Origin of the sequence: Saccharopolyspora phatthalungensis (genome assembly GCF_014203395.1) — a bacterium.
Lineage (GTDB): Bacteria > Actinomycetota > Actinomycetes > Mycobacteriales > Pseudonocardiaceae > Saccharopolyspora > Saccharopolyspora phatthalungensis.
In genome coordinates this window covers 2,689,557-2,743,027 of sequence record NZ_JACHIW010000001.1, presented here as the reverse complement: position 1 = coordinate 2,743,027, position 53,471 = coordinate 2,689,557, and the positions used below count along the sequence as shown (strand labels likewise).

Annotated in this window: 71 protein-coding genes and 2 pseudogenes (2 of these 73 cut by a window edge); 47 read left to right on the top strand and 26 right to left on the bottom strand. The window is 67.1% G+C overall.

What is annotated here, in order from left to right:
• The 4 genes from BJ970_RS12650 to BJ970_RS12635 all read right to left on the bottom strand — a co-directional run.
• A protein-coding gene (locus tag BJ970_RS12650) for an ABC transporter permease (protein WP_184726440.1) crosses the window boundary here: on the bottom strand, positions 1-925 show its 5' portion. The gene continues 338 nt to the left of window position 1, outside the view; the window shows 925 of its 1,263 coding nt (coding positions 1-925); it begins with the start codon at positions 923-925; its stop codon lies off the left edge, out of view.
• Positions 922-2,016, bottom strand: a complete 1,095-nt coding sequence (locus tag BJ970_RS12645; RefSeq protein ID WP_184726439.1) for an ABC transporter permease — start codon at positions 2,014-2,016, stop codon at positions 922-924. Before BJ970_RS12645 ends, BJ970_RS12650 begins: the two co-directional genes overlap by 4 nt.
• Complete coding sequence (locus BJ970_RS12640; protein WP_184726438.1) at positions 2,013-3,563, bottom strand: ABC transporter ATP-binding protein; 1,551 nt, start codon at positions 3,561-3,563, stop codon at positions 2,013-2,015. The genes BJ970_RS12645 and BJ970_RS12640 overlap by 4 nt, the downstream gene beginning before the upstream one ends.
• Before the next feature lie 154 nt (positions 3,564-3,717).
• Complete coding sequence (locus BJ970_RS12635; RefSeq protein ID WP_184726437.1) at positions 3,718-4,890, bottom strand: BMP family lipoprotein; 1,173 nt, start codon at positions 4,888-4,890, stop codon at positions 3,718-3,720.
• Between the two features lie 436 nt (positions 4,891-5,326).
• Here BJ970_RS12635 and sdhC point away from each other — a divergent pair, with 436 nt between their 5' ends.
• From sdhC to BJ970_RS12595, 8 genes are all read left to right on the top strand, one after another.
• Positions 5,327-5,761, top strand: coding sequence for a succinate dehydrogenase, cytochrome b556 subunit (gene sdhC / locus BJ970_RS12630; RefSeq protein ID WP_184726436.1), 435 nt, complete (start codon positions 5,327-5,329; stop codon positions 5,759-5,761).
• A 3-nt stretch (positions 5,762-5,764) separates the two neighbouring features.
• Positions 5,765-6,184: a succinate dehydrogenase hydrophobic membrane anchor subunit gene (locus BJ970_RS12625; RefSeq protein ID WP_184726435.1), complete on the top strand. Its 420-nt coding sequence runs from the start codon at positions 5,765-5,767 to the stop codon at positions 6,182-6,184.
• A 73-nt stretch (positions 6,185-6,257) separates the two neighbouring features.
• Positions 6,258-8,048 carry a succinate dehydrogenase flavoprotein subunit gene (sdhA, locus tag BJ970_RS12620; RefSeq protein WP_184726434.1) on the top strand — a complete coding sequence of 597 codons (1,791 nt, stop codon included), beginning with the start codon at positions 6,258-6,260 and terminating at the stop codon, positions 8,046-8,048.
• The gene (locus BJ970_RS12615) at positions 8,048-8,848 is read left to right on the top strand and encodes a succinate dehydrogenase iron-sulfur subunit (protein WP_184726433.1); all 801 of its coding nucleotides are present in this window, start codon (positions 8,048-8,050) and stop codon (positions 8,846-8,848) included. The genes sdhA and BJ970_RS12615 overlap by 1 nt, the downstream gene beginning before the upstream one ends.
• Before the next feature lie 109 nt (positions 8,849-8,957).
• On the top strand, positions 8,958-9,383 hold the full coding sequence (locus tag BJ970_RS12610) for a hypothetical protein (protein WP_184726432.1): 426 nt from the start codon (positions 8,958-8,960) through the stop codon (positions 9,381-9,383).
• Positions 9,380-9,541, top strand: a complete 162-nt coding sequence (locus BJ970_RS12605; protein WP_184726431.1) for a hypothetical protein — start codon at positions 9,380-9,382, stop codon at positions 9,539-9,541. Before BJ970_RS12610 ends, BJ970_RS12605 begins: the two co-directional genes overlap by 4 nt.
• Positions 9,542-9,606: 65 nt before the next feature.
• The gene (locus tag BJ970_RS12600) at positions 9,607-10,725 is read left to right on the top strand and encodes a KGGVGR-motif variant AAA ATPase (protein ID WP_281399552.1); all 1,119 of its coding nucleotides are present in this window, start codon (positions 9,607-9,609) and stop codon (positions 10,723-10,725) included.
• Complete coding sequence (locus BJ970_RS12595; protein WP_184726429.1) at positions 10,722-11,069, top strand: hypothetical protein; 348 nt, start codon at positions 10,722-10,724, stop codon at positions 11,067-11,069. Before BJ970_RS12600 ends, BJ970_RS12595 begins: the two co-directional genes overlap by 4 nt.
• 27 nt (positions 11,070-11,096) lie before the next feature.
• Here the strand turns inward: BJ970_RS12595 and BJ970_RS12590 are convergent, their stop codons facing one another.
• Complete coding sequence (locus BJ970_RS12590) at positions 11,097-11,324, bottom strand: SCO4848 family membrane protein (protein ID WP_184726428.1); 228 nt, start codon at positions 11,322-11,324, stop codon at positions 11,097-11,099.
• Between the two features lie 91 nt (positions 11,325-11,415).
• Between BJ970_RS12590 and BJ970_RS12585 the strand changes: the two genes are divergently transcribed.
• Entirely contained in the window at positions 11,416-12,690 is a 1,275-nt protein-coding gene (locus BJ970_RS12585) for a D-alanyl-D-alanine carboxypeptidase family protein (RefSeq protein ID WP_312864227.1), read from the top strand.
• Positions 12,691-13,035: 345 nt separating this feature from the next.
• Here BJ970_RS12585 and yhjD read toward each other — a convergent pair whose 3' ends face one another.
• The 4 genes from yhjD to BJ970_RS12565 form a co-directional block, all read right to left on the bottom strand.
• Positions 13,036-14,058: an inner membrane protein YhjD gene (gene yhjD, locus BJ970_RS12580; protein ID WP_184726427.1), complete on the bottom strand. Its 1,023-nt coding sequence runs from the start codon at positions 14,056-14,058 to the stop codon at positions 13,036-13,038.
• A 62-nt stretch (positions 14,059-14,120) separates the two neighbouring features.
• Positions 14,121-15,164, bottom strand: coding sequence for a tryptophan--tRNA ligase (gene trpS, locus BJ970_RS12575; protein WP_312864226.1), 1,044 nt, complete (start codon positions 15,162-15,164; stop codon positions 14,121-14,123).
• Positions 15,165-15,227: 63 nt separating this feature from the next.
• A complete protein-coding gene (locus BJ970_RS12570) occupies positions 15,228-15,449 on the bottom strand; it encodes a hypothetical protein (RefSeq protein ID WP_184729402.1) in 222 nt (73 codons plus the stop codon).
• A gap of 280 nt (positions 15,450-15,729) precedes the next feature.
• The gene (locus tag BJ970_RS12565) at positions 15,730-18,258 is read right to left on the bottom strand and encodes a bifunctional FO biosynthesis protein CofGH (protein WP_221467834.1); all 2,529 of its coding nucleotides are present in this window, start codon (positions 18,256-18,258) and stop codon (positions 15,730-15,732) included.
• Between the two features lie 230 nt (positions 18,259-18,488).
• On the opposite strand from BJ970_RS12565, the gene BJ970_RS12560 reads away from it, so the two are divergent.
• The 3 genes from BJ970_RS12560 (at position 18,489) to BJ970_RS12550 (ending at position 22,178) form a co-directional block, all read left to right on the top strand.
• Complete coding sequence (locus BJ970_RS12560) at positions 18,489-19,982, top strand: S8 family peptidase (RefSeq protein WP_312864225.1); 1,494 nt, start codon at positions 18,489-18,491, stop codon at positions 19,980-19,982.
• 164 nt (positions 19,983-20,146) lie between these two features.
• Positions 20,147-21,382 carry an NAD(P)/FAD-dependent oxidoreductase gene (locus tag BJ970_RS12555; protein WP_184726425.1) on the top strand — a complete coding sequence of 412 codons (1,236 nt, stop codon included), beginning with the start codon at positions 20,147-20,149 and terminating at the stop codon, positions 21,380-21,382.
• A 220-nt stretch (positions 21,383-21,602) separates the two neighbouring features.
• Positions 21,603-22,178: a dihydrofolate reductase family protein gene (locus tag BJ970_RS12550; protein ID WP_184726424.1), complete on the top strand. Its 576-nt coding sequence runs from the start codon at positions 21,603-21,605 to the stop codon at positions 22,176-22,178.
• Between the two features lie 372 nt (positions 22,179-22,550).
• On the opposite strand, the gene BJ970_RS12545 is transcribed toward BJ970_RS12550, so the two are convergent.
• The 6 genes and pseudogenes from BJ970_RS12545 to BJ970_RS12520 form a co-directional block, all read right to left on the bottom strand.
• Positions 22,551-22,826, bottom strand: coding sequence for a hypothetical protein (locus BJ970_RS12545; RefSeq protein WP_184726423.1), 276 nt, complete (start codon positions 22,824-22,826; stop codon positions 22,551-22,553).
• A 122-nt stretch (positions 22,827-22,948) separates the two neighbouring features.
• Entirely contained in the window at positions 22,949-23,803 is an 855-nt protein-coding gene (locus BJ970_RS12540; RefSeq protein ID WP_184726422.1) for a helix-turn-helix domain-containing protein, read from the bottom strand.
• Complete coding sequence (locus tag BJ970_RS12535; RefSeq protein WP_246470828.1) at positions 23,790-24,539, bottom strand: DUF6879 family protein; 750 nt, start codon at positions 24,537-24,539, stop codon at positions 23,790-23,792. Before BJ970_RS12535 ends, BJ970_RS12540 begins: the two co-directional genes overlap by 14 nt.
• 96 nt (positions 24,540-24,635) lie before the next feature.
• A pseudogene (locus tag BJ970_RS12530) lies at positions 24,636-25,349 on the bottom strand (exodeoxyribonuclease III); the annotation flags it as partial.
• A 174-nt stretch (positions 25,350-25,523) separates the two neighbouring features.
• Positions 25,524-25,736 (bottom strand): hypothetical protein, encoded by a 213-nt coding sequence (locus BJ970_RS12525; RefSeq protein ID WP_184726421.1) that lies wholly within the window; start codon positions 25,734-25,736, stop codon positions 25,524-25,526.
• Between the two features lie 156 nt (positions 25,737-25,892).
• The gene (locus tag BJ970_RS12520; RefSeq protein WP_221467124.1) at positions 25,893-26,318 is read right to left on the bottom strand and encodes a hypothetical protein; all 426 of its coding nucleotides are present in this window, start codon (positions 26,316-26,318) and stop codon (positions 25,893-25,895) included.
• Positions 26,319-26,559: 241 nt separating this feature from the next.
• Here BJ970_RS12520 and BJ970_RS12515 point away from each other — a divergent pair, with 241 nt between their 5' ends.
• The 15 genes and pseudogenes from BJ970_RS12515 (at position 26,560) to BJ970_RS12450 (ending at position 34,346) form a co-directional block, all read left to right on the top strand.
• Positions 26,560-26,856 carry a helix-turn-helix domain-containing protein gene (locus BJ970_RS12515; protein WP_184726419.1) on the top strand — a complete coding sequence of 99 codons (297 nt, stop codon included), beginning with the start codon at positions 26,560-26,562 and terminating at the stop codon, positions 26,854-26,856.
• Entirely contained in the window at positions 26,853-27,041 is a 189-nt protein-coding gene (locus tag BJ970_RS12510) for a hypothetical protein (RefSeq protein WP_184726418.1), read from the top strand. Before BJ970_RS12515 ends, BJ970_RS12510 begins: the two co-directional genes overlap by 4 nt.
• An 86-nt stretch (positions 27,042-27,127) precedes the next feature.
• Entirely contained in the window at positions 27,128-27,316 is a 189-nt protein-coding gene (locus BJ970_RS12505; RefSeq protein ID WP_184726417.1) for a hypothetical protein, read from the top strand.
• Positions 27,316-27,510: a hypothetical protein gene (locus BJ970_RS12500; RefSeq protein WP_184726416.1), complete on the top strand. Its 195-nt coding sequence runs from the start codon at positions 27,316-27,318 to the stop codon at positions 27,508-27,510. Before BJ970_RS12505 ends, BJ970_RS12500 begins: the two co-directional genes overlap by 1 nt.
• A complete protein-coding gene (locus BJ970_RS12495; RefSeq protein WP_184726415.1) occupies positions 27,507-27,740 on the top strand; it encodes a hypothetical protein in 234 nt (77 codons plus the stop codon). Before BJ970_RS12500 ends, BJ970_RS12495 begins: the two co-directional genes overlap by 4 nt.
• A 224-nt stretch (positions 27,741-27,964) precedes the next feature.
• Entirely contained in the window at positions 27,965-28,354 is a 390-nt protein-coding gene (locus BJ970_RS12490) for a hypothetical protein (protein WP_184726414.1), read from the top strand.
• The gene (locus BJ970_RS39435; RefSeq protein WP_184726413.1) at positions 28,347-29,348 is read left to right on the top strand and encodes a lambda-exonuclease family protein; all 1,002 of its coding nucleotides are present in this window, start codon (positions 28,347-28,349) and stop codon (positions 29,346-29,348) included. Before BJ970_RS12490 ends, BJ970_RS39435 begins: the two co-directional genes overlap by 8 nt.
• A 23-nt stretch (positions 29,349-29,371) precedes the next feature.
• A pseudogene (locus BJ970_RS39430) lies at positions 29,372-30,169 on the top strand (recombinase RecT); the annotation flags it as partial.
• Positions 30,166-30,300: a hypothetical protein gene (locus BJ970_RS38835; protein ID WP_281399440.1), complete on the top strand. Its 135-nt coding sequence runs from the start codon at positions 30,166-30,168 to the stop codon at positions 30,298-30,300. The pseudogene BJ970_RS39430 and the gene BJ970_RS38835, both read left to right, overlap by 4 nt.
• Positions 30,297-30,626: a YfdP family phage-associated protein gene (locus BJ970_RS12475; protein WP_184726412.1), complete on the top strand. Its 330-nt coding sequence runs from the start codon at positions 30,297-30,299 to the stop codon at positions 30,624-30,626. The genes BJ970_RS38835 and BJ970_RS12475 overlap by 4 nt, the downstream gene beginning before the upstream one ends.
• Positions 30,627-30,638: 12 nt before the next feature.
• Complete coding sequence (locus tag BJ970_RS12470; RefSeq protein ID WP_184726411.1) at positions 30,639-31,496, top strand: DUF2303 family protein; 858 nt, start codon at positions 30,639-30,641, stop codon at positions 31,494-31,496.
• Positions 31,497-32,518: 1,022 nt separating this feature from the next.
• Positions 32,519-32,773, top strand: coding sequence for a hypothetical protein (locus BJ970_RS12465; protein WP_184726410.1), 255 nt, complete (start codon positions 32,519-32,521; stop codon positions 32,771-32,773).
• The gene (locus BJ970_RS12460; protein ID WP_184726409.1) at positions 32,770-33,282 is read left to right on the top strand and encodes a hypothetical protein; all 513 of its coding nucleotides are present in this window, start codon (positions 32,770-32,772) and stop codon (positions 33,280-33,282) included. Before BJ970_RS12465 ends, BJ970_RS12460 begins: the two co-directional genes overlap by 4 nt.
• Positions 33,283-33,358: 76 nt before the next feature.
• Positions 33,359-33,532 carry a hypothetical protein gene (locus BJ970_RS12455; RefSeq protein WP_184726408.1) on the top strand — a complete coding sequence of 58 codons (174 nt, stop codon included), beginning with the start codon at positions 33,359-33,361 and terminating at the stop codon, positions 33,530-33,532.
• The gene (locus BJ970_RS12450) at positions 33,525-34,346 is read left to right on the top strand and encodes a hypothetical protein (protein ID WP_184726407.1); all 822 of its coding nucleotides are present in this window, start codon (positions 33,525-33,527) and stop codon (positions 34,344-34,346) included. Before BJ970_RS12455 ends, BJ970_RS12450 begins: the two co-directional genes overlap by 8 nt.
• An 88-nt stretch (positions 34,347-34,434) precedes the next feature.
• On the opposite strand, the gene BJ970_RS12445 is transcribed toward BJ970_RS12450, so the two are convergent.
• The 7 genes from BJ970_RS12445 to BJ970_RS12415 all read right to left on the bottom strand — a co-directional run bounded on the left by BJ970_RS12445 (position 34,435) and on the right by BJ970_RS12415 (position 36,767).
• Positions 34,435-34,794, bottom strand: coding sequence for a helix-turn-helix domain-containing protein (locus tag BJ970_RS12445; RefSeq protein WP_184726406.1), 360 nt, complete (start codon positions 34,792-34,794; stop codon positions 34,435-34,437).
• A 140-nt stretch (positions 34,795-34,934) separates the two neighbouring features.
• Positions 34,935-35,351, bottom strand: a complete 417-nt coding sequence (locus tag BJ970_RS12440) for a hypothetical protein (RefSeq protein ID WP_184726405.1) — start codon at positions 35,349-35,351, stop codon at positions 34,935-34,937.
• Positions 35,348-35,806, bottom strand: a complete 459-nt coding sequence (locus BJ970_RS12435; RefSeq protein WP_184726404.1) for a hypothetical protein — start codon at positions 35,804-35,806, stop codon at positions 35,348-35,350. Before BJ970_RS12435 ends, BJ970_RS12440 begins: the two co-directional genes overlap by 4 nt.
• Entirely contained in the window at positions 35,803-36,039 is a 237-nt protein-coding gene (locus tag BJ970_RS12430; protein ID WP_184726403.1) for a hypothetical protein, read from the bottom strand. Before BJ970_RS12430 ends, BJ970_RS12435 begins: the two co-directional genes overlap by 4 nt.
• Positions 36,032-36,223 (bottom strand): hypothetical protein, encoded by a 192-nt coding sequence (locus tag BJ970_RS12425; RefSeq protein ID WP_184726402.1) that lies wholly within the window; start codon positions 36,221-36,223, stop codon positions 36,032-36,034. Before BJ970_RS12425 ends, BJ970_RS12430 begins: the two co-directional genes overlap by 8 nt.
• Positions 36,220-36,513: a hypothetical protein gene (locus BJ970_RS12420; protein WP_184726401.1), complete on the bottom strand. Its 294-nt coding sequence runs from the start codon at positions 36,511-36,513 to the stop codon at positions 36,220-36,222. The genes BJ970_RS12425 and BJ970_RS12420 overlap by 4 nt, the downstream gene beginning before the upstream one ends.
• On the bottom strand, positions 36,513-36,767 hold the full coding sequence (locus BJ970_RS12415; RefSeq protein WP_184726400.1) for a hypothetical protein: 255 nt from the start codon (positions 36,765-36,767) through the stop codon (positions 36,513-36,515). Before BJ970_RS12415 ends, BJ970_RS12420 begins: the two co-directional genes overlap by 1 nt.
• A gap of 180 nt (positions 36,768-36,947) precedes the next feature.
• Here BJ970_RS12415 and BJ970_RS12410 point away from each other — a divergent pair, with 180 nt between their 5' ends.
• From BJ970_RS12410 to BJ970_RS12395, 4 genes are all read left to right on the top strand, one after another.
• On the top strand, positions 36,948-38,078 hold the full coding sequence (locus BJ970_RS12410) for a TIGR03299 family phage/plasmid-derived protein (protein WP_184726399.1): 1,131 nt from the start codon (positions 36,948-36,950) through the stop codon (positions 38,076-38,078).
• A 757-nt stretch (positions 38,079-38,835) separates the two neighbouring features.
• Entirely contained in the window at positions 38,836-39,570 is a 735-nt protein-coding gene (locus tag BJ970_RS12405) for an adenine nucleotide alpha hydrolase family protein (RefSeq protein ID WP_221467123.1), read from the top strand.
• Positions 39,557-39,940 carry a hypothetical protein gene (locus tag BJ970_RS12400; RefSeq protein ID WP_312864223.1) on the top strand — a complete coding sequence of 128 codons (384 nt, stop codon included), beginning with the start codon at positions 39,557-39,559 and terminating at the stop codon, positions 39,938-39,940. The genes BJ970_RS12405 and BJ970_RS12400 overlap by 14 nt, the downstream gene beginning before the upstream one ends.
• Positions 39,941-40,146: 206 nt before the next feature.
• Positions 40,147-40,605 (top strand): phage terminase small subunit P27 family, encoded by a 459-nt coding sequence (locus BJ970_RS12395; RefSeq protein WP_184726398.1) that lies wholly within the window; start codon positions 40,147-40,149, stop codon positions 40,603-40,605.
• Here BJ970_RS12395 and BJ970_RS12390 read toward each other — a convergent pair.
• On the bottom strand, positions 40,600-41,130 hold the full coding sequence (locus BJ970_RS12390) for a hypothetical protein (RefSeq protein ID WP_184726397.1): 531 nt from the start codon (positions 41,128-41,130) through the stop codon (positions 40,600-40,602). The genes BJ970_RS12395 and BJ970_RS12390 overlap by 6 nt on opposite strands.
• A 43-nt stretch (positions 41,131-41,173) precedes the next feature.
• Between BJ970_RS12390 and BJ970_RS38830 the strand changes: the two genes are divergently transcribed.
• Positions 41,174-42,262 carry a terminase large subunit domain-containing protein gene (locus tag BJ970_RS38830; protein ID WP_281399439.1) on the top strand — a complete coding sequence of 363 codons (1,089 nt, stop codon included), beginning with the start codon at positions 41,174-41,176 and terminating at the stop codon, positions 42,260-42,262.
• Complete coding sequence (locus BJ970_RS38825; RefSeq protein WP_281399438.1) at positions 42,259-42,849, top strand: terminase large subunit domain-containing protein; 591 nt, start codon at positions 42,259-42,261, stop codon at positions 42,847-42,849. The genes BJ970_RS38830 and BJ970_RS38825 overlap by 4 nt, the downstream gene beginning before the upstream one ends.
• 14 nt (positions 42,850-42,863) lie before the next feature.
• Here the strand turns inward: BJ970_RS38825 and BJ970_RS12380 are convergent, their stop codons facing one another.
• Positions 42,864-43,475, bottom strand: coding sequence for a PIN domain-containing protein (locus BJ970_RS12380; protein WP_184726396.1), 612 nt, complete (start codon positions 43,473-43,475; stop codon positions 42,864-42,866).
• Positions 43,476-43,688: 213 nt separating this feature from the next.
• Between BJ970_RS12380 and BJ970_RS12375 the strand changes: the two genes are divergently transcribed.
• Positions 43,689-45,134 (top strand): phage portal protein, encoded by a 1,446-nt coding sequence (locus BJ970_RS12375; protein ID WP_184726395.1) that lies wholly within the window; start codon positions 43,689-43,691, stop codon positions 45,132-45,134.
• Positions 45,131-46,171, top strand: a complete 1,041-nt coding sequence (locus BJ970_RS12370) for a VG15 protein (protein WP_184726394.1) — start codon at positions 45,131-45,133, stop codon at positions 46,169-46,171. The genes BJ970_RS12375 and BJ970_RS12370 overlap by 4 nt, the downstream gene beginning before the upstream one ends.
• 125 nt (positions 46,172-46,296) lie before the next feature.
• Here the strand turns inward: BJ970_RS12370 and BJ970_RS12365 are convergent, their stop codons facing one another.
• Positions 46,297-47,064, bottom strand: coding sequence for an aminoglycoside 3'-phosphotransferase (locus BJ970_RS12365; RefSeq protein WP_184726393.1), 768 nt, complete (start codon positions 47,062-47,064; stop codon positions 46,297-46,299).
• A 393-nt stretch (positions 47,065-47,457) separates the two neighbouring features.
• Here BJ970_RS12365 and BJ970_RS12360 point away from each other — a divergent pair, with 393 nt between their 5' ends.
• The 7 genes from BJ970_RS12360 to BJ970_RS12330 all read left to right on the top strand — a co-directional run bounded on the left by BJ970_RS12360 (position 47,458) and on the right by BJ970_RS12330 (position 50,879).
• The gene (locus tag BJ970_RS12360; RefSeq protein WP_184726392.1) at positions 47,458-48,105 is read left to right on the top strand and encodes a hypothetical protein; all 648 of its coding nucleotides are present in this window, start codon (positions 47,458-47,460) and stop codon (positions 48,103-48,105) included.
• A gap of 44 nt (positions 48,106-48,149) precedes the next feature.
• On the top strand, positions 48,150-49,136 hold the full coding sequence (locus tag BJ970_RS12355; RefSeq protein WP_184726391.1) for an SU10 major capsid protein: 987 nt from the start codon (positions 48,150-48,152) through the stop codon (positions 49,134-49,136).
• 115 nt (positions 49,137-49,251) lie between these two features.
• Positions 49,252-49,464, top strand: a complete 213-nt coding sequence (locus BJ970_RS12350; protein WP_184726390.1) for a hypothetical protein — start codon at positions 49,252-49,254, stop codon at positions 49,462-49,464.
• Positions 49,465-49,467: 3 nt separating this feature from the next.
• Entirely contained in the window at positions 49,468-49,830 is a 363-nt protein-coding gene (locus BJ970_RS12345; RefSeq protein ID WP_184726389.1) for a hypothetical protein, read from the top strand.
• Positions 49,827-50,159 (top strand): hypothetical protein, encoded by a 333-nt coding sequence (locus BJ970_RS12340; RefSeq protein WP_184726388.1) that lies wholly within the window; start codon positions 49,827-49,829, stop codon positions 50,157-50,159. The genes BJ970_RS12345 and BJ970_RS12340 overlap by 4 nt, the downstream gene beginning before the upstream one ends.
• Positions 50,160-50,477: a hypothetical protein gene (locus BJ970_RS12335; RefSeq protein ID WP_184726387.1), complete on the top strand. Its 318-nt coding sequence runs from the start codon at positions 50,160-50,162 to the stop codon at positions 50,475-50,477.
• A 3-nt stretch (positions 50,478-50,480) separates the two neighbouring features.
• On the top strand, positions 50,481-50,879 hold the full coding sequence (locus tag BJ970_RS12330; protein WP_184726386.1) for a phage tail termination protein: 399 nt from the start codon (positions 50,481-50,483) through the stop codon (positions 50,877-50,879).
• Here BJ970_RS12330 and BJ970_RS12325 read toward each other — a convergent pair.
• Positions 50,862-51,539, bottom strand: coding sequence for a hypothetical protein (locus BJ970_RS12325; RefSeq protein WP_184726385.1), 678 nt, complete (start codon positions 51,537-51,539; stop codon positions 50,862-50,864). The two genes, BJ970_RS12330 and BJ970_RS12325, sit on opposite strands and share 18 nt — an antisense overlap.
• Before the next feature lie 61 nt (positions 51,540-51,600).
• Between BJ970_RS12325 and BJ970_RS12320 the strand changes: the two genes are divergently transcribed.
• The 5 genes from BJ970_RS12320 to BJ970_RS12300 form a co-directional block, all read left to right on the top strand.
• The gene (locus BJ970_RS12320; protein WP_184726384.1) at positions 51,601-52,275 is read left to right on the top strand and encodes a phage tail tube protein; all 675 of its coding nucleotides are present in this window, start codon (positions 51,601-51,603) and stop codon (positions 52,273-52,275) included.
• 109 nt (positions 52,276-52,384) lie between these two features.
• Positions 52,385-52,570, top strand: coding sequence for a hypothetical protein (locus tag BJ970_RS12315; protein ID WP_184726383.1), 186 nt, complete (start codon positions 52,385-52,387; stop codon positions 52,568-52,570).
• 18 nt (positions 52,571-52,588) lie between these two features.
• The gene (locus BJ970_RS12310) at positions 52,589-52,894 is read left to right on the top strand and encodes a hypothetical protein (RefSeq protein ID WP_184726382.1); all 306 of its coding nucleotides are present in this window, start codon (positions 52,589-52,591) and stop codon (positions 52,892-52,894) included.
• A gap of 197 nt (positions 52,895-53,091) precedes the next feature.
• Positions 53,092-53,334: a hypothetical protein gene (locus tag BJ970_RS12305; RefSeq protein WP_184726381.1), complete on the top strand. Its 243-nt coding sequence runs from the start codon at positions 53,092-53,094 to the stop codon at positions 53,332-53,334.
• Between the two features lie 7 nt (positions 53,335-53,341).
• Positions 53,342-53,471 carry the start of a tape measure protein gene (locus tag BJ970_RS12300; protein WP_184726380.1) on the top strand. Its footprint extends 2,768 nt past the window's final position, so only the first 130 of its 2,898 coding nucleotides appear in the window; the start codon lies at positions 53,342-53,344; the stop codon falls past the right edge of the window.

Below are 53,471 nucleotides of genomic sequence, written 5' to 3'. Positions count from 1 at the left end.
GCCGCCAGTTGCCGAAGATCATCGCCGCCAGACCGATGTAACCCCGGTTGTTGGTCTGGCCCTCCAGGTAGCCCGCCTGCCCGGGGTTGAGGATCAGCGCCGCGCCACCGAGTCCGGCCAACGCCCCGGAGATGATCACCGCGAAGTACTTGTAGCGGTAGACGTTCACGCCTAGCGACTCCGCCGCGACCGGGTTCTCGCCGCAGGACCGCAGCCGCAGCCCGAAGGGCGAGCGCCACAGCACCAGGTAGCTCACCGGCACCAGCAGGTACGCCAGCATGGTCAGCGGCGACACCCCGGTGACCAGGCCGCCGACGATGCCCGCGACGTCGGAGATCCCGACCCGCTGCAGGTTCTCCAGCTGCTCCAGCCAGGTGCCCAGCGGTTGCGCCGAGTAGGTGTCGAACTTGGGTACCGGCGGCGACTCCCGCGGGTTCTGCGAGACCGGCGCGAATAGCAGCGTCGAGAGGTACTTCGCGGTGCCCGCGCCGAGCAGGTTGATCGCCACGCCGGACACGATGTGGTTGATCCCGAAGGTCACCGTCGCCACCGCGTGCACCAGCCCGCCAAGCGCGCCGAACACCACGGCGGCGACCAGCCCGGCCAGCGGACCCCACTGGTAGCCCGCCCAGGCGCCGCCCCAGGTGCCCAGGATCATCATGCCTTCCAGGCCGATGTTGATGACCCCGGCGCGCTCGGCCCACAGCCCGCCGAGCGCGGCCAGCAGGATCGGGATACCCAGCCGCACCGCGGCCTGCATGGTGCTCGACGACGTCAGCTGCGGCAGACCTGTCTGGTACGAGGTGATCGACACCGCCACGAAGGCGACCGCCACCCACAGCAGAGCACGCGCCCAGCCGGGCATCCGGCGGTCGGCACGGCCCGATTTCCGGTCCGACGCCGGTTCGGTCGCGACCGCGGTCATGCCCGCTCACCTCCGGATCCGGCGGCGACCGGGGCGGCCGCGGTGCCCAGTGCGCGCCCGACCCGCCGCTGCTCGGCGGCGAGTTCGCGGCGGCGCACCAACTCGTATGCGACGACGACCGAAAGCACGATGGCGCCCTGCAAGATCGTCACGATCTCCTTGGGCACCCCGATGTTGTCCAGCGTCAGGGAACTCTTGTCCAGGAAGGACCACAGCAGCGCGCCGAAAGCGACGCCGATCGGGTGGTTGCGGCCCAGCAGGGCGATGGCCAGCCCGGCGAAGCCGTAACCGGTCGGGAAGTTGAGCGTGAAGGTGTGGTCCCGGCCAAGGATCTCCGGCAGGCCCGCCAATCCCGCGATGGCCCCAGAGAGCAGCATCGCGGACATGATCATGCGCTTGGAGTTGACCCCGCCGGCCGTGGCCGCGGTCGGCGACAGGCCGGAGGCGCGCAGGTCGAAGCCGTACCGGGTCCGGTCGATCAGCACCGCGTAGCCAACGCCGACAACGACCGCGAGCAGCACCAGGCCGAACATGGTGCCCGCGCTGCCCAGTGAGATGCCCGGCACCTGCCCGCTCTCCGGGATGAGCACCGTGCCCTGGGTGTTGCCGCGCAGTTCGCCGAAGGTCGGCACGAGGTAGGCGATCACCCCGATGGCCAGCATGTTGAGCATGATCGTGGAGATCACCTCGGACACCCCGCGGTAGACCTTGAGCAGCGCCGCGATGCCGCACCACGCCGCGCCGACGGCCGCGCCCACGGCCACGATCACCACGACCTGCAGCCCGAACGGCAGGCTGATCGCACCACCGACGATCGCCGCCACGCACGCGGCCAGCTTGTATTGGCCTTCGATGCCGATGTTCAACAGGTTCATCTGAAAGCCGATCGCCGCCGCGACCGCCACCAGGTAGTACGCACCGGCGGTGTTGATGACATCCACAGCGGTCGTGCCGCGGCCGACCTGCGCGATCATCTCCGCCAGCGTCGCGATCGGATCCGCGCCCGAGATCAGCAACACCACGCTGCACAGCACCGCCGAGAAGACGATCGCCAGCGCCGGCGGTAGCAGCCGTGCCCGCCAGGTGTTCATCCCGCCTCCCGTGCACCGGTCATCGCCGCACCGAGTTCCTCGGGCGTCACCGAGCGCGGATCGGCCGTCGCGACCAACCGCCCCCCGAACATCACCCTGATGGTGTCCGACAGGCCGATCAGCTCGTCGAGATCGGCCGAGATCAACAGGACCGCTAGGCCCGCCGCGCGGGCGGCGCGCAGGTGGTCCCAGATGCCCGCCTGCGCCCCGATGTCCACGCCGCGCGTCGGGTGGGCGGCGATGAGCAACGCCGGATCGCCGGACAACTCCCGGCCGACGATGAGCTTCTGCTGGTTGCCGCCGGACAGCGCGGCGGCGTCCACGTCGATGCCCGGGGTGCGGACGTCGAACTGCTCGATGATCCGCTGCGTGTCGGCCTTCGCGCCCGCGCGGTCCAGCCACCGTCCGCGGGCCACCGGCGGGCGGGTCTGGTGACCGAGAATTCGGTTGATCCACAACGATTCGTGCAGCAGCAGGCCCTGCCGGTGGCGATCCTCCGGCACGTAGCCGATGCCCGCCTCCCGGCGCGCCAATGTGGACAGTACGGTCAGGTCTCGCTCTTCGAGCTCGACCCGGCCGGCGGCGACCGGTCGCATGCCCATGATCGCCTCGACCAGTTCGGTCTGGCCGTTGCCTTCCACCCCGGCGATGCCAACGACTTCGCCGGCGCGCACGGTCAGGTCGATGTCCGCGAGCACGGCCCGGTCTCCGTCCAATGCGGACAGTCCGGTGACCACCAGCACCTCGCGATCGGTCACAGTGGACGCGCCGTGTTCGGGCACCGGCAGCTCGCTGCCGACCATCATCTCGGCGAGCCGACGGCTGCTGATCTCCGCGGCCGGCACGGTGCCGACCGTGGTGCCGCGCCGCAGGACCGTGATGGTGTCGGCGATCGCCCGCATCTCGTCGAGCTTGTGCGAGATGAACAAGAACGTGAAGCCCCGTTCGCGCATGGTGCGCAGGGTGGCGAACAACTCGTCCACCTCCTGCGGGACCAGCACCGCGGTGGGCTCGTCGAGGATGATGATCCGCGCGCCCCGGTACAGGACCTTGAGGATCTCCACCCGCTGCCGGTCGGCCACGCCGAGCCGCTCGACCAGCACGTCCGGGCGCAGCTCGAAACCGGCCTGCTCGGCGAGTTCGAGGACCCGCCGCCGGGCCTTCGCGCCGATGCCGTACTCGGCTTCCGCGCCGAGCACGATGTTCTCCAGCACGGTGAGGTTGTCGGCGAGCATGAAGTGCTGGTGCACCATGCCGATGCCGACCCGGATCGCCTCGGCCGGGGTCCGGAACCGGACTTCCTCGCCGTACACCCGAATCGTGCCGGCGTCCGGGGCCTGCATTCCATAGAGAATCTTCATCAGGGTGGACTTGCCGGCACCGTTCTCACCGCAGAGCGCGTGCACCTCGCCGACGCGCACCGTGAGGTTCACATCGGAGTTGGCGACCACGCCGGGGAAGGTCTTGATGATGCCGGTCAGCTGGACGGCCGGGGGCCCGGTTGTGCCGGGTGGGCCGCCGGAATCCGGCTCGGTGGAGGTGTTCATGGGGCTCCGTGGGACGTCGACAGCGGCAGCGAACCAGATGGACCCTCGGCAATGAACGACTTCGGGCCAAACGTAAGGATCTTGGCGCGAACCTGCAACCAGATCGGGTGCAAAGGGGCACCCTCGACCGCTGGCCGAGGGAGCCCCTTCGAGGTCACGGTTTGTCAGAGACCTTGATCTCGCCGCGGGCGATGGCCGCCTTGTAGGCGTCCACCGTGGGCACCAGGTCGTTGATCACCCCGCCCGAGGTGGAGTACCCCACGCCGTCGATGCTCAGGTCGAACTTCTTCGGCACCGTGCTCAGGTCGTTGCGCGCGACCGCCGCGACGTAGTCGTACACCGCGAGGTCCACCCGCTTGAGCATGGAGGTGATGATCACGTCCTTGTACTGGGCGACGGTCGGCTGGTTGTACTGGTCGGAGTCCACCCCGATTGCCTGCCCGTGCGCCGACTGGACCGACGAGAAAACGCCCTTGCCGGACGCGCCCGCTGCGTGATAAATCACATCGGCCCCGGCCTCCAGCTGGCCGGTCGCGACCTCCGCGCCCTTGTTGGGGTCCTGGAAACCGCTGAAGTCACCGGCCGGCGTCAGGTACTTGTGCTCGATCTTGATGTCCGGCGCGGCCGCCTTGGCGCCCGCCACGTACCCGGCCTCGAACTTCTTGATCAACGGGGTCTCCACCCCGCCGACGAAGCCGATGTGGCAATTCTTCGACCGGTGCGCGGCGATCACACCGACCAGGAACGAGCCCTGCTCCTCGGCGAACACCAGCGAGGTGACGTTCGGGATCCCCGGCACATCCTCGTCGATGATCGCGAACTTGGTGCCCGGGAACTCCGGGGCGACCAGCTTGAGCGCGTCGGCGTAGGCGTAGCCGACCGCGATCACCGGGTTGTAGCCCTCGCGCGCCAGCTGCCGCAACCGGGTCTGCTTGGCGTCCTCCGGCTCACCGGCCCCGGCGTCGAGCGTCTTGACATCGGTGACGCCCATCTGTGATTTGGCCCGCTCCAACCCTGCGGCCGAGGCGTCGTTGAACGAGGCATCCCCGCGCCCACCGATGTCGAAGGCCAGCCCCACCCGCATCGTGGCGGCGTTCGGCGCGGGCTGTTGCTGTTGCGCGGCCGAAGTGGTCGGCGTGGCCCCGGCCGGCGGCGCGCTCAGTCGGCAGCCCTGGCCCTGGGCGTTCGTGGTCCCCCCGCCCCCGCTGTCCTTCGCGCACCCCGCCAGCGCCACGGCGCCGGTAAGCAACGCTGCGACCACTGCTGCGCCATTGCGGCGCGATCGTCCGGCACCCGAGCGCCTTCCCCATGTCGGCGTTCGCCGCATGCCGTTCCCCTTTCCTGTCAGTCCCGCCGCGACCCCGGCCGCGACCCCGGGTGGGGGTCGCGGTAGCCGGATGAACTTCCCACCCGAAGAGGTTGCCTCCGGTGAATTGTTCTTCTAGTGCACGGCGCACGCCATTCGGTGACGTGGCTCTCGAAATTAAGTCTTGACGCGCTGCTTGGGCATTGCTCGCGTGTCACGAAATGATTTCTACATCGATCAACCGGGTCAAAGCACTTGTCTGGTCGATCACAGAGAGCGCATGCGAGTAGGCCCGCGCGATTAGTCGGGTCTAGCATCCGATGCGTCAAGGCCCCAGTTCGTGGCCGGTGACGGGCGTGCACCCAATGCGAATTGGGACCAACTGCGACTCGGGGCCGGTCGCCCCAGTTCCCGGACGGGGCCGTCAGTCCACCAGCGAGGTTGGAGGCCTTCCACCATGGCCAGCACCACCGCCTCCGCGGCCGAGGCACCGCAGCGCGCCACCGCACCGCGCGCCAAGGGACGTCTCTACCGCGGCGATCTGGGCATGTGGTCGTGGGTCGCCCACCGAATCACGGGCGTACTCACCTTCTTCTTCTTGTTCGTACACGTCCTGGACACCGCTCTGGTCCGGGTCTCCCCGAATGCCTACGACACGGTCATCGAAACCTACAAGCACCCGGTGATGATCCTGTTCGAGCTGGGACTACTGGCGGCCGTGCTGTTCCACGCGTTCAACGGCATCCGGGTCATGCTGGTCGACTTCTGGTCCAAGGGCACGAAGTACCAGAAACCGATGTTGTGGACCGTAGTGGCGCTCTGGCTGGTGTTGATCATCCCGGCCGCGATCAGCCTGATCGGCCGCGCGATCACGGAAGTTTTCGGGGGTTGAGCCATGACCGTCACCAACGCACCGCATTCCGTGGAGAAGCCGCGCAGCCCCTCCCGGCCCGCTGCGCGCCGCAACAACTTCGAGCTCTACAGCTGGTTGTTCATGCGCCTGTCCGGGGTTGTCCTGCTGTTCTTGGTGCTGGGTCACCTGCTGATCATGCTGTTCCTGGACGGCGGCGTGCACAAGATCAACTTCGCGTTCGTCGCGGGCCGCTGGGCGTCCCCGTTCTGGCAGTTCTGGGACCTCACCATGCTCTGGCTGGCGGGCCTGCACGGCGGTAACGGACTCCGTACCGTCATCAACGACTACTCCCGAAAAGACGGCACACGCTTCTGGCTGAAGATGCTGCTGTACGTCTCGGTCGTGCTGACCGTGGGTCTGGGCACCTTCGTGATCTTCACCTTCGACCCGAACATCGGCTAGCGCCACAGACGACCACAGCGTGGCGAGATCGACGCCCCGACCGCGGGTCCCGCCACAGCCCGAGGAGGCGACCATGCAATTCCACAAGTACGACGTGGTCATCGTCGGCGCAGGGGGCGCCGGGATGCGCGCCGCGATCGAATCCGGGCAGCGTGCCCGCACCGCCGTGCTGACCAAGCTCTACCCCACCCGTTCGCACACCGGCGCCGCCCAGGGCGGCATGTGCGCGGCGTTGGCCAACGTCGAAGAGGACAACTGGGAATGGCACACCTTCGACACCATCAAGGGCGGTGACTACCTGGTCGATCAGGACGCCGCCGAGATCATGGCGAAGGAAGCCATCGACGCGGTCCTCGACCTGGAGAAAATGGGGCTGCCGTTCAACCGGACCCCGGAAGGCAAGATCGACCAGCGCCGGTTCGGGGGCCACACCCGCGACCACGGCAAGGCCCCGGTGCGGCGCGCCTGTTACGCCGCGGACCGCACCGGCCACATGATCCTGCAAACGCTCTACCAGAACTGCGTCAAGCACGGCGTGGAGTTCTACAACGAGTTCTACGTGCTGGACATCATGCTCAGCGACGGCCCGGACGGCCGCCAGGTCTGCTCCGGCGCGATCGCCTACGAGCTGGCCACCGGCGAAATTCACGTCTTCCAGGCCAAGTCGGTCATCTTCGCCACCGGCGGCTTCGGCAAGGTCTTCAAGACCACCTCGAACGCGCACACCCTGACCGGCGACGGGATGGGCATCATCTACCGCAAGGGCCTGCCGCTGGAGGACATGGAGTTCTACCAGTTCCACCCGACCGGCCTGGCCGGGCTGGGCATCCTGATCACCGAGGGCGTCCGCGGTGAGGGCGGGATCCTGCGCAACGCCGACGGCGAGCGCTTCATGGAGCGCTACGCCCCGACGATCAAGGACTTGGCGCCGCGCGACATCGTCGCCCGGTCGATGGCCCTGGAGGTGCTGGAAGGCCGCGGCGCGGGCCCGAACAAGGACTACGTGCTGCTCGACGTGACGCACCTCGGCGAGGACCTGCTGGAGGCGAAGCTCCCGGACATCATGGAGTTCTCCCGCACCTACCTGGGCGTGGAGCCCACCAAGGAGCCGGTGCCGGTCTACCCGACCGCGCACTACGCGATGGGCGGCATCCCCACCAACATCGTCGGCGAGGTGCTGCGGGACAACGAGACCACCATCCCCGGCCTCTACGCCGCCGGGGAGTGCGCCTGTGTCTCGGTGCACGGCTCGAACCGGCTGGGCACCAACTCGCTGCTGGACATCAACGTGTTCGGCCGCCGATCGGGCATCGCCGCGGCCGAGTACGCGCTGGGCCACGATCACACGGAGCTGCCGGAGAACCCGGCCAAGCTCGTGCAGGGCATGGTCGACCACCTGCGCACCGCGCACGGCGGCGAGCGGGTCGCCACGATCCGCACCGAGTTGCAGCAGACGATGGACGCCAACGCCTCGGTGTACCGCACCGAGGAGACCCTCAAGACGGCGCTGTCGGACGTGCAGGCGCTCAAGGAGCGCTACGGCCGGATTTCCGTGCACGACAAGGGCAAGCGGTACAACTCCGACCTGCTGGAGGCCATCGAGCTGGGCTTCCTGCTCGACCTGGCCGAGGCGCTGGTCAACGCCGCGCTGGCCCGCAAGGAGTCCCGCGGCGGACACGCCCGCGAGGATTACACCGCCCGGGACGATGTCAACTTCATGCGGCACAGCATGCAGTACAAGGTGTTGCCCGACCGCGAGGACCCGAACGCGCCGCTCGGGTTGACCGGTTTCCAGGCCGACATCCGCCTGGACTACAAGCCCGTCGTCGTCACCCGGTACCAGCCGATGGAGCGTAAGTACTGATGACCGCCGCCACCACGAACAACGACACGACCAACCTCCCGGCGTCCGATCTTCCCGCCGATGCCCCGCCGATCCCGGACGGCGCCACGATGGTCACCGTCAAGATCCTGCGGTACAACCCGGAGGTCGACGAGGACCTGCACTGGGAGTCCTACCGGATCCCCGCGCTGCCCTCGGACCGCGTGCTGAACCTGCTGCACTACATCAAGTGGTACGTCGACGGAACGCTGACGTTCCGCCGGTCCTGCGCGCACGGCGTGTGCGGTTCCGACGCGATGCGGATCAACGGGGTCAACCGACTGGCCTGCAAGGTGCTGATGAAGGACCTGCTGGCCAAGGGCGGCGACACCACGCTGACCATCGAGCCGATCAAGGGCCTGCCGGTCGAGAAGGACCTGGTGGTCGACATGGAGCCGTTCTTCGAGGCGTACCGGGCGGTCAAGCCGTACCTGATGACCACGGGCAACGACCCGACCCGGGAGCGCATCCAGTCGGTCGCCGAGCGGGCCCGGTTCGACGACACCACCAAGTGCATCCTGTGCGCGGCGTGCACCACGTCGTGCCCGGTGTACTGGTCGGACGGCAACTACTTCGGCCCGGCGGCGATCGTGAACGCGCACCGGTTCATCTTCGACAGCCGGGACGAGGGTGCCGAGGAGCGGCTGGACATCCTCAACGACGTCGACGGTGTGTGGCGCTGCCGCACGACCTTCAACTGCACGGACGCCTGCCCGCGTGGCATCCAGGTGACGAAGGCGATCCAAGAGGTCAAGCGAGCCCTCATGTTCCGCCGCCGCTGAACAACACCGCGAAACGGCGCCCGCCCCGTCCGAGGCGGGCGCCGTTTCGCGTTCGGCATTATCCACGGACGGTCGTCTCCTGTAACTCCGTGTCAGTATTCTGCTGATCATGCCCTCCCCAGCGACAGCGGAAAGCTTCGCCGAAGCCGCGCGGCGGCACTTCCACGACGCACAGGTCCTGCGTGATCGCGATCGGCTCGCGAATGCCGATCACCTCGCAGGCTTCGCCGCCGAGGGCGGGTTGAAGGCAATCCTCGAAAACTATCTGGGTGTTCGGATCGAGGGCAGCAGCTTCCGGAAACATTTACCCAGGCGGTGGGAGGAAATGGCGATGGCTCCTGTCTTCAGGAGCCTCACCGGCAGCACCTTCCACCACTTTCTCACTGGAACGAATCCCTTCCAACGCTGGGAAGTCGGCGAACGTTACTCAGATGGCTGCCACATCGATGCCGAACGCACCGATGCCCACCTGGCAGCAGCACAACGAATACTCTCGTTGCACGAAGACGCACAGATCACCGGAGCACTGCCATGAGCCCGATCCGCTTTGACAAGGCGTGGGAGAACGCCTACGAGGTCGCGGACCACGCCAGCCGCACCGGCATCGACGTGATCCTGGTGCGCGATCTGGTTGGCCGCCTCTCGCTGGTTGTCGACGACACGCGGGACGCAGCAATACCAGAAAAGGATTGACAACCGAGTTCGCCAAGGCGGTGGGACCGTTCAGCGCCGCGACACCGGTCCACCGGGCTAGTGAGATGTTCACGGCCAGCACCTTCCTGAACTCACCCGATCTGCTCGTTCGACACGAATCAAGAGCAGCGGAAAACCGTGGCCGATTCGCAGTGTTGGAGCGAACCGTTGTCGGGGCCGACTGGGTTCGCGCCCGCCTCAATCCGCCTGAACACCGGGTCACGCTGTACGGGTTCAAGGGCGGCGTCGGACGGTCGACGGCGACGCTCATGCTCGCCAAGCACCTGGCCGACCTCGGGCTGTGTGTGCTGGTAGCGGATCTCGACCTGGAGTCCCCGGGAATCGGGGAGTTGCTCCAGAACACGATCGCGCTCCCGAAACACGGCTTGGTCGACTACCTCGTCGAATCGGCGGTCGGCAACCAAGCCGGTCTGGAACTGGTCAGCCGAAGCGAGGTGATCAAATCTCCGGGCAACGGCGAGGTTTGGTTGCTGCCTGCTGACGGCGCACCAATTCGGCCGCACGCCACTGATGAATGGTCTCCGGCCAAACGGGACTACCTTGCCAAGCTGAACCGCGTCTACACCGAAATACCAGGTGGACCTGACGGTCCGAAAACGCTCGCAGACCGTCTTGAAGAAGCTCTTGCCGAAGCCGAGCGGCAGGTTGCGGAGCGCAGCAGAAAACCTGACGTGACGCTGCTCGACAGCCGGGCCGGTATCCATGACATCGCGGCGATAGCGATCACCAGGCTCAGCGGCTTCAGTTTTCTATTCGCCACCGACAACCCACACACCTGGACCGGGTACCGCGCACTCTTCGAACAATGGCGGCAACTCACTAATGACCGCCTGAACAATCTTCGCCAGCGGCTGCGCATGGTCGCCGCAATGGTGCCGGATAGTGCCGCTGAGCGATACCTGAGCGGCTTCCGCGACAATGCTCAGCAGTGCTTTGCGGATACGCTCTACGACGAGATGTCGCCGACCGACGTGGATGCGTTCAACTTCGGCCCGGAAGACGAACAGGCACCACACGCACCGTTGCCGATCCTGTTCCACGCCGGCTTGGTCGGTCTGAACCACCTGGCCGCACCGGACTGGTACTCGTCACACCTTATCCGCGAGGCTTACGATCAATTCGTGACCACCGCAACCGAGCTAATCGTCGAGGAGAGCACGTGACGTCGTTGAATGCACGGGCGTACCGGGCTCTATTCCAATCAGCGCTGCGCACGGCGGACGCCGACACGACCAAACCGCATCCGCATTCGCTGTTCACTCCGCGTGGCCACCGCTTGGCCCTGGACCCGGATGTCACGGTCGTGAAAGGCGGCCGCGGCGTCGGAAAGACGGTGTGGTTCCAGGCCCTACAGGACCCGGCGCTTCGTGCCGTTGCGGCTGATGAGTATCGACTTCCAGTTCTCACCAGGATCGAGTCGCACACCAAGCTCGACATGCCCGACATCTACCGGGTCGCATTCGGCCTGGGCCGCAAGGGCGGAGTCCCGCGCATGCGGTCGTCTTAGCCGGCTTCGACGATGCAATCCCCGGGGTCAGCGGCGGGTGGCGCGGTAGGCGCGCCAGCCGAGGACCCCGATGATGGTGCCCAGGGTCAGGGAGACGACCGCGATCACCAGGTGCACGATCAGGTAGTACGTCGGCGAGCCGCCCGCCCAGGAGCGGTCGCTGTTCCAGATGTTGCGCACGAAGTTCGGCCACAGCAAGTACGACCACACGCCGAAGGCCAGCAGGAACAACGCAACGCGGCGGGAAATTGTCACGACCCCCAGTATCCGCTGTAACCTGCTTCACTCACTCTTCCGGGGGCGGTCGACGTCCCGGTCTCGCACCGGGTTGGTTAGCCTGCTGCGTGTGCCTCTGAGTGCTCGCGGCCCGGCCGCCTTGCTCCGCACGAAATCCACGCTTAGCGGGGCCCTTTGCACCTTCGCCGCCTCGCTCATGCTGGCTGCCGCCGGCCCCGCCGCGGCCCAGTCACCCCCGGCGTGCCCCCACGTCGCTCCGCCGCCGCCGGTGGACACCTCCGAGGTGCCCGCCCCGGGGGTCCCGATGCCCGAGCCGGTGCCGGTTCCGGAGACCCCGGTCGGCGGCGACCGGATGGGCGAGTGCGGCGTGATCGTCGCGCCGGGGCTGCCGCAGCCGCCTCCCGAGGTCACCGCCGACAGCTGGGTGCTGGCCGACCTCGACAGCGGCACCGTGCTGGCGGCGAAGGACCCGCACGCCAGGCATCGCCCGGCGTCCACGATCAAGGTGCTCACCGCGCTCACCGCGATCCGCGAGCTGCGGCTGGACGACACCATCGTGGTTAGCCAGGAGGACGCCAACCAGGAGGGCAGCCGGGTCGGGCTCAGTCCCGGCGTCACCTACACCGTGCAGCAGGTGCTGACCGGCCTGATCCTGCAGTCCGGCAACGATGCCGCACACGCGCTCGCCATGAAGATGGGCGGGGTGGACGTCACGCTCGGCAAGCTGAACGCGCTGGCCCACAAGATCGGCGCGCTGGACACCCGGGTCACGACACCGTCCGGTTTGGATGCCGCGGGCATGAGCACCTCAGCCTACGACCTGGCGACCATCTTCCGGACGGCGATGCGCGAGCCCGCGTTCGCCGCTGTCATCGGGACGCACAACGCCGTGCTGCCGGGCGCACCGGGCGGCCCGCCGCTGGAGGTGTGGACCGACAACCAGGTGCTGCGCAGCTACCCGGGCGCGATCGGCGGCAAGACCGGGTTCACCGACGATGCTCGGCACACTTTCATCGGCGCGGCCGAACGCGACGGGCACCGGCTGGTGGCGGTGCTGATGCATGGCGAGAACCAGCCGATCCGGCTGTCCGAGCAGACAATGCGCCTGCTCGACTACGGATTCGTACTCGGCGGGCGTTCGCCGGTCGGCGAACTGGTGACCACGTCGCCACGGCCCCCCGCCGCGGACAACGCGGCCGATGCGCAGGGCACGCCGGAGAGCGGGCAGCGGCAAAGCTCGTCGATGTTCGGCACGGTCGGCGGACCGCTGACGCTGCTTGTGGTCGTCGCCGTTGTCCTGATGGGTGTCCTAGCGGTCCGGCAGCGCCGCGCGCGACGAGCCGCCGCGGCGCGCCGCAAGCAAAACGAAAACGATCACCCCTGACCGGACTCGCATCCGGCGGCCCGCCGGCCGTGGTCGGATTAGTCGACTGACATCTTTAGTCAACCAATGAGGACTGTGCGCCGGAACATTAATTGCGAAACGGCATGTCCCCCGGTGGACTGCGCTTTGAAATGCACACCCCGACCGTCCGAAATGACGTCACAGATCGGCTTGGGCCGTGGTGCGGGGTCGCAAGTTCGCGGACGGCGTCGCGCAATTCGTCGGGGGCGATGGATGACGAAGGGTCAGCGACTCGTCGGATCGGATGTGACACGCGTCTCCCGGCAGAGCAATCAGGGCGAGTTCTGACCGGTTTTGCGCCCATGAAGAGCGCCGCGCGGCGCTTTAGTGCTTGCGGCGCCAAACCCAGCTTGCGACCGCGCCGAGGCCCACCAGGCCCGCAGTGGCACGCACGCCCACCCGGTTGCGGACCTCGACTACCGGGCGGATGATCGCCGGGCCCGGCGGTTGCGGCGGTTCGATCTCCAGGTTCTCCCGGGCCGATGCCGTCCACGCCGTGACGAACAGGATGAACCGCGCGGCCAGGTTGGCGAACACGAGCAGACCGAGGATCGGACCGAACGCCACTCCCGCCGGCGAGTTGGTGACGATGTTCAGGTAGATCACCCCGGCCTGCTTGAGGATCTCGAACCCGACCGCCGCGAACAGCGCACCCCAGACCGCGCTGCGCAACGTGACGCGCTTGCGCGGCAGCAGTGCCAGCACCCACAGGAACACCAGCCAGCTCTCCGCCAGCGACAGCACGATCGACAGCACCCGCAACACGAATCCCGCGGCGGGGCCGTCCTTGATCCCGACCAGCTCGAACAACTGCACCCCGACGCCGCCGCCGAGCGCGCTGATACCGAACGAGACGGCCATCGCCGCACCGAGCCCGATCAGCGCCAGCAGGTCGGAGGACATCCGCCGCACGATCGACTGCTTGGCGGCCTCCTGCGTCCACTGCGCGGTCAGCGCCTCCCGCAGGTTCGTCATCCAACCGAGTCCCGAGTACAGCGCCGCGAGCAGACCGATCACCCCGACCGTCCCGGCCTGGCTGATTGCCTGTTCGACGACGCGGTTGAGCATGTCGCTCATCGCCGGGCTCGGCACCGCGGAGGTGATCGAGGTCCGCAACCGCTCCAGCAGGTCCGGGTTGCCGCGCAGCACGAAAGCGGCGGCGGCGAAGCCGATCATCAGCAGCGGCACCAGCGCGAGGACGCTGAAATACGTGATCGCGGCGGCGTAGTAGTCGCCGTACTGACTTTGATAGCGCTCGAAGGCGCGGATGAGCCGGTCCAGCCACTCGTGGCGGCGCCGCAGCAAAGTCAACCGGCTCGGTTTCGTGTCCTGCTCCGGACCGGTCACGGTGCACCTCCTGCCGCAACGGCACCACCCGGACGGTGGCAGGTTACCCGCAGTCGATCAGCTCAGCTCATCGGTCGAAGGAAGCCCACCCGATCGAAGACACTCCGCAGGGTTTCGGCAGAAACCTCGCGCGCCCGCTCGGCGCCCCGGTGCAGGACCTTGTCCAGCTCGGCCGGATCGTCGAGGTAGGCGCGGACCTGCCGCTGGAATGGGGTGACGAACTCGACCACGACCTCGCCGAGCTCCTTCTTGAGGTCGCCGTACCCCTTGCCCTCGTAGGCCGCCTCCAGGTCGGCGATGCTGCGGCCGGTCAGCGCGGAATAGATCACCAGCAGGTTGCTGATGCCCGGCTTGTTGTCGACGTCGTAGCGGATCTCCCGCTCCAGGTCGGTGACGGCGGAGCGGATCTTCTTGGCCGAGCGCTTCGGTTCCTCCAGCAGCTCGACGACCCCGGCGGGCACCGACTTGCTCATCTTCGAGGTTGGGTCCTGCAGGTCGTAGATCTTGGCGGTCTCCTTGGGAATGTGCGCCGCGGGCACCGTGAAGGTGTTGCCGTAGCGGGAGTTGAACCGTTGCGCCAGGTTGCGGGTGAGCTCCAGGTGCTGGCGCTGGTCCTCGCCGACCGGGACCGCGTCGGCCTGGTAGAGCAGGATGTCCGCGGCCTGCAGCACGGGGTAGGTGAACAACCCGACGCTGACGTGGTCGGCATCCTGGCGGGCGGACTTGTCCTTGAACTGGGTCATCCGGCCCGCCTCACCGAACCCGGTCAGGCACTCCAGGACCCAGCTGAGCTGGGCGTGCTCCGGGACGTGGCTCTGCACGAACAACGTCGAACGGTCGGGGTCGATGCCGATGGCGAGCAGCTGGGCCGCGGAGAGCCGGGTGCGCTGGCGCAGCACCTCCGGGTCCTGCGCGACGGTGATGGCGTGCAGGTCGACGACGCAGTAGAAGGCGTCGTGGTCGTCCTGCATCACGACCCATTCCCGCAAGGCGCCCAGGTAGTTGCCGAGGTGGAAGGAGTCGGCGGTGGGCTGGATGCCGGACAGCACGCGCGGCCGCGCCGCGGGCTTGTCGCTGATCTGGGGTGCGGGGCTGTCACTGCTCACGTGGTGATTCTCGCAAGTCCCGCAAAGGAGGCGGGAGCGACCTCTCCGGTTCTTGCCCGGGGGTCAGCCCTTGCGCTGGTTCTCCGGCTGGATCTTCTTCTTGCGGAACGCGCCCGCGACCATGCCGACGACTCCGAGCCCGATCGCGGTGAGGCCGACCGGCGTGCTCAGCGAATCCATGGGGCCGGCCGCGAAGGCGGTAGCCCCGGTGGCGGCGGCACCGTCGGCCATCGCCAGGAGAACCGCGGCGGCTGCGACGCCGAGCACGGAGACGCGCGTGACCACGCGAGATATTCGGCTACGCACGAGCGTGCCTCCCTACGACAGTTGACCCGTTTCGGGTCACCTACTCGCCTGAGCTCGGTGGCGGACAGTACCGACCACCCGTTGCGGACGTGGTCGCTCTGCGTAAACCGGCCACGACGGAATGATCATATTTTCCGAATCGCGACGGCGCTCGGCGGGTCTCCGGGGGGCAAAACCGCGCTGGCCAGCGATCGGAACCGGCCCGGGAGGCGGTTCCGGCACCGCAACGAGTTTGTGTTTTGCGCCACACTCGCCCGAGTTAGGCCGGGCTGATCCCGAGCTGTACCCGGCCGAGTCGCCCGTAAGTGGTGGTGCGCTGCCGCGGCGGACGGCCCGCCCGACCGGCCAGTTCGTGCAGCTCTTCGACGCTCCGCGCCGAGCCGTGCTCGGATCCGGCCATCCGGCTGATGGTCTCCTCCATCAGCGTTCCGCCGACGTCGTTGGCGCCGCCGTTGAGCACCTCGGAACTGCCGTCGTCGCCGAGCTTCACCCACGAGCACTGGATGTTGTCGATCCGGCCGTGCAACAGGATTCGCGCCATCGCGTGCACCGCGCGGTTGTCCCGCCGCGTCGGCCCCGGGCGGGCGAGCCCGGCGAGGTAGATGGGCGCATTGCGATGCACGAATGGCAACGGGACGAACTCGGTGAAGCCGGCGTTGCCGTGCTCGGCAGCAGCATCCTGAACGCCGGCCAAGGTCCGGAGGTGGCCGAGCCAGTGCGCCGGCGTGTCGACGTGGCCGTACATCATCGTCGAGGAGGACGGGATGCCGAGCCGGTGCGCGGTGCTGACCACCTCGATCCACTCGGCGGCGGGAAGCTTGCCCTTGGTCAGCACCCAGCGCACGTCGTCGTCGAGGATCTCCGCGGCGGTGCCGGGGATGCTGCCCAGACCGGCCTCCTTGAGCTCCGCGAGCCAGTCGGCGATGCTCACCCCGGCCTTGGCCGCGGCGCTGACGATCTCCATCGGGCTGAACGCGTGGACGTGCATCTCGGGCACCCGCCGCTTGATCGCGCGAACCAGGTCGGCATAGCCGGACACCGGCAGCCGCGGGTCGATGCCGCCCTGCATGCAAACCTCGGTGGCTCCGGCCCGCCACGCCTCGTCGGCGCGATCGGCCACTTCCTCCGGCGAGAGCCGGTAGGCGTCCGCATCGCGCTCGCGCTGCGCGAAGGCGCAGAAGCGGCAACCGACGTAGCAGATGTTCGAGAAGTTGATATTGCGGTTGACCACATAGGTGATGTCCTCGCCGACCACGTCCCGGCGCCGCGCGTCGGCGATCCCGGCGAGCGCATCCAGCGCGGCCCCGTCGCAGGTCATCAAGGCCATCGCCGCAGCGGCGCGGCCCTCGTCGAGCAACGCGGCCGGGTCGGACTCGGCCAGCCGCAACCCCTCGCGCACGTCGGTGTCCAACCGCTCCGGAGCGGCGTCGGCGGGCAGTTGCCGGCGCAGTTCGTCCCAGTCGCCGTAGACGGTGTCGAAGTCGCCGCGGCGATCTTCCGTGCGGCCGGTCGTGTCGATGCTGGTGTGCAGGTCCGTGCGGCCGATGGATTCGAAGCCGCCGTCCGGCTCCTGCCACTCCCGGCCGACCGGTTCGGCGTCCGGGCACGCGAAACCGTCCGAATCGGACAGCGCCGCGACGTGGCCGGCCACCCGCAGGTCCAGCCACTGGGTGCTGTCCCCGGTCAGCCCGGCGCGCACATAGCGCGGGTAGGCGGTCAGGCGTTCCCGCAATTCGAAGCCGCCTTCGCGGGTCTGCGCGGCGAGATCGTCGATCTGCGGCCAGGGGCGTTCCGGGTTGACGTGGTCCGGGGTCACCGGGGAGACCCCGCCCCAGTCGTCGATCCCGGCGCGCAGCATCAGCAACTGCTCGTCGCCGATGAGGTTCGGCGGCGCCTGCACGCTCACCCCGGAGGGCATCAGTAGGCGCGCGACCGCGATCGTGGCGGCCAGGTCGTGCAGGTCGGCGTCGGGCATGCCGCGCATCGCGGTGTCCGGTTTGGCCCGGAAGTTCTGCACGATGATTTCCTGGATGTGCCCGTACTGGCGGGCGGTGCTGCGCAGCGCGAGCAGCGACTCGGCGCGTTCGGCGCGGGTTTCACCGATGCCGATGAGGATGCCGCTAGTGAACGGCACCGCGACGCGACCGGCGTCGGCGAGCACCCGCAGCCGGACGGCGGGTTCCTTGTCCGGGCTGCCGAAATGCGGGCCGCCCCGCTCGCGCCACAGCCGCTCGGCGGTGGTCTCCAGCATCATGCCCATGCTCGCCGCGACCGGCTTGAGCCTGGTCAGCTCCGACCAGCTCAGCACGCCGGGGTTCAGGTGCGGCAGCAGGCCGGTTTCCTCCAGCACCGCGATCGCGCAGGACCGCACATAGTCCACTGTGGAGGAATAGCCGCGCGCTTCGAGCCACTCCCGGGCGGCGGGCCAGCGCTCTTCCGGCCGGTCGCCCAGGGTGAACAGGGCCTCCTTGCAGCCCGCGGCCGCGCCCTGCCGGGCGATTTCCAGCACCTCGTCGCGTTCCAGGTACGCGGATTCCACCCGGTGCGGCACGGTGGCGAAGGTGCAGTAGTGGCAGCGATCCCGGCACAGCCTGGTCAACGGGATGAACACGTTGCGGCTGTAGGTGACCACGCCTGGATGTCCCTCGGCGACCAGGTGCGCGTCCCGCGCGCGCCCGGCGGCGTCCAGCAGTTTCTCCAGGTCATCGCCGCGAGCGTGCAGCAGGACCGCGGCCTCGGCGGCGTCCAGCGAAACGCCATCGGTGGCGCGGCGGAGAGCACGACGCATGGCCGACGCGCTCGGGGTGGGCTCCGGCGGGGACAGTTCCAGATCTACAACCGACACCCGCCGACTCTAAGTCGCAAAAGCCCTGCTGCCCAGCCATCATCAGCGTGCGCCATGCCTCACTACCGGCTAGTGAATTACTCCGTTTCGCCCTACCGATGATCATCACTTCCCGCGCAAAATCCGACGAATACCACTGGGTGAATAGCACTTTGTCTCCATAGGAGGGACACGTGTCACGCACTAGGATGAGTCGCCGGGCGATGTGCATCGCCGGCTCGGCGCTCACATCGGCGCTGCTGATACCCGCCGGCGCCGTCACTTCGGCCGAGCCCGCGTCCGCCACAGCCGCCGCATCGGCGCACTTCGTCGTGCTCGGCCCCACCGGCTACGGCTTGCGGCAGACCGAGAATTCCGTGCGCGCCGTCGGCGGCACCGTGGTACAGAGCTGGCCGCAGATCGGCGTGGTCGTCGCGACCTCGACCGATCCGGGCTTCGCCCGCGCGGTGCGTACCCAGCCCGCCGTGGAGCAGGCCGGTGCCAGCCGCAACCTCGCCGAGCAGCTGCCGCCCGCGAAATCGCAGCGGCTGGAGCCGTTGGAGGGCACTGCCGCCGCGACCGTGTTGGGGGTCAAGGCCGGTCAGGAGCCGCTGGAGCCCGAGCAGTGGGACCTGCCGCAGATCAAGGCCGACCAGGCGAGCGCGATCTCCCAGGGCAGCAAGGACATCACGGTCGGCGTGCTGGACTACGGCATCGACCCGACGCATCCGGACCTCAAGCCGAACCTGGACGTCTCCAAGTCGGTGAGCTGCGTGCAGCAGGGCGTCCCGGACACCCGGCAGCAGGCTTGGCAGCCACAGAACGCGACGCAGGCCCACGGCACGCACGTCGCCGGCACCATCGCCGCCGCGCGAAACGGGATCGGTATCGCCGGGGTTGCCCCTAACGTCACGCTGGCCTCGGTCCGGATCATCGACGACAGCGGCTTCATCTACCCCGAGTACGCCGTCTGCGGCTTCATCTGGGCGGCCGAACACGGCTTCGACGTCACCAACAACTCGTACTTCGTCGACCCCTGGTTTCTGTGGTGCGACGGCGACCCGGATCAGAAGGCCGGTGCCGAGGCGGTGCGCCGCGCCGTCGCGTACGCGCAGAGCAAGGACGTCGCGAACGTGGTGTCGGCGGGCAACAGCAACTGGGACCTGTCCAAGCCGATCCACGACACCTACAGCCCGAACAACGGCGGCCCGGTCCAGGACCGGCAGACCGGCCACGACTGCCACGTCCTGCCCGGCGAACTGCCGGGCGTGGTCTCGGTGTCCGCGGTGGGCGTGCAGGCGGTGAAGTCGTACTACTCCAACTACGGGCTGGGGTCGATCACGGTCACCGCACCGGGGGGTGACGCTCGGCAGATCCCGCCGACGCCGACGCGCAACGGCCGGGTGCTCTCCTCGGTTCCCGGCGGCGGCTGGGGCTGGATGCAGGGCACCTCGATGGCCGGGCCGCACGCGGCCGGTGTGGTCGCGTTGCTGCGCAGCGCGCACCCGAACTGGAACGCCCAGCAGGTGATCGGCGCGCTGACCAGCCAGGCTGACGCGCTGGCCTGCCCGCAGCACTACGACCCGGACGGGGACGGCAAGCCGGACGCGGTCTGCGCGGGCGGCAACAGCGGCGCCGGCTTCTACGGCGCGGGCCTGATCGATGCCCTCGACGCCGTGCGGAGGTAACCACAACCCCACTTGTGGGTGATGACTGAGGGGTGTCTGGTCCGGCCATACCGGGCGATGGCACCCCTCAGTCTGTCCTGTTCGCACGATCTGGGCTTGCTTGACCGAGTTGGGGGCAGGACGCTCTGATCCGGAGGGTTGTCGGGCGGGAGTGAGGCGGGGTCGTGGCTGATTCGGAGACCTTCGTGATCGTCGGGGCCGGCATGGCCGGTGCCAAGGGGGCGCAGGCCCTGCGCGAACTCGGGTTCGACGGGCGCATCGCGCTGCTCGGGGACGAGCCGCACCGCCCGTACGAGCGTCCGCCGCTGTCGAAGGACTATCTGATGGGCAATGCCGAGTTCGACAGCGCTTACGTGCACGACGAGTCCTGGTACACCGACAACCGGGTGGACTTGCAACTCGGCGTGTCGGTGCGGCGGATCGACCGGGCGCTGCGGCAGGTCGAGCTCTCCGACAACAGTCGGCTTGACTTCGACAAGCTGCTGATCGCGACGGGCGCCAATCCCCGATCGCTGCCGGCGCCCGGCATCGACGCCGAAGGAGTCCTGTACCTGCGCCGGGTCGAAGACTCCGATCGGATCAAGCAGACCCTGGCCGACATCGAACGGCTCGTGGTGGTCGGCACCGGCTGGATCGGCCTCGAAGTCACCGCCGCGGCGCGCGAAGCCGGCGTGGCCGTGACCGTCGTCGGGACGAGCGAACTGCCGCTGCTGCGGGTCCTGGGCCCGGAGGTGGCCGAGGTCTTCGCGGCGCTGCACCGGGAGCACGACGTGGACTTTCGCTTCGGCACCACGATCAGCGAGATCACCACCGCCGACGGCCGGGCGACCGGGGTTCGGCTCAAGGACGGCGCCGCGGTCCCGGCCGATGCGGTGCTGATCGCGGTCGGCGTGGACCCGGAGGTCACGCTCGCCCGGCAGGCCGGGCTGCGGGTGGACAACGGCATCCTGGTCGACGCGGGGCTGCGCACCGGCGACCCGAACATCGTCGCGGCCGGTGATGTGGCCAACGCCTTCAACCCGTTGCTGGGCAAGCAGATCCGGGTGGAGCACTGGGCGAACGCGCTCAACCAGCCGACCACCGCGGCGGCGTCGATGCTGGGGCGCGACCGCAAGTACTCGGAGTTGCCGTATTTCTTTACGGATCAATACGACCTGGGCATGGAGTACCTCGGCTATGTCGAGCCGGGCGGCTATGACCAGGTGGTGTTCCGCGGCGACGTGGCGGCCCGCGAGTTCATCGCCTTCTGGCTCGCCGAGGGCCGAGTCCTGGCGGGCATGAACGTCAACATCTGGGACGTGACGGACCAGATCAAGACCTTGATCACCTCGGGCACCACCGTCGATCTAGGCGCGCTCACCGACCCGGACACCCCGCTCAACGAGCTGATCGCCCGCTGATCGCCACTCCACGATCGCAGTCCAAAGAAGCAGTCCAAAAGCCTTGGCACCCGCCTCGGCGTCGACCGCTCGGAACCGGGCCGTCCCGCACCGGCCTTGGTGGCCGCGTTGACCGGGGTCGTCCGCCTTGCGGTGTCCGGCACCACCGAACTTTTCCGAAGAGACAACGATTACCTTCAGCTCAAGCACTACGCGCAGAGCGGTTCAAGGGAAGGCACCCATGCGAAAGCTGACTTACCTGGTCGCGTCGACCATCGACGGCTTCATTACCGGCCCGGCCAACGACAACCCGGACTTCTTCCTTTACGAAGGCGATCACGGCACCTTCCTCCGCGCGGAGTACCCGGAGGTCATGCCGACCCACATCCGTCCGCTGATCGGCCTCTCCGGCGCGCCGAACAAGCACTTCGACACCGTCCTGCAAGGCCGCGGCAGCTGGGACATCGGTGCGCGGGCGGGGATCACCAATACCTACCAGCACCTGCGGCACGTCGTGTTCTCCCGCAGCATCACCGAAAGTCCCGATCCTACCGTGGAATTCGTCGCCACCGACCCGATCGAACGGGTGCGGGAGCTCAAGCGGGAAGACGGCATGGGGATCTGGCTCTGCGGCGGCGGAAAGCTCGCCGCGGTTCTGCGTCCGGAGATCGACGAGCTGATCATCAAGCTGCACCCGATCGTCGCGGGCGCCGGAATTCCGCTTTTCGGCGGCGAATTCGCGCCCGAGCAGTACGACCTTACCGACACCCAGGTCTTCAGTAGCGGCGTCATGCACCTGACCTACACCAAGCGCTGACCCGCGAACGCCGTGGGCGGCAATGGCGCAGTTCCCGGACGGGGCACTAACAGGACCTCAACTTGAGATCAAGACCACGGTTCACTGCTTCCTCAAGCGCTAGGTCCATTTCCTGGCTTTGCACCCCTCGCTCCCCTGGGGCTTGCGAATGCTCTCTTCGATGCCATGGCTTTCAGCCACGCCCGCGCCCGCTGATCCAGATCGCGGACATCGGTCCACTCATGATCGACCGGAATGGCGGCTATTCGATGGTCGTTCTCGTGCACGGCTCCGGTATCGCCCAACAACACGTCGATGGTCAGATCTCCACGTCCCCAACGGAACGTGCAGCCGCCAAGGTAGAGCCAGATGCAAGGGAGTTTGGCCATGTCATTACTCCCGCTGGCGAAGCAGCGCGGCAAGTCGGGTAAGCATGTCGGCGAGCTTGTCGCGTTCGTCCGTGGAGACCTCGCCCATAGGCAGCCGGAACGCCATCTGATCGAGATCCCATTGAGCCTGCCGGAGCAGGACCGCGAGATTGGCGGCCGAGCTCATGGGCTTTCCGATCAGCTGCGGTTCCCGGCTCATAGCCGAACCCGCTTGCGGCGCTTGCGCATCCGTGCCCATTCCTGGTTCTTCCGACGCTGCTCCTTCCAGCGCCGCAGCCACATCACCACTCTGTGCCTCCCGTCGAGAAGCAGTCCCGACCAGTCGGGGGGAGATTCGCCAGAGGAGTTGCTCGGGACCGCTCCACGGGAAATTATCGGCGGTGCCATGCCGCGGGTGTAGTGCTATGCGCGTTGTTGGGTAAATTCGTCGGCAACCGAAACAAGAAAATCTCTCGCCTCGTCCCCGGTCATCGATCTCTCGCGGAAGTGTTCGAACAGGTTCAGGTGATACGAGATGTCCTGATAGTCGCGCAACGCGATTGAACCGGAGAAGAGTTCGACCTTGACCAGCCGATCGTCGTATACCACGAACACGTTCAGCGGCGAGGAGTTGACCAACGCACGGTGGGGAAGAATCGCAAGCTCAACATTGGGCCGGTTGGATAATGTTGCCATATGCCGTAGCTGGCCGACCATGACAGTGGCGGCAGCGCGCTTCAACCGCACGGCTTGCTCGGTCATCAGGAAGTAGAACCGGCGTGATTCGTCGTTCAGCGCATCCTGACTTTCCAGCCGTGCCTGGACAGCGCGGTCGATATCCCTCGCGGGTCTTCCCGCCACGCCGGGTGTGAGCACCGAACGCGCGTACTCGCGCGTCTGGAGAAGCCCGGAGGGGATAGCGGGAAGGAACTGGCGGACCGCCGATGACGATTCGGCAAGTGCCTTGATCTCGGCTTGCTTCCACCAGATACCCAGACGGGCAGACGAACGCAACGATATGTATTCGACGTTCGCGGTTCGGGCCAGCGATAGGACTTCTTCCCGGACTTCGGGAGACACTTCGAGCGCCTTGATGATCCGTTCCACATCAACCACCGTGGGAAGCGACCGACCGGACTCGATACGGCTGATTTTCGACTGCGACATAGCAGCCCGAACGGCCAGCCTCTCACCCGAGAGCCCGGCCGCCTTGCGTAGCTGCTTCAGCGTCTCGGCAAGGTTTCTTCTGTCCCACTGCCCGGTGTCAGGTTCGAGCATCCCACTCGCTCAATGGAACGGCGTTATCCAAGGCCGTGTCTCGCCACTTGAGGTACTGCGTCAGGTCCGGGTCCTCCCGCTGGTCGATATCGATCAGGGTGCCGTCCGGCCGGAAGTTGAGATCAACCACTAACGACTCATCGAAGAGCCAGAAATCATGGGACGGCAGGTCCAGGTCAAGATCGGCCAGGTCAAGGATCCGGATATCTTCCCCGGCTTCGATGTTGCCGGGGATGCCCCAAGCGAGTTGGTACCGCTGATACTCGCTCAATGGCCGCCGGACGGTACGGACCCGGCCAATGATCTTGCCCGCCGACACCAGCGACCGGACCCTCGCATGCCAGCTGGCGTTGCGTCCCGCCGGTTTCGGCTCGCCCGCTCGGAACCGGCGCAGGTTCTCTTGCTCTCGCGCAATGGTGTAGGTCGGCTGGCACTCGAACCGCCAGGCCGACCGTTCGCATCCGGTGAACCGGTCGCGGAGTCGTTCGCCTGCTACCAGCACTTCAGCGCCCCCCGTCAGCCGCTGGACGGTCTCAGCGCTGCCGGATTCGGCCAACGCCACGACTGCATCGAGCAGGATGTCCGGGGGCAGCTCGACCGCTGTCTCCCCTTTCCTGAGCGTCAGTCCCTCCGCCTCCGTGACCCGCTCACCCTGAATGACCGCGGTGCCCCGGTCTGAGAGGTAGACCGCCGGACACTCATCGTCGTCACAGCCAGATACCTTGCGGAGCCTCATGTTTCACAGCGTTGGTGATCACGCGGACCGGATCAAGGTGCGACGCCCGACTAGTCACGATGTTGCATAACTTGGCCCCGGTTGCAGTAGTCCCGCCTACGGCCAGTCGAAGGACACCGTGACCGGGCAATGGTCGCTCCAGCGTTGGTCATACGTCGGAGCCTTCTCCACCACGGCCGACACGGCGCGCTGTGCGATGCCGTCGGTCGTGACGACCAGATCGATCCGCCAGCCCGAGTCGTTGTCGAACGCCTTGCCCCGGTAGGACCACCAGGAGTACGGCCCGGGGCCTTCGGGGTGGAGGCGGCGGACCACGTCCGCGTAGCCGCTCTCGAAGACCTGAGTCAGCCAGGCTCGCTCCTCCGGCAGGAAACCGGCTTCTTTCTGGTTCGCCTTCCAGTTCTTCAGGTCGATCTGCTGGTGCGCGATGTTCCAGTCGCCGCACACCAGCACCTCGCGGCCCTCCGCCGCGGCGCGCTCGCGCAGGTCGCCCAGGTGCGCCAGGAACTCCTTCATGAAGCGTTCCTTCTCGTCCTGGCGCGGCGTGCCGACGTCGCCGCTGGGCAGGTAAAGGCTGGCGATCACGAGGCCCGGCAGGTCGATCTCCACGTACCGGCCGCTCTCGTCGAACTCCGCCGAGCCGAACCCCGTGCGCACCGCCGCAGGCTCGGCGCGGCTGAAGATCGCCACCCCGGCGCGGCCCTTCGCCGAGCTCGGCGCCAGCACGGTGTGCCAACCGGTGGGCTCGCGGACCTCGGCGGCGAGCTGCTCGGATTCGGCCCGGGTCTCCTGCAGGCAGATCACGTCGGCCTCCGCAATACCCTAACTGTGACACCTTTTCTTCACTGGACCCCCGTGGTGCGAAAACCACTGTACCGCAAGGGTTTCGCAGTGTTAAACACGATCATAACGTAACCGGCCACGATGCTCAGTGGCTGAGCATCGTGGCCGGTTCGGTGCAAACTCTGGGCGGGTGTTGGTGGTCTACCCGCAGTCGCTTCCTGGGTAGTCCGGAGTGCCGTTCGGGGTGACCTCGACGAGGCCCTTGATCATGATGGCGCGCACGTGAGCGTCCACCTTCCAGATGGGCATCGATGGGTCGGCGAACACTTCGGGTAACTTGCCGTACCTCCGGCGGATGAGGATCACCTCTCGCCTGTCCATGTCGGTTCTGATGAGCTTGTACTCCTCGGCCACACCGTCCACGCACCTTCGAGGCCATGCACTATCTTTGCCGCGCTCTCCCCGACCTGTGAGCAGGGCTCCCTTCGCAATGTGACGGTGACGATACGGACGCCCGACAGGTTGAACCAAGCTGCGACACAAGGGGGAGTCGACACTACAAAGCGCTACCTAACCCACGTTCGATGGCCGCTTGGTCTCACCGTTTGGCAGCCTGACTCGCAGGTTTGCGGCTGTCTCGCATGCATTGAGCACGTCGTCCGGGGTGGAGTCGTCGGGGACGATCATGATCCAACGTTCACTCGAATGGGCGTGTGATTGACCTTCGTTGTCACCCGAATGGACCTGGACGTCCTTCGCTTCCACCTCGACCACATCGGGCCGCCGAAGGTTCAGGGATTCCAAGGCGGCGTCGGCAACGACGCCCGGCGCTACGCCGAGTGCGGCGGCCAACCCGAGGATCGTCTTCGTGCGAGGGAAGTCCTGCATGGGGCGGTCCGGGTTGCCTAGGTGAAAGATGCTGGTCGGAGCGGCTTCCCCCTTCGATACGGCGCGGTCGACGAGTTGCCGCCAAGTCAGCCCTTCCTCGTCCTTCACCTTGTTGATCAGCTCGCAGAGGTTCACTTCGCCTGGCACCGTCCCGTGCTTCGGTGGGTTAGGACGACCTTACAGGAATTAAAGCGCGTTTAACTGAGCGTGACCGTTGACCTCCGTGTTGAAACCAATTTAACGTGGAGATCAGGCCCGGCCACGCCCCTTCAACCAGGGATCTTTTCGCGAACGCCCCCCAGCGGCGTCCGTGCAGACCACCCATGCAGAACACCCACAGGAGTTAGACGTGGCTACTTACGTACGCGCCTGTGACGCTAGCGCACTACGAAAGTTGGTAGAGGCAACCGGTCGGCACGCGGACGTCGCCTTCCGCGCCGGGATCTCGCCGGTACGACTGAGCCAGATTCTCGGCGGCGCTTCGCCGGTGATCCCGCTCCAGCAGGCCGCGAAGCTCGAAGACGTTCTCGGTGTTCCGCACGGCACCCTGTTCGTCCTGGACGACCCTGGAGCCAGCGAGTTGATCGGCCCGTACCTTCCTCGGCCGGACGTCGAAGGCGACGGGGCGGAGACGGGTGCGGCATGAGCGAGCAGCCCGCCCGTTCGCTGCTCACAGACGAGGACCTGGAGCGGCTCGGGATCACTCGCGACCTTGCCGACTACGTGGCCGACCTTGCCGACCAGCACGGCCCTCTCACCCCGGAGCAGCAGGACCGATTGGTGGTCTTGCTGCGGCCGGACCCCACTGAGCACCTGGCCCGTGGCGCGTAGCGGGCCGGGTTTGCGGAGCTGGCCGACGCCGTGCCCCGAACCGCGTCGGCCAGCTCCGATCACCGCAACGGAATGGGAGTCCCGCGATGACCACCACTGAGTATGCCGATCAAGCCCCACACGATGAGGGTCCTGTGGGCAAGCACGTGCTTCGGCCCGAGGACGAGTGCACGCGGCGGGATGCCGTGACGCTGTACGGCTGGATCACCGACTTCGTGATGCCTCTGCCGCTGAAACACGAGCCGCCGCGCCACTGGAACGGACGGGTCGCCTGATGGGCGCCCGACTGATCACCCCGACGCCGACCGGCAAGCATGCCCGGCTCAGCCTCGCGGACCGCATCCACTCGGCGCTGTCTCGCCTGCTGGAGGCGGCGCGCGAGGTACCCACGACGTTTGCTGTCCTGCTCGTCGCGACGGCCTGTGTCGGCGTGGCGCTTGGTCTCGTCCTGGCGGGGGCCTTGTTGTGACCAACCTGCACGAGGAGACCGAGCTCATGCCCGAGCAGACCGAGACACCGGCCATGCCAACGTCCGAGATGCCGGAGGTGGAAGAGCCCACAGTGGACCTCCGCTACGACGACAACACACCGATCTTCAATGGCACGGTGGACGACCTGCGCGATCAGCTCACATCGCTGACCGGCGAGCAGGCCGAGGACACCGATGGCGACGACAGCAGCGAGCGTGATCAGAACTGACGGCGACCCGTAACCGAACCCACAACTGTCCCGGCGGTTGCGGCCGACAGGTCAAGCATGCGTTCTTCGCGTGCCGAACCTGCTGGCTGCGGCTGCCGGGAGTGCTCCGGCAAGCGATCACCGAGGCGAACAAGCCGAAGACCACTGCGCGCTCCGTCGCCATGTACGACGCGCACGAGTGGTTCCGCACCAACCCACTCGACGTTCGGTCAGGTGATCAATGATTGCCGACTGCGCTCTATCACTTCACCTGTCGGCACGGAGCCCGTGCCATCCAGCGCAGCAAGCAACTACGCCCGAACCATCATCCACTGCTGGGTACGGCACTGGTCTGGCTGACCGACCTTCCCGATCCTGACCGCTGGGGCCTGGGACTCACGTCGAACTGGATCACCTGTGACCGCACCGCTATGCGCGTGTGTGTGCCCGTCACTGCCGGGATCGTGCGCTGGCGGGCCTGGGCGCTGTGGCACCAGGTCCCGCGCGTCCTTGCCGAAGCGCTGGAGGACGACGGGCGGCCTGATCACTGGTGGGTCGCCGAGGTCCCGTTGAGTGTCAGCACGATCACCGATGCCAATGCTCCTGCACTACGAACGGGAGGGGCACGTGGCTAAGCGCGGACTCGTGGACGTCCCGGTCGTGCTACCGGCCAGCGCATCCCGCGATGATTGGGAGTTCGCCCGCACCTTCGGACTCGGCGGTTCGGACGTTGCCGCCGCATGTGGCCTGAACCCGTGGAAGACACCGTTCCAGCTCTGGCTGGAGAAGACCCGGCGGATCAATCCGGAGTTCGACGATGCAACCACCGAGCGCATGTACTGGGGCAACGTGCTGGAACCCGTGCTGCTGCGGGAATGGGACGAGCGGCACACCGAGTACATCCTGACCGGCGGCGAAGGGATCTACTCCGACCGCGAGCACGAATGGATGCTCGCCAACGTCGACGGACTGGCCTGGCATCCCTCCGGCGAGCTAGCCGGGATCGTCGAAGCCAAGACCGGCGGGCACCGTGCGGCCGAGGACTGGGCCGACGACAAGGTTCCCATCCACTACGTATGCCAGGCCCAGTGGTACATGCGCCTGCTCGACGCACCCCGGACGTTCATGGTGGCACTGCTCGACACCAACACCTACCTGGAACGCGAGATCGAGCGCGACGAGGACCTGATCACCGACCTCGCCGACGCCGCCACCGAGTTCTGGGGCTACGTCCAACGCGACGAGCCCCCGCCGTCAGACGGTTCCGAAGCCACTCGCAAGGCGCTGTCGCGCTGGCCCTCGGTGCCGGACGAGACTGCCGAGCTGGACCCGCTGTGGCACAAGCACATCGGCCGCCGCCACGAGCTGAGCGAGCAGATCAAGGCCCTGGAGGCCGAGCGCACGATCATCGACAACGAGCTGCGCGCCGCGATGGGCGAAGCCGAGGTCGCCGAGATCGACGGGCAGAAGGTCGCCAGCCACAAGGCCCCCGCCAAGCCCTCGCGGTCGGTGGACTACGAGGCGTTCATCGCCGAGCAGCCCGATCTCTACGCCCAGTACGTCACCGAGCGACCGGCGGGCCGCCGACTCACCTACACCAGCACGACAGCCAGGAGGGATCAGCTGTAAGCAACGCCAACACCAAGGCCGCGCTCGCCCAGCGCAAGACCGCAGGCAACGGCGGAGGCAGCGGAGACCTCCGCACGCTCATCGAGCGGCAGAAGCCGGAGATCGCACGGGCACTGACCGGCACGGCGCTGGACCCGGAGCGCTTCACCCGCGTGGCGTTGACGGTCGTCCGGCAAAGCGCGGACCTCCAGCGCTGCCGACCGGAATCACTGCTCGGCGCGCTGATGACCTCGGCCCAGCTCGGCCTGGAGCCCGGCCCGCTCGGCGAGGCGTACCTGGTGCCCTACGGCGACCAGGTGACCTTCATCCCCGGCTATCGCGGCCTGATCAAGCTGGCATGGAACAGCGGGCAGCTCCGCAACATCTCGGCCCGCGTCGTCCACGAGGAAGACGAGTTCGAGTACTCCTACGGCCTGCACCCGGACCTGATCCACAAGCCCGCGCGGGGAGCCCGCGGTGGCATCACCGATGTCTACGCCGCCGCCACGTTGCTCGACGGCGGCGCGGAGTTCGAGGTCATGAGCGTCGATGCGGTGGAGGCCATCCGGGGCCGGTCCCGCGCGGGCAAGAAGGGGCCCTGGGTCACCGACTGGGAAGCGATGGCCCGCAAGACCGCTGTGCGCCAGCTCGCGAAGTGGCTGCCGATGGCCACCGTGATGAACCGCGCGATCGCCGCCGAGGGCTCGGTCCGTACCGACCTGGACGCCGGGGCACTCGAAGACCTCGCCATCGACGGGGAGGTGATCGACACCGAGACCGACGACGCCGACGACGAACCCGCTACCGACGAGGCCCAACCCGAGGAGCAAGCCACCCCATGAAGCGAGCCACTGACGCCGTCCGCCTCATCACCGCGATCCTGCTCGGCATCAGCGCCGGGATCAGCCTGGCGCACAACGTGCGCGCATTGGTCCGGGACGAGGAGGCGGCCGTGACCAAGGAGCGAGCATGACCGATCAGACCGACCAGACCGAGCGCACCGAGCCACGCGACTTCGCCGCGTTCCTGATGGAGCACCGCCGGGGCAAGACGCACCAGGAGCTATCCGAAGCCCTGCGCGATCTCGTGCTCTCGGTGGAGGACACCCGCAAGGCCGGGCGGATCACATACACCCTCACGATCAAGCCGCAGGAGCGCACGCCCGGCGCTGTGATGGTCGCTGACCAGATCAAGTGCTCGTTGCCCGAGCACGACCGCTCCGAGTCCATCTTCTTCGCCACCGGTTCCGGCGAACTCGTCCGCAACGACCCGCGCCAAACGGCGCTGTTCAGCGAGTAGGAGGCCCACCCCATGACCGATGCCGTCAGCCAGGCGACCGCTCAGATCGTCGCCGACATGCAGCGCCGCGCCGACGCCGGTTCCCCGCCCGCACCCTACGATCTTGATCCTGAGTCCTCGGTGGTCGTGCGCACCTTGCGCGAAGACGAGCGCCTGGACGTCACCAACCTCGAAGAACTGCTCGACCGGCCACGCCGTCCGCGTGGCACCGCCTTGCTGACCGATCCCTCGGACTTCGCCACCTACGTCCGCCGGCTGTCCACCACCGCAACGACGGTGTGGGCCGACGATGACGATCGCACTGTCACCGCGACGTTCAACGACCATCTCGACGGCGAGCAGGCCGGATGGCGCGATCACCGCGCCTTCCTGCGGGTACAGCGCGACGAGGACTGGTCGGCCTGGCTGGAGCGCAATAGCACGCTGATGGACCAGGAAGTCTTCGCCGAGCACCTGGAGGACCGCGCGCACACGGTGACCAACCCGGACGCCGCGACGATGCTGGAGGTCGCTCTGACCTTCCAGGCCCGGCGCAACGCCTCGTTCAGCCGGGGCACCCGCTTGGACTCCGGAGACGTACAGCTCTCCTGGCAGGAGGAGACCACGGCCAAGGCCGGAGCCTCCGGCAAGCTCGAAGTGCCCGAAGAGTTCACGATCACCGTCGCCCCGTTCCTCGGCCTCACGGCCGTACCGGTCACCGCCCGACTGCGCTGGCGTATCCGGGACGGCCAACTCTTCATCGGCTACCGGCTGCACCGCCCGGATCTGGTGGAGCGCACCGCGTTCGGCGAAATCCGTTCGATGCTCGCCAATGAGCTGGAGGCCCCGGTCCTGCTCGGCCACGCACCAAGCGCTTTCGGGCGCTACTGAACCACCACGAACTGACGGGGGAACGGCCCGAGTGCCACGGATTCGCACCATCAAGCCTGACTTCTTCAAGTCCGAGGACGTGAGCCAACTGCCCATGCGGACGCGGCTCACGTGGATCGGCCTGTGGACCCACACGGATGACCACGGCCGCGCCAAAGACAACGTGAAGCTGATCAAGGCTGAGGTCTGGCCGCTGGACGACGTGTCCATCCGCGACATCGAGATCGACCTGAATACCCTTGCGGATCGTGGGTTGATCGTGCGGTACACCGTCGCCGGTCGCCGTTACCTCGCGGTGCGGAACTGGCACCGTCACCAGAGCATCAATCGGCCGGGCACGTCGAAACATCCGCGACCGCCGGAATTCGTCGGCGTGCCCGGCCCGGACGAACCGGGCCACTGCCCCCTCTGCTGGTACGCGATACCGCCCCCGGATAGCACCCTTCCCGACGACTCAGTGAGCGATCACGGAGCGCGCACTGAGGACTCAGTGAAACAGGCACCCGAACCTGCGGATCACTCCTCTGAGGACATATCGGCAGGCCAACCCACTCACGGAGCCCTCACTGAGAACTCCGTGAGCGATCACGGAGGACTCACGCCAGGAAAGGAACAGGGAAGGGAAAGGAACAGGGAGGGGAGGCGCGCACGTGCGCGCGAGGCCCCCCGTCCCCCAACGCCTCCAACCGAACGCCCACCGGATCGCTGCATCGACCACGAGCACGACCCCGACCCGCCGCGCTGCGGAGCCTGCGCCCGAGCACGCGAAGCCGCGCAGCGTTGGGACGCCGGGGCCATCGAACGCGAGCAGGCCCGCTGGTCCGAGCAGGCACACGAACGGGCCGTCACCAGGTCGCAGGCCATCACCGCGTGCTCGTTGTGCGACGAAAACGGCTACGCCGGTACACGCCTCTGCGACCACGACCCACAGGCCGCCGACCGTCGCAGCGCGGCATGGCCTTGGTCCGGGCCGCCCTACGCAAGAAGGACCCCGACCCGCCGAGCACCGAGAGGCAGGCGTCATGACCGACTACCCGAATTCGACCCCGGACGTGCTGATCGGCGATCTTCGCCAGCGTGCCGACGATCACCTCAGCAGGGCCGCGCGCTACGCCAGCCCGACCGACACCATGACCGCCGCGCTGCTCGGCTGTGGGTACGCGCTGTGCGCGCTCTACGACCAGCGCGCCGTGGTGGCCGCCGAGATCGTGGACGGCCCCGACGAAGCCGAGGCCCGCGCCGAGCGGCTTGCCTTCGAGGAGTGGGGACCGGCGTGAGCAGGCGGATCAAGGCCCGTACGCGAGCCGAGATCGGCCGCGCGAACCGGGACAAGGGCATCCGGGCCGAGCGCGATGTTGGCCGGTACCTGCGGGTGCATGGCTGGCCGGAGGCCGAGCGCAAGTCCGACAACGGCTGGCGCAGTTCCGACCGCGAGTCGGCCGACCTCGGCGACATCCGGGGCACGCCCCGCCTGGTCTGGCAGGTCAAGGCGCGCAGCGATCTGTCCACCCTGGACATCACGCGCATCCTCGCCCAGGCCACCGAGCAAGCGGTTGCGGCCGGAGCCGACTACGGCATGGTCGTCCAGCGGCGCGACGGCAAGTCCGATCCCGGCACATGGTGGGTCTGGCTGCCCGTCGGCGACCTGGCCAGCCTCGTGGCCGCCGGGCACGAGAACTGGCCGGCGGTGCTCGACCGCGCACTTCAGGCTCCGGCGCGTCTGGAGCTGGCGGACCTGGTGCCGCTGCTGCACGCGGCGGGCTACGGGGAGGCTGAGGCCGCATGACCTGGCTGAAGATCCTCCTCGTCGCGGCATCCGTCGTCTGCTTCCTGGTCATCGCGACAGCGTGGGCGAGCACCCGATGAGCGCCCACACTCCCTTGCCCCGGCTCGCCGCGATCGGCTTCACGCTGCTCATCGCCGGAGTCGTCGCGGCCGTGTGGACCGGCGACTGGATCTGGCTGCTGCTCGGCTTCGCCGCGCTGCTGACAGCCGCCGTATGGTCGGCCGCCGAGAGCGGTGGTCGGGATGGCTGAGCACACCTGCGTCACTGGCTGCGGGCGCCCGACTCAGGACATGCTCTGCTCCGGCTGCCTCGGCGAGCTGACAGCCGCCCTGCGTGAGCTGGTGGACGACGGCCAAGGCGGACGCGGCCTGATCGCCGAGCTGGGCGTCACGTTGTCCCGCCAGCACGTGATGGCCTCCGGCGCAGGCGTGGTGGCGCACTCGGCTACCCAGCCAATGCCTTTCCACGCGGCAGCTAGCGAGATGAGCTGGGTTCTGGCGAACACGATCTCGACCTGGGCGCGCGATGTCCACGAGTGCAACCCGCACCTACTCCCGCCCGCGGGATCCACTGCGGGCACGGTCGCGTGGTTGCTCGGCCTGCCCGGACTGCTCGCACTTCACCCAGCCGCCGACGAACTGCACGACGAGATCACCCACGTTGTCGCTCGCGTCCGCCGGGTCATCGACCGGCCGCCGGACCGGATCTACGCCGGACCCTGCGATGCGCAGGTGGAGGGCGAGAAGTGTCCCGACCACCTCTACGCCCGCCCCGGCGTGAGCCGGGTGGCCTGCGGAAGCTGTGGCACCGAACACGACGTGGACGAGCGTCGGAACTGGATGATCGGCTACGCCGCCGACCTCCGAGTGACCGCGACGGTAGCGCTGGGCTGGGCGCGGCTACTGCTGGACAAGACCATCCCGCGCGGCACCTGGGACTCCTGGGTCAGCCGAGGCCGCATCGTTGCCCACGGCACCGACGCGCGAGGTCGCCCCGTGTTCCGGTTCGGCGACGTGCGCGACCTCGCAGTTACCTACGTGAGTAAGCCGCGACACGCGGCCTGAGCTTGCGTGCTGGCTGGCCTGCATGCAAGATCGGGGTTATCAGGTTCGAGGAGTGTGGCTCAGCCCCCTCACCTGATAACCCCGCTTATCAGTTCACCGGCTCCACGGTCTTGATCCCGAGCGTCTTGCCCTGGTTGTCCAGCAGCTCGACGCGGTACGACCGATCCTCCACTCCGGCGATGTCCTCCAGGCGGAACGTCTCCGGCATCTCGTAGTCGGGCGCGACGGCCGTCCGGCTGGCCTCGGTCCAGCCGTCCGCGTCGTTGTCGTAGACGTGGACGACCAGCAGGGTCGGGAAGCTGAACCGCTCACCCACCGCGTAGCGGCGCACGGTGTCCTCAGCCAGGACTACAGTGTTGCCCGCGTACCCGGCAGGCAGCTTGCCCTCGTTGATCAACTGGTGCACGTGCGACCGGTTGTACCCAAGGATCTCGGCCGCCTCGGTCACCGAAACGAGCCTGGGCAGAAGCGGGTCACGTACCATCCGGGGGTCTCCCTGCTGTCTTGCTGACACACGATTGCAGGAAGACACGATAGCCCCGGCCGCGACGCGACCGGGGCTGTCGCCTGTCACAGGGTGTTCACCTCCTAGATGAAGATCGGGATGCGGCACGCCTGCTCGGCGTCCGGTGAGAGCAGGAAGATCGGCAGGACCTCGCGACCTTCCCGGCGAGCCCGGTAGACCCGGTGCCAGCCGTCGATCACCATCACGGACCGGTTGCCGCTGTCGTCGTGCTCCGGGGCCAGCGGCGCGGCGATGATCGGCTTATTGAGGTCGGTCGTCATCGCGTACTCGGGGTCCACCTCGATCTGGACCAGCCGCAGCTTGCCCGGCTCGGGCGGCGCGAGCGGCAGAAGGTGGTCTAGGCCCGTGATGGAGACCTCCGGGTGGAGCCGCGCAGCGTCCCAATCGGTCCTGATCAACTCCTGTGCACGGTCCTTGCACCACTTCCAGATCAGGAACCCGAAGGTCTGGCACCCCGCGTGCGTCGGCGAGTGAATCACTTGGCCCCCTCCGACTCGATCGGCCGGATCGGACCGGTGATGTTCTCGGCGAGCTTGCGGTAGAGCGTCCAGATGTTGACCCGCGACTCCAGCGGCATCGGGACGCCCATGCGCTGTTGGAAGTGGTTCATTGCCCGCTTGACCACGCTCTGCCAGCGGTCCGTGCCGATCAGCAGCGCGCACCACTCGCACGCCGCCCAATCGCCCGTGCTGAAACCGTTCGGCGTGTTCGGCGTTGTGAAATCCCGTGCGGGCACAAGGAACTTGGGCACCTCTCCGGTGCAGAAATCGCAGTGCCCACGCCAGTCGACCGGAGCCTGGATCGGGACCGGTTCGTGGTTGATGTCCTTGCCATCCATCGCGTCCGAGATCGTGTGCAGGTAGGTCACGCCGTCCTCGTTGGTGAACGCATCCAGCGCGAGGTTGCACACCTCGCAGATGATCGGTTGGCTCACGACCAGCCCTCCTCGTCGGCGATCTCGAACAGCAGCGCGGCGATGCTGCCGTCACCTTCGTTGTGGTCCTTGACCAGATCGGCGACTGTGAGGTCTGCCAGCGCCTGAACCTCGGGCACGGTGTAGTCCACCCGCGAGCGTGGGTTCTCTTTTGCAGCCATCGCGATCGCACGCTCTCCGAACAGCGCAGCGATCTTCCGCCGGACCTCCTGCGGGTCCACGGGATCAGTCATCGGTCTGTTCCTTCTTGAAGGTTGCGGCGAGCGCCGAGGACATCGCTCGGAGCGCGCCCTCGGCCTCGTCCATCTGGGATTTCGGGGCGCACCACTGGAGAAAAAGCTCCGGAGTGATGCGGACGGGGTGGGTCCGGCCGTCGCCGAACACCACCACCCCGTCGATTCGAATGCGGGCCGTCATTCGCACTCCTCGAACCAGTTCGGGGAATGCGCGCCGTCGACCTGGCGGTGCAGCTTGTCCAGGTGGTCGTCGAATTCCTCGCGGGAGTCGAACTCACCCGCCTCGTACCGCTCGAACAGCTCTCGCGGCGGCTCATAGGCGCACTTCAGGCACCACACCGGAACCGGTGCCGGGTGCCGGGCGGCGGCCCGTTCAGCCGCCGCCCGCACTGGGTGCTCCTCGTTCCAGCCGCATGGGCAGTACGCGACGAACGTTCCGCCCATGAGATCGACCGTGGGGTCGCAGGACATTAGGACTCCTCGCGGGGAGTTCCGTCCTGCCACCTGTTTCCCTGGAAGCGGTCGATGCCCTCGCGGTAACCGGCCTCGAAGTCCGGGCCGGAGTACGAGTGCGCGTCGATGCCGCCCATCGGGTTGCCGCCGTACGCCTCGGCGAAATTCGCCGCGTCCCATCCTCGGTCGATCCCGGCGGCGCGTGCCTCATCGGCTGCCGCCTGCCGAATCGCCGGTCGTGGCCGGATGTTCCGGCCCCGTCGCAACTTCATGGGTAGTGCCTCCCTGCATTGTTGGGGTGCTGCCTTGCTGACAGACCCAGAATGCAGACCACTTACGATGTTTGTCTATTTAATGTGTTCTGTATCACTTTAATAAGACAATCATCTGATCAATGGTTAATGTTGGTGATGTCAGCAAGACAGCAACCAACACCCCAGGGAGAGCCCTCGATGGCCCATGAGCTGGAAAAACTTGCCGATGGCAGCTATGCCTTTGCCGCTGCCCGTGAGCCCGGTTGGCACCGGTTGGGCACCGTTGCCCCCGGCCCTATGACTGCCCAGGAAGTGCTGGACCTGGCACGTCTGTCCGGGTGGAACATCCGGAAATCGCTGGGCCTAACCGCTGTGGTTCCATCCGGTCGGTGCCTGGAGTGCAACCGTGCCGTTGGTGCCAAACACACTGTGAAGTGCCCCGTGCTTCAGGACCCGGACCGCACTGGAGACAAGGAAGTCTTCGAAGAGGACACCGCCCAGCTCCTAGAGGTTCCGGGGTGGTACAGCACTTACCGCACCGTGCCTATCAGTGGTGAGCTTCAGCCGTTGGGCATCGTGTCGGGTGTCTACCCGGTCATTCAGCCGGAGCAGTTCGCAGAGTTCATGCAGGCCATTGTGGACACTTCGGGGGCCGTGTTCGACACCGGAGGATCGCTCCGTGATGGTAGGGACATCTTCCTGACCATGCAGCTGCCGGAGTCGATCAAGATAGGTGGCACCGATGACATCGGCCTCTACTTGGCCGGTTTCAACAACTACAGTGGTCAGGGCAAGCTCAAGGTGGTGACCACCCCTGTCCGGGTGGTATGTGCCAACACTGAGAGAGCCGCACTCCGGAACTTCCGCAGTGAGTACACCTACTGGCACAGTTCGGGTCTGGAAGGCAAGCTCCAGAAGGCCCGAGAGGCACTAAAGATCAACTTCGACTGGACCGAGGTGTTCAAGGCCGAAGCTGAATCCATGATCAACACCAAGATGAACAATGATCAGTTCGGTGAGTTGATCAAGGCCGTCTGGCCGGACAAGTTCGAAAAGCCTCTCGATGACTGGAAGAGGCCCGAGCAGGAACACTGGGAGATCCTGTCCGGACTGTTCAAGTCCGCCGACACCCAGGAAAACATCCGGGGCACCGTGTGGGCCGGTTACAACTCGATCACTGAGTACCTGGATTGGTTCGTGCCCGTGGTGGGTGTCGACACCCCGGAAGCCAGGGAGATCGCTCGGGCCGACCGGAGCTTTGCCGGTCAATACAATGACCTGAAGCACAAAGCTTTCTCCCGTGCACTCGACATCGTGGCCGCCAAGTGACCGGGCCGACCAAACAGAGCCTCCCTGCCGTTCGGCTAGGGGGGCTCTGCCCGTTCCGGGGTAGTGGGGTACCGGGTGTAATTCCGGTGCCCCACAGGCCCGTTCGGGGGTGTATTTCGGCCCCCGGTAGGTCCTTGCCTGTGGTGTATTTCCGTTGCCCTACAGGGCAGTCAGGGGGTTGGGCATGCCGTACCGTGCCGCTGCCCCCTGCACAGTGCCCGGATGTGGTGAGGCTGCCCCCAGGGGTGGCCGTTGTGCTGGCCATGCCCAGCAGGCAGCAAGCCGCAGAAGGGCCGACCCTGCACAGCAGGGATACCGCACACCGGGGCACCGTGCATTTCGGTCCACTGTGCTCACTCGTGACCCCATGTGCAGGTGCCCGGATGCACAGTGCCCGCACCATCCGGGCCGACCGTGTGAGCATCCCTCCACAGTGGCCGATCACTGGCCGGTCACCCGTAGGGCACTCGTTCGGCAGGGGCTCGACCCGGACAGTCCGGAGCACGGTCGGGGCCTCTGCCAGGCATGCCACAACCGACACACCGCCCGTGACCCTGCCACCCGAGGAGGAGGCAGCCAGTGAGCCTGGCCGCGCCCGCCGAGGAGACCGCCGGGAAATCGCCGGCTGCGCTCGCCGACGCCCCCAGGGGGTTACCCCTCCCCCCACCCGGCAGGCCCGATCGTCAGGCAGGCCGAGATGTGTGCTGACAGATTTCGATCACCGTCCGCGCACGCCAGCCGGGGGTGATGACTCTTGGTGATCAATCCGGCCGCTGACCAGGCGGCTCCGATCGTGATCGAGGGGTCTACCCCGTCGGCAGAGATCCGGCAGCACCTAGCCCGCGAGGGCATTCCGGTGCTCCTGGCATTCAGCCGGGGCAAGGATTCGCTGGCCGCGTGGCTGGCACTGCGGGATGCCGGGGTGGAAGTGCGGCCGTTCCATCTGTACCTGGTGCCTGGCTTGGAGTTCGTGGACGAGTCGTTGGCGGACTACGAGCGGTACTTCGGGGTCACGATCCCGCAGCTTCCGCATCCGTCGCTGTTCCGGTGGCTGAACAACCTCACGTTCCAGGTGCCCGAGCGCATCCGGATCATCGAGGCCGCGCAGCTTCCGGAGCCGGACTACGTCGACGTCTCGCGGATGCTGTGCGAGCAGTACTACGACTTGGACCCGAAGGTCACCTTCACCGCCGACGGCATCCGCGCTGCGGATTCGCCGAACCGGCGGACGGCGATCAAGGGTCATGGGGCGGTCCGCGAGCACGTGATCAAGGTCAGCCCGGTGTGGGACTGGCGGATTAAGCACGTCCGGGCGGCCCTGGCAGAGCACAAGTGCCCGCTGCCGATCGACTACGAGTGGTTCAACAGGACCTTCGACGGCCTGGACCTGCGGTTCCTGGAGCCGATCAAGAACAACGCGCCAGCCGACTACGACCGCATCCTGGAGTGGTTCCCGCTGGCGGATCTGGAGCTGTTCCGTGCCGGACTCTAACGACGATGTGATGGCCCAGCTCGCCGGATCGGCCGCTCCGATGGGCGAGTCCAATGAAGACATCCTGGCGCAGCTCAACGCTGAACCGGAGCCGGACCCTCTGGAGAACGTGGAGTACACCGGCGACCTGCCGGAGGACTCCCGCCGGGAACTGACCGCCCTTCAGCAGGGATTCCGAGACAGGGCGAAGCGGGAGGCCGAGCGGTTCCGGCTCGCCACGGACTCGGAGTACTGGATCGCGGTGTGCTTCAAGTCCCGCGAGGACAAGGAAACGTTCCTGCGCAATGCACGGCTGCTGGGCATCGGTGACAAGTACATGGACGGCTACGCCGTGGCACGAGTGCTCGGCGTGCCGATGGAGGACGAGTAAGGAAGGGAGGACGCCATGCGTCGTGCGTTCAGTGTCAGCGGGGCGATGATTCGCGGGGCCGCTCGTCGGCTCGGTATCCGTTCGCCGGGCGCGGCCGGTGGCCGTAGCTCCGCTACCTGATCCCGCCCACTGCGACGAGATCCCCGTCCCCACGCTCCCGGGCGGGGGTCTCGTCGTATCCATCCCAGGCATGAAGGGAGCCGAACATGGGTGCACGCGGGGCCAAGCCGAAGCCGACAGCCCTGAAGGTGCTGCACGGCGACCGCTCCGACCGGATCAACCACGAGGAGCCGCTTCCGCCGGAGGGCGAGGTCACGCCGCCGGAGGAGCTGTCCGACGACGCCCGCGCGGTGTGGAACCGGCTGGCGCCCAGCCTGATCGCGGTCGGCGTGCTCACCCCGTGGGACACCGACGCCTTCGTGATCGTCTGCGAGTCGCTGGCGCGGTATAAGCAGGCGACCAAGCTGGTCAACGGCTCCGCGCTGCTGGTGCAGGGGCCGACCGGCTTTGTGAAGAACCCCGCACTGACGGTGCAGCGCGAGGCCGAGACGACGTTCGCGCAGTACGGCGCTCGGTTCGGGCTCACCCCGTCCGACCGCACGCAGCTCAAGGTGGACGTGGCCTCGGGTCGTTCGGGGGCGGGTGCGGAGCGTCTTCTGTCATGAAGACTTGGTCACGCGCGGAGCGGGCTCGATCAGCTTCAACCCGTCCCGGTTCCTCCTCCAACGGTTGCCTTCCGCATCAATGAAGGCCATCTCCAGGGGTAGGGCTTCCCAAAACCGTTCGAAGAGATCCGTCTCCTCCACCTTAGCTACTGTAAGCGTCTGTTTTCTTGGGTGTTGCCCGGTTGGCGACAACATTGCAAGGAGCGTTACGCGCCCGTTGGGGTACGCCACCTCCACGTTGAAGATCGGCATTGGGCTCGCGTTCATCAAAAATACGAAGCAAACACCAGACCCATCCTCATTGGTTTCCCCTAATGCCGCCCAAGCCGCGACGTGTGCCGCCTGACGTCGGACGTCCTGATCCTGTGCTTCCTTGAGCTGTCTGCTCTGGTTCACACTGGTCTTGTGCGATGCCCACGCAGCCCACGTTGCAGCGGTAAGCGCGAGAGAGGCGATTCCGACCGAGAGCCAGTCGGTGATCTTCGGTCCTTCGTTGGTGATTGCCTGCGCTAGGAGAACGAGCACGGCGCGACCGTACTTCGACTCGACATGCACTGGGGACGGCTGAATGGGTAGGGCTGGTGCGAACGGCCGTACGCGGCTGCCGGAGTGCGGCTTCACCCTCGACGGGAAGTCCTGCCGCAAGCGCGGTAACCACTTCTGCCGCCAGCGGGCGGCGCACGCGGTGGCCTTCTGTGCCGAGCTGTGCGTCCACACCAAGGACAAGTGGGCCAGGCGGCCGTTCGTGCTCTCGACCTGGCAGCGCAGCGACATCATCGAGCCGCTGTTCGGCGAAGTCACCTGGGACCCCGAATGGGAGTCCTACGTCCGCCGATACCAGATCGGCTGGATCGAGCTCGCGCGCAAGAACGGCAAGAGCGAGCTGCTGGCGTTCATCGCGCTCTACCTCCTGGTCGGCGACGACGTGGAGGGCGCGGAGATCTACGGCTGCGCGATGGACCGGGGCCAGGCCGCCAAGGTTTTCGACGTGGCCGCCCGCATGGTCAAGCTCTCCCCGGTGCTCTCGGCGCGGCTGGTGGTCAAGGACCACATCAAACGGATCATCGACGAGCGCACCGGCAGCTACTACGAAGTGGTCGCCGCCGACGCGGCGGGCAACCTCGGCCACAACCCGCACGGCGTGGTCTTCGACGAGGTGCTGACCCAGCGCGACGCCCGGTTGTGGGACGCCATGCGCACCGGCATGGGTACGCGGATGCAACCGCTCATGGTGGCCGCGACCACGGCCGGGGACGACCCGGCCAGCTTCGCCCGCAGCGAGCACAACGAGTGTGTGCGGATCATGGACGACCCGGACCGGGCGCGGCACCGCTTCGCCTACGTGCGCAACGTCCCCGAAGACGCCGACCCCTGGGATGAGCGAAACTGGCCGAAGGCGAACCCGGCGCTGGGCGACTTTCTTTCGATCCGGTCGCTGCGGCAGGAAGCCGAAGAGGCGAAGAACGATCCGAGCAAAGAGAACGCCTTCCGGCAGTACCGGCTCAACCAGTGGGTGCAACAGGCGCATCGCTGGATGCCGATGCCCTGTACCGGCATTGCGCGGGCACGGTCGCCCCGGCCCCGGACTGGCTGCGCGCCGAGCTGGCCGGCCGCCGGGCTTACGGCGGTCTCGACCTCGCCGCCAAGCTCGACATGACCGCGTGGGCGTTGTTCGTGCCCGACGGCCTGGACGGCGTGCCCTCGATGCTGTGGCGGTTCTGGCTGCCCGAAGCGGCCGTGCAGTTCCTCGACGGCCGGACCAACGGGCGGGTCTCGCAGTGGGCCGACGGCGGATGGATCACCGTCACGCCCGGCGACGTCATCGACTACGACGTGATCTACGCCGACGTCGCCGCCGACTGCCGCGACTTCAAGGTCATGGCCGCCGGATACGACGAGTGGTCCGGCGAGCCGGTCCGCCAGGAGATCCAAAAGAAGACGCGGCTTGACCTCGCACCGATCGCCCAGACCTACCGCGGGCTCACGTTCGGCATGACCGAGCTGATGGCGCTCACCAAATCACGCGGCTGGACCCACCACGCCAACCCAGTCGCCGAGTGGAACTTCGACGTGGTGGAAGTGCGCCACCCACCCGGCGACGCCGACCAGCTCCGGCCCGACAAGCCCGACCGCAACGCCGTCGGCAAGCGCATCGACGCCGTACCCACGGCCGCGATGGCGATCACCCGCTGGCGCGAGCTGGCGCAGAAGCACGCGAAGTCCGGCCGCATGGTCGTGCGGTAGTCGGATATACGGGCTCACAGGATTTCGACTTCGAGAAATCTATACGGCGAATTAATTTCGTTCTGCAACTCGTCCGCAGCGGCTTTGAAGAGCGCGACCCGTTTGGTGCGCAGCGGTTTCCATCGGGTCATTCGCGGCCACCCGTATGCACTCTGCACCAGTGTGGCGGCATCCCTTATCTGAATATGCTGCCTGCGGATTACCTTCTGAAAGACCGGCTCCCGACGCCGGTCCTGCCAGTTAAAGAACACGGCTTCTATTTGCAACGGCACGGACGTCACGGCGTCAACTGCTTTGTCTGCGAGCTCGCGCTGTCGATTGGGCATTGCGCCGCGCGCTTGAGCGTGATGGAGCTCCAGAGCAGCTACGCGCTCGTCAAGGATCTTCAGGTGTTCTGAGACCGTGTCCCAGTTGTCCGCCTTCGTCGCAGCGACCATGAGTCGTACCGCAGCCGACATGATGCCGCCCAACGAGGTATCCACAGCACGTTTTGCGCGGGTCGCTTCGAGGACACGATCTTTTCGTGCTTCAAGGTGCGGTTTCGCTACGTACTCAACAAGCAGCGTTACGACCGCAGCAGTGATCGCACTGATCAGAGCGGTCTGAAGTGGCAAAGGAATCGTCACCACGCCTCTCTACCACGCGGCGAAGCTGTCGATCCTGGAAACGAGAGCGGCGTGTGCTAGGCGTCTTCGGCAGCCGCACACGGGACGTACGGCCTGGATTCGGCGGGTTTGGTCCGTACGCAGTCGCCTTGGCGGGTAGTGGCGACGCCACGCTTGCAGATCACCGTGACCTCTGCACCCACCCCTTCGCACTGAACGGACGGGGGTGGGTTGGTGGCGATTGGTGACGCTCCCACGCAGGTGGAGCAGCAATGGCTGACCCGGCTGATCCTTCAGCACAACAACGAGCTTCCCGAGCTGCGTCGCCTGCTGGAGTACTACGAGGGTCAGCAGCGGCTTTCGTACATGCACCCGGAGCTGATGGACACGCTGGATGAGCGAGTCCGCCAGGTGGTCATCAACTGGCCGCGCCTCGTGGTCGACGCGCTGGAAGAACGGATCGATCTCCAGGGCTTCCGGCTCGGCGGGCAACCCAAGCTCGACCGCGACCTGGACCACGTGGCGCAGTACAACGACCTCGACGCCGGGTATCAGCAGGCCCACGTCACCGCGATGGTGATGAAGCGGGCCTACGCGATCGTCGGCGCGAACCCGCGCCCTGCCGACGCGCAGTACCCGCTGGTCACGATCGAGTCGCCGCTTGAGGTCCATGTGGAGCTGGACCCGGCGACCCGGCGGGTCATCGCCGCGATCAAGCGCTGGCACGACTCCACTCCCGACGGCGAAGTCCGGTACTTCATCACGCTTTACCTGCCGGACTACACGGTGACCTACGTGGTCTCCCGCGAGAGCGGCGGTTACATCGAGGTCTCACGCGATGATCACGGCCTCGGCGAAGTCCTGGTGGTCCCGATCGTGAACCGGCCGCAGCTGTGGGCACCGCTGGGCACGTCCGAGCTGGCCGACGTTATCCCGCTGTCCGACGCGGCCTGCAAGATCGCCACGGACATGATGATCAGCGCCGAATTCCACGCCATGCCAAGGCGTTGGGCGCTCGGGTTCGATGAGGACGACTTCACCGACGCCGACGGCAAGAAAGTCTCCGTCTGGCAGACGATCGCGGGCAAGATCTGGTCCACCTCCAAGACCAAAAAGGACGATGGCGTTGAGGTCGGCCAGTTCAACGAGGCCGACCTGACCAACTTCCACAACACACTGCGAGCGCTGGCAACCCAGGTATCCACGGTCGCCGGCCTCGCGCTGCACCACCTCGGCTACTCCAGCGACAACCCCGCCAGCGCCGACGGCATCCGCGCCGCCGAAGCCCGGCACGTCAAGCGGGCCGAGCGGCGGATCAAGGGCTTCGAGACCGCTTGGGAACGGATCATGCGGCTGGTGATGCTCGTGCGTGACGGCTCCGTGCCGGACTCGGCGCGCTGGATGGAGACCGCCTGGGCCGACGCGGCGACGCCGACGTTCGCGCAAAAGTCCGACGCGGTGGTCAAGCTCTACCAGGCCGACAAGCTGGTACCGCGCCGGATGGCGCGCCGCACCCTGGGCTACACCCAGACTCAGATCGCGGACATGGAGCGCGAGGACCGCGAGGACGTGACCCGAGCGGTCTACGACCCGGCGGCCGAGACAGGACCGAAGGCCGAACCCGCCGCCGCCGACCAGCAGCGGCGGTCCCCGGTGCCCGCCGGTAGCGCCAGCGGATGACCGCGCCGACGGCCGAGCGCACCGAGATCGGCCACGACCACCAGGACGCCAACCAGGCCACCGTCCGGCGGGCCGCCAACGAGGTAGAGCAGGCGTGGCGCGAAGTCGTGCCCGACCGGCTGAGCTCTGCGTACCCGACCGCGATCCTGCCGGTGTTCATCTCGGCGGTCACGAACGGCCAGATCTACGCCGCCGCGCTGGCGCAGCCGTTCGTGGACGAGGCACTGTCCGGCACCGACGAATCTGCGGTGGCCTCGGTGCTGCCCGCGAGCTTCGGCGGCGTGACCGCTGGCGGTATGAGCTTGGAATGGCTGGCCACCGCGCTCCAGGTGTGGCTTTTGGAGAACCTGCGCGCCGGGATGTCCACAACGGACGCCCATCAGGTCGGTCTCCGGCGGGCGCTGACCTATGTCTCGACCGAGATCAACGATGCGGGGCGGTCGGCCGTGCAGGTCGCCGAGACTGCGCACCCTGGCGCTGCCGGTCACGAGCGGGTGGTGCGCCTGCCCGCGTGCGATCGCTGCATCGTGCTCGCTGGGAGGTTCTACCGCTACAGCACGGGTTTCCTCCGGCACCCGCGTTGCGACTGCACGATGGTCCCGGTCAGCCGCCAGGAGTGGCGCGACGGGCGGCCGGAGAACGAGCCGACCGCGCTGTTCCACGCGATGAGCGAGGCCGAGCAGAACCGGCGCTTCGGCCTGGCCAACGCCGAGGTCATCCGCATGGGCGGCGACATCTCCCAGGTCGTCAATGCTCGGAGCGGAATGGCGACGGTCCAGGCATTCGGCCGGACCATGCAGATCACGACCACCGGCACGACCACGCGAGCCCTATACGGCGGCTACGAGATCCTGCCGGATGGTCGGCTCCGGCGGCGGCCGGACAGCGAGCTGCGCAAGGTGTCCGGCAGCCGCTACCGCGTCACCGAAGCTCCTCGCCTGACTCCAGGTGAGATTTTCCAGCTGGGCCACGAGTTCGGGTGGGACCGCGAAGAGTTGGTGCGCCAACTCCGCCGCCATGCCTACCTGACTCGCTGAGCTCCCCAGTGAACGCGCGAAGCCGGTAGCTGGGTCGGGGAATCCCAATCTGGTTGTCAACCCCCCGGATGTGTTTGGGACGTGCCCGGAGCGGCAGTTCTGTCACCCGGTCGTCGGCGGGCGAGTCACGGACCGAGGTCCCAGAGCAATCGGTAGTAGGCGGTCCGTATTGGGTCCGGGTCGATGCCGTAAGCGTCGAGCAGGCGCCTTTCCCACCCGGGCCCGTAGTTCCACTGGGTGCTCCAGGTCGCGATGGCCAGATCCGCCCACCGGTCAGCGACCCCAAGCGATCCAAAGTCGACGTGCCCGGTCCAGTTCCCGTCGTCTCCGATCAGCGTGTTGGGTGCACACGCGTCGCCGTGGCACACGACGAGCTTGTCGATCGGTGGCGGCTGGTCTGCGATTTGCACGGCGGTACGGACGTCGAGCGCTTGGTGTTCGGGATGCCAGTGCGCTGGGCCGAGTCGACCTTGGGCTGCAAGCCGATGCACCTCGGCCAGCCGGGTCTCGGCCGTCCAGGAGAATGGGCACTCGTTGACTGGCAGTGTGTCGTGCAGTGCGCGAAGTCCCTCGCCGATGGCGATGACAGCGGTCTTCGGTTCCGCCTTCCAGCGGTCGCAGACGGCGTTGTAACCGGGCACGCCCTCGGTGATCAACCACGTACCGGCGTCGTCACTGCCGTAGTCCAGCACCTTCGGCACGTCCATGTATGACGCCGCCCAGCGTAAGCGAGCGATTTCCGGCTTCAGGGCGGTGTCGCTGCCGGTCGGCGCCCACTTGATGAACTCCCGTCTGGCGTCCGACTGGACCTCGAAGGTCAATCCACCGAGCTGGTTCCGCCAGACCGGTGTGACGGCGCGTCCTCTGGCCAGGGTGCGCACTCTCGCTGGCACGAACAACTCCGAATCGGACGGTTGGCCTGCGAGCACTCAAGCATTCTTGCATGCCATGCGCCAATACAGGGCAGGATCACCCTGCTGGCACGTGGAGCGAAGCTCGCGCCTCCATCCAAGTGCCAGCATCGGTAACACTTTTCCCGGGGCCTGCGGCGGATGAGATATACCCGCAGCCTCGTGGCGTTTCGGCAGGGTCAACGGGCATGCTATTTCTTGGCCTTGTCCCCCGCGCTGGGCGGAACGGACTCGCGTCGCTCTGGCTTCTCGCGCTGAGCGGCACGAGTCCGTGCCGCTTCGCCTTCTCGCGCCGCACGGCGCAATCCCTTTCCGCCGCAGTACCGGGCTCCGCACGGCACGCCCGGCGATCCCGCACGGGAGGAACCACAGTTCATGTCCGACACCACCACGGCAGACGCCCCCGCCGACGGCGGGACCGACGACACACCGCAGCAGTCCGACCCCGGCACGCAGTCGCCGGCTGGCAAGCCCGCCGATGAGAAGTCCACGCAGGACGAGCCGGAGAAGGATTACCGCAAGCTCTACGAGCAGACCCTTGCCCAGTCCCGCAAGTGGGAGTCTCGCGCACGCGAGAACCGGGATAAGGCCAAGAAGTGGGACGAGGCCGAGGAAGCCAACCGCACCGAGGCCGAGAAGAACGCCGCCCGCGCCGACGAGGCCGAGGCCCGTGCCAAGTCGGCGCTGACCTCCGCGATCAACGCCGAGATCCGCGCCGCCGCACACGGGTGGGCCACTCCCGCCGACGCCCCGCGCTACCTGGACGACAAGGCGCGCTACGTCACCGAGGACGGCGAGATCGACACCGCCGCTATCGCCGAGGACGTAGCCGCCGTGCTCAAGGACCGCCCGCACCTCGCGGCGGCCGAGGGCGGTCGGCGTGGCCCGAACCCCGATCCCGGCCAGGGCGCGAGGGGCGGGGTGTCGGTCGCGGACCAGATCCGCGAGGCCGAGCGCAACGGGGATCACCGGGAAGCGCTGCGGCTGAAGACCGCGCAACTGCTCGAACGCAAGTCGAGCTGATCGGCGTCGAGGTGTCGGCGTCGTAGCAGAACAGGAGAAATGCGATGCCCGGCATTACCGGCATGATCACCACGTTCAACTCGCCGAACTACGTGGGCGAGCTGTTCGCGGTCACGCCGACCGATACCCCGCTGCTGTCCTCGATCGGCGGGCTGACCGGCGGCCAGTCCACGGACTCCACGATCTTCACCTGGCAGTCCTACGACCTGCGCGCGGCCGACAACTCCCGGCAGCGCCTGGAGGGCGCGGATGCCCCGGAGCCCGAGGCCCGTACGCGCTGGAACAACTTCAACACGGTGGAGATCCATCAGGAAGCGCTGGACATCTCCTACACCCGCGAGGCCGCAACCGGCCAATACGCGGGCACCGGTTCGGCGGTGTCGACCTCGGGCGCGATCAGCGGCATCAACCCGGTCGGCGACGAGCTGACCTGGCAGACCCAGCGGCACCTGGAGCAGATCGCCCGCGACATCGAGCTGTCCTTCATCACTGGCACGTTCGCGCAGCCGACGGACAACACCCAGCCGCGCAAGACGCGGGGCCTTCTCCAGGCCATCCAGACCAATGTGATCACCAACGCCACCGCCGCCGCGCTGACCGAGGAGCTGATCGTGGATCTGCTCCAGGAAACATGGGAGAACGGCGGGCTCACCGTTTCGGAGACGGCGACGCTGATCTGCAACGCCTTCCAGAAGCGACAGCTCACCAAGGCATTCATCGCCGACAAGGGCTACCGCGAGCAGACCCGCAACGTCGGCGGGGTCGCGTTGCAGACCATCGAGACCGACTTTGGGCGGCTGAACATCATGCTCAACCGCTACATGCCCGCCGACACGGTGATCGTCGCGTCGCTGGACGAGCTGGCCCCGGTGTTCCTGCGCATCCCCGGCCGCGGATTCCTGTTCACTGAGCCGCTGGCGAAGACCGGCGCCAGCGACAAGTACCAGATCTACGGCGAAGTGGGCTTGAACTACGGCAACGAGCGCGCCCACGGCAAGATCACCGGACTCACCACGACCCCGGCGGCTTGATCGTCATGGGCGGCAGGCCGAACTCCGGAACGCCGAAGGACCAGCGCATCTCCGGGCGCGGGGCCAAGCCCGGCCCGAAGAAGGGCAGCCACAACACTAAGAAGGGCGGCGGGTCGTGAAGTTCACCAGCGAGCAGCATCCCGGCCTGATCGTGCGCGACCTCGGCGTGCGCTTCACCGACGGGGTGGCCGACGTGGATGCCAAGACGGCGGCCGAGCTGCGCAAGCTCCCGCCCGAGCTGGGTGTCCGCGAGACGGGTAAGCCCGACGACGGCGACACGTCCGGCAAGGACGCTTCGGCCAAGACCCGGCGGGCACGGTCGGAGTAAGGCGTGGCCGAGCTGTTCACCGCAGCCACCCTCGCCGCGCTGGCCGGCCGCGCGGTCTCGGAGGAGACCGCCGCCGCGATCCACACGTGGGTGCTGGCGGCGATCATCGCCGAAATCGGCGACCTGCCCGAGCCGGTCCCGCCAGGGGTGGCGGCTGTGGCGCTGGAGCTGGGCGAGGCTGCTGTGCCCACACCTGGCGGTGCGGCCTCGACCACGATCGGGCCGTACTCGGCGACCTACGCCGACACCGGCAGCTCCGGTCTGGCGCTGAGCCGCGAGCAGCGCACCCGGCTGCGTCGGGCAGTCGGCAAGGGCAAGGCGTTCAGCGTCGGCACCGCTACACAGTCCGTTGTGGACGGAGAATGACGCCCGAAGGACTGATCGGGCAACGGATCACGGTGTCCCGCCCATCGGGTACCGACCGCTACGGCGATTCCCTGCCGCCCACTGTGCATGTCGTCGAGGACTGCGTCCTTGCCCCGGCGGGATCGTCCGAGGACACCGATCGGGCCGATCAGGTCACCGCGCGCATGAGGGTCTACGCAGGGCTGAACGCCGATGTCCTGGCAACTGACCGCGTGGTGCTGCCCGACGGCACCCGGTGGGCGGTCAGCGGTGAACCCCAGTGCTACCGAAGCCCGTTCGTGGAGGATGCGGGTGTGTGCGTGATCAACCTGGAGAGGGTGACCGGCTGAATGGCGAACGTCGAATTCAGACTCGACCACCAGGGCCTCGCCGCGCTGCTGCGCGGTCCCGAGGTGCATGACCTGATCATGGATCGGGCGCGGGGCGGCGCGCAGTTCGCCCAGCGCATCGCGCCACGCAGGACCGGCGAGTACGCCGCGAACCTCCGCGCCGAAGACGGCGGGCTCGGCGGCCGACGCAACGACCGGCCCGTAGGGCTGATCGTGGCCACCGCACCGCACTCGGCGGCCGTGGAGTGGGGCAACGAGTGCCAGCCGCACGCCTATCACGTGCTCAGTCGCACGATCGACATCGTGGAAGCGGGCTAAGACATGGGCCTGGTCCTGCCTCCGTTTCCGGACGCCGAAACCGTCGTGATGACGCTGCTGGAGCAGGTCGCGCCCACGGTCACCGCGACTCCGGCCGACCTCACGCCGCCGCTGATCAGGGTGAACCGCGTCGGCGGCAGCGACGACAGGATCACCGACTTCCCCCGCGTGGAAGTGGCCTGTTATGGCCTGGACCGCGCGCAGGCATGGCAGCTTGCGGAGCAATGCCGCCAAGTGATCCTCGGCAGCATCCGGTCCCGAGTGGACGGCGTGCTCATCGACGACGCACGCACCGACAACCCACCGACGCAAGTGCCCTACGCGACCACTGAGGACACTCGCCGCGTCATCGGCTATTTCCGGCTGGCCTGGCGAAGACCGGGATCATTTCTTAAGGATTAGCCCGAGGACTCCAATCACAAGGGTTACGACAACGCCCGCGACAGAAATTGCACCTACCTGCCGGTGACGTTGGCTCGATCTCTCATCTTCTCTGTACTGCTCCAGCGATTGCGCACGCAATACCGCACCCGACGACCCGAAAATAAAGTGGAGTGTCCACATTACGACGCACGTGATCGACGAAGTCAGAATGTACGTCACGACGAGAAAAGCAGGCGTCTCGCCTTTTTGTAGCAATCCTATGGTTCCCGAAACTAGCGTCACCAGGAAAGTTAGGCTGACGAAGATCCTTAACCCCGAGAGAAGGCGGTCTGCCGGACTATTGCTCCGAAGTCGCGTACGCCGCGCACGCGCCCACTTGTAAACCGCATCGCGTTCGCGTTTGCTTCCTCTTACTCTGGCCTGGTTGGCGTTTAAAGTAACCATAAATCCAGAGCGCCCTGTGATCCAAACGGATCTCAGCTCATCATCGGATAGGCTGCGCAAGTCTTCGGCTTCAGAAAAGCTGCCGCCATCGAACGCCAATGTGGCCTGATTCTCAGGATCAAGAGACCGAGTTACCGCAAGAAGGGCCTCTAGGTCATCAATGGTCACGAGCACATGGCCGAGGTTTCGCACGCCATAGTCGTCTGCATCGCGTACCGCCCTTGTCACTGACACCCAGCAACTGTACAGCGCTCAGTATGCGTTTAAACGCGATTCAACACGTCGGGAGTGATCCATGACTACGCCAACGACCACCACATACGACGCGCTCAAGAAGAAGCAGAGCGACCTGATCCGCAAGGCGCTGGAGGGCTCGATCTTCATCGCCGACGCTTCCGCGGATCTGCCGACGGCGCTGACGACCGGGGCCACCTCCGATCTTCTCCCGCTTCCCACCGGCTACGAGGACATCGGCTGGGTGGACAAGGGCGACGGTGCCACCTGGAGCAAGAGCGTGGACACCTCCGACGTGAATTCCTGGGGTGCGGTCGAGCCGACCCGGCGCGACATCACAAAGCAGACCGACGGCCTGAAGTTCACCGCGCAGGAGACGAAGCGCCGGACCCTGGAGCTGTACGAGGGCGTCAACCTCTCCGGCGTCACCCCCGACGCCACCACTGGCGAGGTCACCTTCGACCGCCCGCCCCGCCCGACCACGCGCACCTTCCGCGCGTTCGGGCTGTTCGTCGATGGCGTCGGCCCGGACACCATCTACGTCGCCAAGCTCGCGCCGAAGGCCGACGTCACCGACACCGGCGATCAGAAGTGGTCCGACGGTGACGACCCGGTGGGCTACGAGGTCACGATGACCGCCAACTACGACGACGAAGTCGGCACCGCCATGCGGTTTTTCTTCGGCGGCCCCGGATGGAAGGCGCTCCTGGAGGAGATGGGCTTCACCACGGCCTGACGGCCCCTCAGACGTGGCGCGACGCTCACGGACGGGGTGGCCGTGGCGTCGCGCCACACCCTTCGCCCCGCGTATCCGACCACCCCGCGCTCAGCAGAGGAGGACCGCGATGCCCACCCTGCGCTCTCCGAACGGCAGGACGTACCGCACCGAGGACGAGGCCGAGGTCCGCAACCTCACCCTCGGCCACGGCTACACGGTCGTGCCCGAGGACCAGCCAGCCGCGCCAGATCAGCCGGCCACCGAGGAGCACGACGAGCACCAGGACGACGACGAGTACGAGGACGACCAGTAGAAGGAGACCACCCCGACGATGGGCAGGAAGTACAAGTTCAACCGCTACGTCCGCGAGGCCAGGAGCGAACCGTTCGACCTGGAGCTGGACGATGGCCAGGAGATCAGCATTCCGGCCCCGGACGGGGACACGGTGCTGGAGATCGAGGAGTCCCGCAGCTCACGCCGCACCCTGGAGCTGCTGACCGGCGACTACTTCGACCAGGTCTACGAGCTGGTACGCCACGAGCCCGCGAGCGTGCTCAACGGCTTGGTCGCCGACATGGCGGACCACTTTGGACTGGCGGCGGCCCCGCCGGGGGGTACGCGGGCCTCGTCGCGCTGATCGAGGACTACGGCGAGGCGCTTGAATACGACCTCCAACGGGAGCTGGGGATCGACATCCTGGAGTTTTTCCGCGCCGAGCGGCCGTGGGCTCAGCTTCTCCGGCTGGCCGAGCGGCTGCCCGACCACAGCCACTACAAGGTCGCCATCCACGACGATGACGAGCTGGCCCAACGCCAGCGCGCCACCGAGCACGAGATGGGCAAGCGCAGCTCCGGCAAGTCCAGGGTGGACGCGCACACCTGGACGCCGGAACGGGCGGCACTGACCGACGTGGCCGACATCCTGCTCGCTATCCGGGCCTCGCTGGAGGCGCAGCGCACCGGCAAGAAACAGAAGGCCACGCCGATGCCCCGGCCCCGGCTGGCACGGGACCGCTTGGCGGCGGCCGAGAGCTACCAACGTCATCGCGATCGGGTGCGGCTGATGCTCGGGAGGTGACTCCCGCGTGGCGTATTCGGCCGGTGCAGCGTACGTCCAGTTGCTCCCCAGCCTGCGCGGCTTCGGCAGCTCGGCGGCCTCACAGATCAACTCCCAGCTCTCGGGCGTCGGTGGTCCTGCCGGACAGCAGATTGGCC

What these genes read in the sequence shown, in the direction of transcription:
- BJ970_RS12320 (WP_184726384.1), top strand. Translation starts at nt 51,601, where the DNA reads ATGACTACGCCAACGACCACCACATACGACGCGCTCAAGAAGAAGCAG.
- BJ970_RS12340 (WP_184726388.1), top strand. Translation starts at nt 49,827, where the DNA reads ATGACGCCCGAAGGACTGATCGGGCAACGGATCACGGTGTCCCGCCCA.
- BJ970_RS12425 (WP_184726402.1), bottom strand. Translation starts at nt 36,223, where the DNA reads ATGACGGCCCGCATTCGAATCGACGGGGTGGTGGTGTTCGGCGACGGC.
- BJ970_RS12465 (WP_184726410.1), top strand. Translation starts at nt 32,519, where the DNA reads ATGACCGACTACCCGAATTCGACCCCGGACGTGCTGATCGGCGATCTT.
- BJ970_RS12470 (WP_184726411.1), top strand. Translation starts at nt 30,639, where the DNA reads ATGACCGATGCCGTCAGCCAGGCGACCGCTCAGATCGTCGCCGACATG.
- sdhC (WP_184726436.1), top strand. Translation starts at nt 5,327, where the DNA reads ATGGCCAGCACCACCGCCTCCGCGGCCGAGGCACCGCAGCGCGCCACC.
- BJ970_RS12355 (WP_184726391.1), top strand. Translation starts at nt 48,150, where the DNA reads ATGCCCGGCATTACCGGCATGATCACCACGTTCAACTCGCCGAACTAC.
- BJ970_RS12505 (WP_184726417.1), top strand. Translation starts at nt 27,128, where the DNA reads ATGACCACCACTGAGTATGCCGATCAAGCCCCACACGATGAGGGTCCT.
- BJ970_RS12615 (WP_184726433.1), top strand. Translation starts at nt 8,048, where the DNA reads ATGACCGCCGCCACCACGAACAACGACACGACCAACCTCCCGGCGTCC.
- BJ970_RS12550 (WP_184726424.1), top strand. Translation starts at nt 21,603, where the DNA reads ATGCGAAAGCTGACTTACCTGGTCGCGTCGACCATCGACGGCTTCATT.
- BJ970_RS12475 (WP_184726412.1), top strand. Translation starts at nt 30,297, where the DNA reads ATGACCGATCAGACCGACCAGACCGAGCGCACCGAGCCACGCGACTTC.
- BJ970_RS12310 (WP_184726382.1), top strand. Translation starts at nt 52,589, where the DNA reads ATGGGCAGGAAGTACAAGTTCAACCGCTACGTCCGCGAGGCCAGGAGC.
- BJ970_RS12605 (WP_184726431.1), top strand. Translation starts at nt 9,380, where the DNA reads ATGAGCCCGATCCGCTTTGACAAGGCGTGGGAGAACGCCTACGAGGTC.
- BJ970_RS12635 (WP_184726437.1), bottom strand. Translation starts at nt 4,890, where the DNA reads ATGCGGCGAACGCCGACATGGGGAAGGCGCTCGGGTGCCGGACGATCG.
- BJ970_RS12640 (WP_184726438.1), bottom strand. Translation starts at nt 3,563, where the DNA reads ATGAACACCTCCACCGAGCCGGATTCCGGCGGCCCACCCGGCACAACC.
- BJ970_RS12420 (WP_184726401.1), bottom strand. Translation starts at nt 36,513, where the DNA reads ATGTCCTGCGACCCCACGGTCGATCTCATGGGCGGAACGTTCGTCGCG.
- BJ970_RS38830 (WP_281399439.1), top strand. Translation starts at nt 41,174, where the DNA reads ATGGGTAGGGCTGGTGCGAACGGCCGTACGCGGCTGCCGGAGTGCGGC.
- BJ970_RS12500 (WP_184726416.1), top strand. Translation starts at nt 27,316, where the DNA reads ATGGGCGCCCGACTGATCACCCCGACGCCGACCGGCAAGCATGCCCGG.
- BJ970_RS12625 (WP_184726435.1), top strand. Translation starts at nt 5,765, where the DNA reads ATGACCGTCACCAACGCACCGCATTCCGTGGAGAAGCCGCGCAGCCCC.
- BJ970_RS12370 (WP_184726394.1), top strand. Translation starts at nt 45,131, where the DNA reads ATGACCGCGCCGACGGCCGAGCGCACCGAGATCGGCCACGACCACCAG.
- BJ970_RS12510 (WP_184726418.1), top strand. Translation starts at nt 26,853, where the DNA reads ATGAGCGAGCAGCCCGCCCGTTCGCTGCTCACAGACGAGGACCTGGAG.
- BJ970_RS12330 (WP_184726386.1), top strand. Translation starts at nt 50,481, where the DNA reads ATGGGCCTGGTCCTGCCTCCGTTTCCGGACGCCGAAACCGTCGTGATG.
- BJ970_RS12610 (WP_184726432.1), top strand. Translation starts at nt 8,958, where the DNA reads ATGCCCTCCCCAGCGACAGCGGAAAGCTTCGCCGAAGCCGCGCGGCGG.
- BJ970_RS12450 (WP_184726407.1), top strand. Translation starts at nt 33,525, where the DNA reads ATGGCTGAGCACACCTGCGTCACTGGCTGCGGGCGCCCGACTCAGGAC.
- BJ970_RS12565 (WP_221467834.1), bottom strand. Translation starts at nt 18,258, where the DNA reads ATGCGTCGTGCTCTCCGCCGCGCCACCGATGGCGTTTCGCTGGACGCC.
- BJ970_RS38825 (WP_281399438.1), top strand. Translation starts at nt 42,259, where the DNA reads ATGACCGCGTGGGCGTTGTTCGTGCCCGACGGCCTGGACGGCGTGCCC.
- BJ970_RS12600 (WP_281399552.1), top strand. Translation starts at nt 9,607, where the DNA reads ATGTTCACGGCCAGCACCTTCCTGAACTCACCCGATCTGCTCGTTCGA.
- BJ970_RS12360 (WP_184726392.1), top strand. Translation starts at nt 47,458, where the DNA reads ATGTCCGACACCACCACGGCAGACGCCCCCGCCGACGGCGGGACCGAC.
- sdhA (WP_184726434.1), top strand. Translation starts at nt 6,258, where the DNA reads ATGCAATTCCACAAGTACGACGTGGTCATCGTCGGCGCAGGGGGCGCC.
- BJ970_RS12430 (WP_184726403.1), bottom strand. Translation starts at nt 36,039, where the DNA reads ATGACTGATCCCGTGGACCCGCAGGAGGTCCGGCGGAAGATCGCTGCG.
- BJ970_RS12410 (WP_184726399.1), top strand. Translation starts at nt 36,948, where the DNA reads ATGGCCCATGAGCTGGAAAAACTTGCCGATGGCAGCTATGCCTTTGCC.
- BJ970_RS12540 (WP_184726422.1), bottom strand. Translation starts at nt 23,803, where the DNA reads ATGCTCGAACCTGACACCGGGCAGTGGGACAGAAGAAACCTTGCCGAG.
- BJ970_RS12315 (WP_184726383.1), top strand. Translation starts at nt 52,385, where the DNA reads ATGCCCACCCTGCGCTCTCCGAACGGCAGGACGTACCGCACCGAGGAC.
- BJ970_RS12535 (WP_246470828.1), bottom strand. Translation starts at nt 24,539, where the DNA reads ATGAGGCTCCGCAAGGTATCTGGCTGTGACGACGATGAGTGTCCGGCG.
- BJ970_RS38835 (WP_281399440.1), top strand. Translation starts at nt 30,166, where the DNA reads ATGAAGCGAGCCACTGACGCCGTCCGCCTCATCACCGCGATCCTGCTC.
- BJ970_RS12645 (WP_184726439.1), bottom strand. Translation starts at nt 2,016, where the DNA reads ATGAACACCTGGCGGGCACGGCTGCTACCGCCGGCGCTGGCGATCGTC.
- BJ970_RS12455 (WP_184726408.1), top strand. Translation starts at nt 33,359, where the DNA reads ATGAGCGCCCACACTCCCTTGCCCCGGCTCGCCGCGATCGGCTTCACG.
- BJ970_RS12415 (WP_184726400.1), bottom strand. Translation starts at nt 36,767, where the DNA reads ATGAAGTTGCGACGGGGCCGGAACATCCGGCCACGACCGGCGATTCGG.
- BJ970_RS12305 (WP_184726381.1), top strand. Translation starts at nt 53,092, where the DNA reads ATGGGCAAGCGCAGCTCCGGCAAGTCCAGGGTGGACGCGCACACCTGG.
- BJ970_RS12335 (WP_184726387.1), top strand. Translation starts at nt 50,160, where the DNA reads ATGGCGAACGTCGAATTCAGACTCGACCACCAGGGCCTCGCCGCGCTG.
- BJ970_RS12395 (WP_184726398.1), top strand. Translation starts at nt 40,147, where the DNA reads ATGGGTGCACGCGGGGCCAAGCCGAAGCCGACAGCCCTGAAGGTGCTG.